This is a genomic window from Kitasatospora sp. NPDC015121, assembly GCF_055562955.1.
This window is the reverse complement of sequence record NZ_JBVHEH010000012.1, coordinates 1-57,671: the sequence shown is the minus strand read 5'-3', so window position 1 is coordinate 57,671 and position 57,671 is coordinate 1. Positions and strand designations below refer to the sequence as shown.

The 57,671-nt window shown below is 74.5% G+C and carries 42 protein-coding genes, 3 tRNA genes and 3 pseudogenes (1 of these 48 running past the window's edge); 20 read left to right on the top strand and 28 right to left on the bottom strand.

The annotated features are described in order from the left end of the window. Both ACZ3J7_RS19005 and ACZ3J7_RS19000 read right to left on the bottom strand, forming a co-directional pair. Positions 1–3,825 carry the 5' portion of a type I polyketide synthase gene (locus ACZ3J7_RS19005; RefSeq protein ID WP_465622245.1) on the bottom strand. The gene continues 654 nt to the left of window position 1, outside the view, so the window shows 3,825 of its 4,479 coding nt (coding positions 1–3,825); its start codon is at positions 3,823–3,825; its stop codon lies off the left edge, out of view. Between the two features lie 32 nt (positions 3,826–3,857). Beyond that, entirely contained in the window at positions 3,858–4,247 is a 390-nt protein-coding gene (locus tag ACZ3J7_RS19000; protein WP_465622241.1) for an acyl carrier protein, read from the bottom strand. A 211-nt stretch (positions 4,248–4,458) separates the two neighbouring features. Here ACZ3J7_RS19000 and ACZ3J7_RS18995 point away from each other — a divergent pair, with 211 nt between their 5' ends. Beyond that, positions 4,459–4,830 (top strand): nuclear transport factor 2 family protein, encoded by a 372-nt coding sequence (locus ACZ3J7_RS18995; RefSeq protein ID WP_465622239.1) that lies wholly within the window; start codon positions 4,459–4,461, stop codon positions 4,828–4,830. 64 nt (positions 4,831–4,894) lie between these two features. Here ACZ3J7_RS18995 and ACZ3J7_RS18990 read toward each other — a convergent pair. Beyond that, positions 4,895–4,968 (bottom strand) — tRNA-Lys (locus tag ACZ3J7_RS18990). A 112-nt stretch (positions 4,969–5,080) separates the two neighbouring features. On the opposite strand from ACZ3J7_RS18990, the gene ACZ3J7_RS18985 reads away from it, so the two are divergent. Both ACZ3J7_RS18985 and pgi read left to right on the top strand, forming a co-directional pair. Then, positions 5,081–6,661: a Na+/H+ antiporter gene (locus ACZ3J7_RS18985; protein ID WP_465622237.1), complete on the top strand. Its 1,581-nt coding sequence runs from the start codon at positions 5,081–5,083 to the stop codon at positions 6,659–6,661. 186 nt (positions 6,662–6,847) lie between these two features. Beyond that, positions 6,848–8,512, top strand: a complete 1,665-nt coding sequence (pgi, locus tag ACZ3J7_RS18980; protein WP_465622235.1) for a glucose-6-phosphate isomerase — start codon at positions 6,848–6,850, stop codon at positions 8,510–8,512. Between the two features lie 103 nt (positions 8,513–8,615). Here pgi and ACZ3J7_RS18975 read toward each other — a convergent pair whose 3' ends face one another. Beyond that, positions 8,616–9,233: a GntR family transcriptional regulator gene (locus ACZ3J7_RS18975; protein WP_465622232.1), complete on the bottom strand. Its 618-nt coding sequence runs from the start codon at positions 9,231–9,233 to the stop codon at positions 8,616–8,618. Positions 9,234–9,290: 57 nt separating this feature from the next. Between ACZ3J7_RS18975 and ACZ3J7_RS18970 the strand changes: the two genes are divergently transcribed. Genes ACZ3J7_RS18970 through ACZ3J7_RS18960 form a run of 3 tightly spaced genes read left to right on the top strand, consistent with a single transcriptional unit; the run spans position 9,291 to position 12,123 of the window. Then, complete coding sequence (locus ACZ3J7_RS18970; protein ID WP_465622229.1) at positions 9,291–10,085, top strand: (Fe-S)-binding protein; 795 nt, start codon at positions 9,291–9,293, stop codon at positions 10,083–10,085. Continuing rightward, positions 10,082–11,500 carry a lactate utilization protein B gene (locus ACZ3J7_RS18965; RefSeq protein ID WP_465622225.1) on the top strand — a complete coding sequence of 473 codons (1,419 nt, stop codon included), beginning with the start codon at positions 10,082–10,084 and terminating at the stop codon, positions 11,498–11,500. The genes ACZ3J7_RS18970 and ACZ3J7_RS18965 overlap by 4 nt, the downstream gene beginning before the upstream one ends. Next, complete coding sequence (locus tag ACZ3J7_RS18960; RefSeq protein ID WP_465622222.1) at positions 11,497–12,123, top strand: LutC/YkgG family protein; 627 nt, start codon at positions 11,497–11,499, stop codon at positions 12,121–12,123. Before ACZ3J7_RS18965 ends, ACZ3J7_RS18960 begins: the two co-directional genes overlap by 4 nt. Here ACZ3J7_RS18960 and ACZ3J7_RS18955 read toward each other — a convergent pair. The 7 genes from ACZ3J7_RS18955 to ACZ3J7_RS18925 form a co-directional block, all read right to left on the bottom strand. Further along, complete coding sequence (locus ACZ3J7_RS18955) at positions 12,120–12,362, bottom strand: hypothetical protein (RefSeq protein WP_465622220.1); 243 nt, start codon at positions 12,360–12,362, stop codon at positions 12,120–12,122. The two genes, ACZ3J7_RS18960 and ACZ3J7_RS18955, sit on opposite strands and share 4 nt — an antisense overlap. 88 nt (positions 12,363–12,450) lie before the next feature. Next, positions 12,451–12,524, bottom strand: a tRNA-Lys gene (locus ACZ3J7_RS18950). An 87-nt stretch (positions 12,525–12,611) separates the two neighbouring features. Further along, positions 12,612–13,250 (bottom strand): bifunctional DNA primase/polymerase, encoded by a 639-nt coding sequence (locus ACZ3J7_RS18945; RefSeq protein ID WP_465622791.1) that lies wholly within the window; start codon positions 13,248–13,250, stop codon positions 12,612–12,614. 31 nt (positions 13,251–13,281) lie between these two features. Then, a complete protein-coding gene (locus ACZ3J7_RS18940; protein WP_465622218.1) occupies positions 13,282–13,680 on the bottom strand; it encodes a hypothetical protein in 399 nt (132 codons plus the stop codon). 221 nt (positions 13,681–13,901) lie between these two features. Beyond that, positions 13,902–15,308, bottom strand: a complete 1,407-nt coding sequence (locus ACZ3J7_RS18935) for an AAA family ATPase (protein WP_465622216.1) — start codon at positions 15,306–15,308, stop codon at positions 13,902–13,904. After that, positions 15,299–16,897, bottom strand: coding sequence for a hypothetical protein (locus ACZ3J7_RS18930; protein ID WP_465622213.1), 1,599 nt, complete (start codon positions 16,895–16,897; stop codon positions 15,299–15,301). Before ACZ3J7_RS18930 ends, ACZ3J7_RS18935 begins: the two co-directional genes overlap by 10 nt. Then, positions 16,894–18,117, bottom strand: a complete 1,224-nt coding sequence (locus ACZ3J7_RS18925) for a hypothetical protein (RefSeq protein ID WP_465622210.1) — start codon at positions 18,115–18,117, stop codon at positions 16,894–16,896. The genes ACZ3J7_RS18930 and ACZ3J7_RS18925 overlap by 4 nt, the downstream gene beginning before the upstream one ends. A 135-nt stretch (positions 18,118–18,252) precedes the next feature. Between ACZ3J7_RS18925 and ACZ3J7_RS18920 the strand changes: the two genes are divergently transcribed. Further along, complete coding sequence (locus ACZ3J7_RS18920; RefSeq protein ID WP_465622208.1) at positions 18,253–18,903, top strand: histidine phosphatase family protein; 651 nt, start codon at positions 18,253–18,255, stop codon at positions 18,901–18,903. A 69-nt stretch (positions 18,904–18,972) separates the two neighbouring features. Here the strand turns inward: ACZ3J7_RS18920 and ACZ3J7_RS18915 are convergent, their stop codons facing one another. Then, a complete protein-coding gene (locus tag ACZ3J7_RS18915) occupies positions 18,973–20,352 on the bottom strand; it encodes a tetratricopeptide repeat protein (protein WP_465622206.1) in 1,380 nt (459 codons plus the stop codon). Between the two features lie 336 nt (positions 20,353–20,688). On the opposite strand from ACZ3J7_RS18915, the gene ACZ3J7_RS18910 reads away from it, so the two are divergent. Beyond that, the gene (locus ACZ3J7_RS18910; protein ID WP_465622204.1) at positions 20,689–21,123 is read left to right on the top strand and encodes a hypothetical protein; all 435 of its coding nucleotides are present in this window, start codon (positions 20,689–20,691) and stop codon (positions 21,121–21,123) included. A 171-nt stretch (positions 21,124–21,294) separates the two neighbouring features. Beyond that, positions 21,295–22,179 carry a spermidine synthase gene (locus ACZ3J7_RS18905; protein ID WP_465622202.1) on the top strand — a complete coding sequence of 295 codons (885 nt, stop codon included), beginning with the start codon at positions 21,295–21,297 and terminating at the stop codon, positions 22,177–22,179. 47 nt (positions 22,180–22,226) lie between these two features. On the opposite strand, the gene ACZ3J7_RS18900 is transcribed toward ACZ3J7_RS18905, so the two are convergent. The 5 genes from ACZ3J7_RS18900 to ACZ3J7_RS18880 form a co-directional block, all read right to left on the bottom strand. Then, on the bottom strand, positions 22,227–23,057 hold the full coding sequence (locus ACZ3J7_RS18900) for a hypothetical protein (protein WP_465622200.1): 831 nt from the start codon (positions 23,055–23,057) through the stop codon (positions 22,227–22,229). Between the two features lie 214 nt (positions 23,058–23,271). Continuing rightward, positions 23,272–24,729, bottom strand: a complete 1,458-nt coding sequence (locus tag ACZ3J7_RS18895; RefSeq protein ID WP_465622198.1) for a glycoside hydrolase family 1 protein — start codon at positions 24,727–24,729, stop codon at positions 23,272–23,274. 52 nt (positions 24,730–24,781) lie between these two features. Continuing rightward, positions 24,782–25,696: a carbohydrate ABC transporter permease gene (locus ACZ3J7_RS18890; protein WP_465622196.1), complete on the bottom strand. Its 915-nt coding sequence runs from the start codon at positions 25,694–25,696 to the stop codon at positions 24,782–24,784. 1 nt (position 25,697) lies between these two features. Next, a complete protein-coding gene (locus ACZ3J7_RS18885) occupies positions 25,698–26,654 on the bottom strand; it encodes a carbohydrate ABC transporter permease (RefSeq protein ID WP_465622193.1) in 957 nt (318 codons plus the stop codon). 112 nt (positions 26,655–26,766) lie between these two features. After that, positions 26,767–28,095, bottom strand: coding sequence for an ABC transporter substrate-binding protein (locus ACZ3J7_RS18880; RefSeq protein ID WP_465622190.1), 1,329 nt, complete (start codon positions 28,093–28,095; stop codon positions 26,767–26,769). Between the two features lie 456 nt (positions 28,096–28,551). Between ACZ3J7_RS18880 and ACZ3J7_RS18875 the strand changes: the two genes are divergently transcribed. Continuing rightward, positions 28,552–29,616 (top strand): LacI family DNA-binding transcriptional regulator, encoded by a 1,065-nt coding sequence (locus ACZ3J7_RS18875; protein WP_465622188.1) that lies wholly within the window; start codon positions 28,552–28,554, stop codon positions 29,614–29,616. Positions 29,617–29,782: 166 nt separating this feature from the next. Here the strand turns inward: ACZ3J7_RS18875 and ACZ3J7_RS18870 are convergent, their stop codons facing one another. The 5 genes and pseudogenes from ACZ3J7_RS18870 to ACZ3J7_RS18850 form a co-directional block, all read right to left on the bottom strand. Then, positions 29,783–30,229, bottom strand: a complete 447-nt coding sequence (locus tag ACZ3J7_RS18870) for a DUF4442 domain-containing protein (RefSeq protein ID WP_465622186.1) — start codon at positions 30,227–30,229, stop codon at positions 29,783–29,785. Positions 30,230–30,540: 311 nt separating this feature from the next. Then, a tRNA-His gene (locus ACZ3J7_RS18865) sits at positions 30,541–30,616 on the bottom strand. A gap of 114 nt (positions 30,617–30,730) precedes the next feature. Then, positions 30,731–31,333, bottom strand: a complete 603-nt coding sequence (gene orn, locus ACZ3J7_RS18860) for an oligoribonuclease (protein ID WP_465622184.1) — start codon at positions 31,331–31,333, stop codon at positions 30,731–30,733. A 619-nt stretch (positions 31,334–31,952) separates the two neighbouring features. After that, positions 31,953–33,056: pseudogene (locus ACZ3J7_RS18855) on the bottom strand (helix-turn-helix domain-containing protein); the annotation flags it as partial. Positions 33,057–34,910: 1,854 nt separating this feature from the next. Continuing rightward, positions 34,911–35,870, bottom strand: a complete 960-nt coding sequence (locus tag ACZ3J7_RS18850) for an HAD family hydrolase (RefSeq protein WP_465622182.1) — start codon at positions 35,868–35,870, stop codon at positions 34,911–34,913. A 966-nt stretch (positions 35,871–36,836) separates the two neighbouring features. On the opposite strand from ACZ3J7_RS18850, the pseudogene ACZ3J7_RS18845 reads away from it, so the two are divergent. The 3 genes and pseudogenes from ACZ3J7_RS18845 to ACZ3J7_RS18835 all read left to right on the top strand — a co-directional run. Next, positions 36,837–37,274: pseudogene (locus ACZ3J7_RS18845) on the top strand (universal stress protein); the annotation flags it as partial. Between the two features lie 237 nt (positions 37,275–37,511). Continuing rightward, the gene (locus ACZ3J7_RS18840; protein WP_465622180.1) at positions 37,512–39,323 is read left to right on the top strand and encodes a hypothetical protein; all 1,812 of its coding nucleotides are present in this window, start codon (positions 37,512–37,514) and stop codon (positions 39,321–39,323) included. Positions 39,324–39,540: 217 nt separating this feature from the next. Then, the gene (locus tag ACZ3J7_RS18835; protein ID WP_465622178.1) at positions 39,541–40,335 is read left to right on the top strand and encodes a bestrophin-like domain; all 795 of its coding nucleotides are present in this window, start codon (positions 39,541–39,543) and stop codon (positions 40,333–40,335) included. Between the two features lie 47 nt (positions 40,336–40,382). Here ACZ3J7_RS18835 and ACZ3J7_RS18830 read toward each other — a convergent pair whose 3' ends face one another. The 4 genes from ACZ3J7_RS18830 to ACZ3J7_RS18815 all read right to left on the bottom strand — a co-directional run bounded on the left by ACZ3J7_RS18830 (position 40,383) and on the right by ACZ3J7_RS18815 (position 46,727). After that, positions 40,383–41,573 (bottom strand): acyl-CoA dehydrogenase family protein, encoded by a 1,191-nt coding sequence (locus ACZ3J7_RS18830; protein WP_465622176.1) that lies wholly within the window; start codon positions 41,571–41,573, stop codon positions 40,383–40,385. A 67-nt stretch (positions 41,574–41,640) separates the two neighbouring features. Then, positions 41,641–42,648 carry a hydroxymethylglutaryl-CoA lyase gene (locus ACZ3J7_RS18825; RefSeq protein ID WP_465622174.1) on the bottom strand — a complete coding sequence of 336 codons (1,008 nt, stop codon included), beginning with the start codon at positions 42,646–42,648 and terminating at the stop codon, positions 41,641–41,643. Then, positions 42,645–44,825, bottom strand: a complete 2,181-nt coding sequence (locus ACZ3J7_RS18820) for an ATP-binding protein (protein WP_465622172.1) — start codon at positions 44,823–44,825, stop codon at positions 42,645–42,647. Before ACZ3J7_RS18820 ends, ACZ3J7_RS18825 begins: the two co-directional genes overlap by 4 nt. Before the next feature lie 195 nt (positions 44,826–45,020). After that, the gene (locus ACZ3J7_RS18815; RefSeq protein ID WP_465622170.1) at positions 45,021–46,727 is read right to left on the bottom strand and encodes a carboxyl transferase domain-containing protein; all 1,707 of its coding nucleotides are present in this window, start codon (positions 46,725–46,727) and stop codon (positions 45,021–45,023) included. A gap of 131 nt (positions 46,728–46,858) precedes the next feature. Between ACZ3J7_RS18815 and ACZ3J7_RS18810 the strand changes: the two genes are divergently transcribed. From ACZ3J7_RS18810 to ACZ3J7_RS18800, 3 genes are all read left to right on the top strand, one after another. Beyond that, positions 46,859–47,593, top strand: coding sequence for a TetR/AcrR family transcriptional regulator (locus ACZ3J7_RS18810; protein WP_465622168.1), 735 nt, complete (start codon positions 46,859–46,861; stop codon positions 47,591–47,593). A gap of 264 nt (positions 47,594–47,857) precedes the next feature. Next, positions 47,858–51,583, top strand: a complete 3,726-nt coding sequence (locus ACZ3J7_RS18805; RefSeq protein WP_465622166.1) for an ABC transporter ATP-binding protein — start codon at positions 47,858–47,860, stop codon at positions 51,581–51,583. A gap of 278 nt (positions 51,584–51,861) precedes the next feature. Next, positions 51,862–52,113 (top strand): hypothetical protein, encoded by a 252-nt coding sequence (locus ACZ3J7_RS18800; protein ID WP_465622164.1) that lies wholly within the window; start codon positions 51,862–51,864, stop codon positions 52,111–52,113. On the opposite strand, the gene ACZ3J7_RS18795 is transcribed toward ACZ3J7_RS18800, so the two are convergent. Beyond that, positions 52,047–52,958: an ATP-grasp domain-containing protein gene (locus ACZ3J7_RS18795; protein ID WP_465622162.1), complete on the bottom strand. Its 912-nt coding sequence runs from the start codon at positions 52,956–52,958 to the stop codon at positions 52,047–52,049. The two genes, ACZ3J7_RS18800 and ACZ3J7_RS18795, sit on opposite strands and share 67 nt — an antisense overlap. 161 nt (positions 52,959–53,119) lie before the next feature. Here ACZ3J7_RS18795 and ACZ3J7_RS18790 point away from each other — a divergent pair, with 161 nt between their 5' ends. Beyond that, entirely contained in the window at positions 53,120–53,650 is a 531-nt protein-coding gene (locus ACZ3J7_RS18790) for an NUDIX hydrolase (protein WP_465622160.1), read from the top strand. 54 nt (positions 53,651–53,704) lie between these two features. Here ACZ3J7_RS18790 and ACZ3J7_RS18785 read toward each other — a convergent pair whose 3' ends face one another. Continuing rightward, positions 53,705–54,355: a hypothetical protein gene (locus ACZ3J7_RS18785; protein WP_465622158.1), complete on the bottom strand. Its 651-nt coding sequence runs from the start codon at positions 54,353–54,355 to the stop codon at positions 53,705–53,707. Positions 54,356–54,663: 308 nt separating this feature from the next. Here ACZ3J7_RS18785 and trpS point away from each other — a divergent pair. The 3 genes and pseudogenes from trpS (at position 54,664) to ACZ3J7_RS18770 (ending at position 57,567) form a co-directional block, all read left to right on the top strand. Further along, positions 54,664–55,717, top strand: a pseudogene (trpS, locus tag ACZ3J7_RS18780) (tryptophan--tRNA ligase). A gap of 187 nt (positions 55,718–55,904) precedes the next feature. Then, positions 55,905–56,834 (top strand): S66 peptidase family protein, encoded by a 930-nt coding sequence (locus ACZ3J7_RS18775; RefSeq protein ID WP_465622156.1) that lies wholly within the window; start codon positions 55,905–55,907, stop codon positions 56,832–56,834. A 10-nt stretch (positions 56,835–56,844) separates the two neighbouring features. Then, positions 56,845–57,567 carry a nucleoside/nucleotide kinase family protein gene (locus ACZ3J7_RS18770; RefSeq protein WP_465622154.1) on the top strand — a complete coding sequence of 241 codons (723 nt, stop codon included), beginning with the start codon at positions 56,845–56,847 and terminating at the stop codon, positions 57,565–57,567. Positions 57,568–57,671: the final 104 nt, after the last annotated feature.

Below are 57,671 nucleotides of genomic sequence, written 5' to 3'. Positions count from 1 at the left end.
CTGCGAGGCGCCGCCGACCACCGAGGCCGCCGAGGAGTACGCGGAGAAGAACTCCACCTCCTCGAACTCGCCGGCCAGCTCGTGCAGCAGCCACGAGCCGTACACCTTCGCGCCGAACAGCAGGTCCAGCGACTCCCAGGTCTGCGCCGACACCGGGGCGTCCGCGAGGCCGCCCGCCGCGTGCACGATGCCGCCCAGCGGGAGGCCCAGCCCGCGGACCGCGTCCGCCAGCGCGGCGACGTCGGTGTCCGCGTCCAGCCGGCCCTCCAGCACCCGCACCCGCTCGGGCCCGCCGAGCCGCTCGTGCAGCGCCGCCAGCTCCGCGCCCTCCGGCACCCGCCGGCCCAGCAGCGCGACCAGGCCCGCGCCCTCCGCCAGCAGCCGCTCCGCGGTCGCCGTGCCGAGCGCCCCCAGGCCACCCGTGACCAGGTACGCCCGGTCGCCGCGGACCGGCGACGCCGCGCCCGGCACCGGCTCGCCGGTGCCCGGCTCGGCCGGCCGCAGCCGCCGCACCAGCCGGCGCCCGCCCCGGTGGGCGACCTGGAAGTCGCCGCCGTCGGCGACGCCCCACTCCCGGGCGGCCGCGCCCGGCTCGTCCTCGTCGACCAGGGTCACCCGCAGCATCGGCCGCTCGTTCAGCAGCACGTGCCCGAAGCCCCACAGGGTCGCCGCCGCCAGCCGGGAACCGTCCCCGGGCTCGTCGCCCGGCAGCACCTGCGCCCCGGACGTGACCAGCCACAGCCGCACGCCGCGCGCGCCGTCCCGCTCCAGGCCGGCCAGCAGCTCCAGCAGCTCCGAGTAGTTCGCCTCGCACTCGGCCCGCAGCCGGGCCGCCGACGGCGCGCCCGTCCCGGGGCGCCAGTGCCAGGCCAGGTCGGTGGCGTCCTCGGCGCGCACCAGCTTCAGCGCCTGCTCGACCGTGTCGGCCGACAGCGCCCGCACCCCGTCCGGGAGCGACCCCGGCACCGGGGCGCCCAGCACCACCACCCGCCGATCGACGGCCGGCCCGGCGGCGGCCGCCAGCTCCGCCCACACCGGGCGGTGCAGGAACGCGGCCGGCTCGCCGGTCTCCTCCGAGCCGGGGCCCGCGCCGTTCGGCAGCCAGTAGCGGCGCCGGTCGAACGCGTACCGGGGCAGCTCCACCCGGGGCAGCTCCCGGCCCCGGAACACGCCCGCCCAGTCCACCGGCTGCCCGGCGGCGTACATCTGGGACAGCGAGCGCAGGACGGTCAGGCCCTCCCCCTCCTTCGGGTGCAGGCTGCTCAGCCAGCGGTGCTCCCCGGCGTCGACGCAGGCCTTCGCCAGCGAGGTCAGCGCCGTGGACGGCCCCACCTCGACGAAGACGTGCTTGCCGCGCCGCTCCACCGCGCGCATCCCCGCCTCGAAGGCGACCGGCTCGCCGATGTGCCGCACCCAGTACTCCGGGTCGGTCAGCTGCGCCGGCCGGGCCACCTTGCCGGTCAGGTTCGAGATCAGCGTCAACTGCGGCGTCCGGAAGGTCACTCCGGACAGCGCGGCGCGGAACTCGTCGAACACCTCGGCCATCAGCGGCGAGTGGAAGGCGTGCGAGACGCGCAGCGCCTTCGCCTCCAGGCCGCGCTCGCGCAGCCGCTCCACCACCTCGGCCAGCGACCGCTCCCCGCCCGAGATCACGCACTGGGAGGGGGAGTTGACCGCCGCCATCGCGAGGTCGTCGTACTCGGCCAGCAGCGGCGCCACCTCGGCGGCCGGGGCGGGCACCGCCGCCATGCCGCCGGGCGCCGTCACCGACTGCATCAGCCGGGAACGGGCCTCCACCAGCACCACCGCGTCCCGCAGCGTGAACACCCCGGCGACGGCCGCGGCCACCACCTCGCCGATGCTGTGCCCGATCAGCGCGCTCGGCCGGGCGCCCCAGGACAGCCACAGCTTGGCCAGCGCGTACTCCAGGGTGAACAGCGCTGGCTGGGTGAACCGGGTGCGGTGGATCGCCTCCTGGTCCTCGCCCACGCCCAGCAGCAGGTCCCGCACCGAGCGGCCCAGCAGCGGCGCGAACAGCTCCTCGCAGGCGTCCACCTGCTCCCGGAACACCGGGTGCCGCTCGTACAGCGGCCGGGCCATGCCCGGGTACTGCGAGCCCTGCCCGGTGAACAGGAACGCCGTCTTGCGCGGCTCCGGCACGTCCAGGGCGCGCCGGTCCAGCTGGGTCAGCGACTTGGCCAGCAGGCTGTCCAGCTCCTCGCGGGAGCCGACCGCGCCGGCGATCCGCAGCGGGTGGTGGGCCCGGCCGCTCGCCGCCGTCCACGCCAGCTCACCGATCCCGAGCTCCGGGCGCCCGGCCAGGAACTCCTGGTAGCGCTCCACCAGGGCCCGCAACGAGCGCCGGTTCTTCGCCGACAGCGCGAACACCTCGGGACGCTCCTCGACCGGCCCCGCCGGGGCCTTCGCGCCCGGCGGCTCCTCCAGCACCACGGCGGCGATCGTGCCGCCGAAGCCGAAGGAGTTCACCAGCGCCCGGCGGACGCCCGCCTCCCACGGCCGGTTCTCGGTCGGCACCGTCACCGGGTACCGGTCCCAGGGGATCCGGCCCGACGGCGTGCGGAAGTTCAGGTGCGGGAAGATCGTGCCGGCCCGCATCTGCAGCAGCGCCTTGATCACGCCGACCAGGCCCGCCACCGGCTCCATGTGGCCCAGGTTGGTCTTCACCGAGCCGACCGTCACCGGGTTCTCCCGGGTGTGCGACTCGGCGAACACGTCCGCGATGGCGCCCATCTCGATCGGGTCGCCCAGCGGCGTGCCGGTGCCGTGCGCCTCCACGTACTGCACGTCGGCCGGCCGCAGCGCCGCGCGGCGCAGCGCCGCCCGCATCACCTGCTCCTGGGCCGGGCCGTTGGGCACCGTCAGGCCCGCCGAGTCGCCGTCCTGGCCGACCGCCGAACCGCGCACCAGGCCGTACACGGTGTCGCCGTCCCGCTTGGCGTCCGAGTAGCGCTTGAGCACCAGCACCGCGCAGCCCTCGGCCCGCACGTAGCCGTCCGCCGACTCGTCGAAGGTCTTGCACTGCGCGTCGGGCGCCAGCATGTTCGCGTTGGAGAAGATCACCGGGATCCGCGGGTGGTGCAGCGCGTTGACGGCGCCCGCCAGCGCGATGTCGCACTCCTTGCGGCGCAGGCCCTCCACCGCGGCGTGCAGCGCCGTCAGCGAGGAGGCGCAGGCCGCGTCCAGCGACACGCACGGGCCGCGCCAGCCCAGGAAGTACGAGAGCCGGCCCGACAGCGGGAAGAACGTGATGCCGGAGGCCAGGTGGCCGTCCAGGTCCGGGTAGTCGAGGGAGTCCAGCTCCAGCGCGTAGTCGATCGAGCTGGCGCCGACGAACACGCCGCCGTTGGAGCGGCGCAGCGGCGTCGGGTCGATGTTGCCGTGCTCCAGCGCCTCCCAGGCGGTCTCCAGCAGCAGCCGCTGCTGGGGATCCATGTACCGGGCCTCCTTGGGGGAGATGTTGAAGAAACCGGCGTCGAACAGGTCGATCCGGTCCAGGAAGCCGCCGCCGGCCGCGCGGATGCGGCCGGTCGCCTCCTCCTCGGACTCCCCGTCCCGGGCGGTGAACCGCTCCAGGTCGAAGCGGTCCTCCGGGAACGGCACGATGCCCGAACGGCCCTCGCGCAGGAACGCGGAGAACTCGTCGGGCGTGCCGCTGCCACCGGGGAAGCGCAGGCCGATGCCGACCACGGCCACCGGCTCGTACTTCTCCAGCATCAGGTCCCGGATGGTCTGCTGCTGCTCGCGCACGGTCTCCAGTGCGACCCGCAGCTGCTCGTCGGCCGCGGACGCGGCGGTCTCCGGCATGGGTTCCCCTCCCTCGTGACGGAACGTGCGGCTCAGGACTGGTACAGGTCGCGCAGCAGGTGGTCGACCAGCGCCCGCTCGCCGTCCGGCTCGGCCGGGGCGGGGGCGGGGGCGGCGGGCGCCTCCTCCCGGGGGAGCACCAGCTCCGCCAGGTAGGTGACCAGGTGGGCGACGGTCGGCTCGTTGAACAGCGTGTTGGCGCTGATCGCGCAGTCCAGGCGCCGCTCCAGCCGCTGCTTCAGCTCGGTCAGCCGCAGCGAGGTCATCCCCAGGTCGAAGAAGCTGCGCTCCAGCGGCAGCTCCTCACCGGGTTCGAGCAGCAGGCTCGCCCGGAACTCGTCCACCACCAGTTCGCGGAGCCGCTCCAGGCGCTCCGGTTCCGGCAGGGCCAGCAGCGCCTCCACGGCGGCGGGCGCACTCATCACGGGACTCCTCTTCTCGCGGGCGGGTCGGGACCCATGCCACCAAACCCCCCTGACCCTCCCCTGACACCCCGCTGACCAGCCCCGCGCCCACCTCCAGCGGAGGTCCACCACCCCTCGACCGCCCCGGGGAAGACTCGTACGCGGCACTGCCCGACAACGGGCGGTCGACGCCTCCGGGCTGCCCGTCTTTATGTAAGGAGTAACGGCAATGAGTGATCTCCACGACGTGGTGACGCGTTACCTGTCCATCTGGAACGAGGCGGACGCCGAAGCGCGCGCGGCCGCGATCGCCGACCTCTTCGCCGCCGATGCCACCTACACCGACCCGCTGGCGGACGTCGAGGGCCACGCCGGTGTCGCGGCCCTGATCACCGGCGCCCGCGAGCAGTTCCAGGGCCTGGAGTTCAAGCTGTACGGGACCGTCGACGCGCACCACCACATCGCGCGCTTCCAGTGGGAGCTCGTCCCGACCGGCGCCACCGAGAACGTCGCCATCGGCTTCGACGTGATCGCGCTGGACGGCTCCGCCCGCATCAAGAGCGTCCAGGGCTTCCTGGACAAGGTCCCCGCCGGGGCCTGACCGGGAACCGGTCGGAACGCCGAAGGCCCCCTCGCGCGGAGCGAGGGGGCCTTCGGACTGTCGGTGCGCCGCCAGGGACTCGAACCCCGGACCCGCTGATTAAGAGTCAGCTGCTCTAACCAACTGAGCTAGCGGCGCCTGCTGACGCGCAGAACACTACCTGGTCAGCGACCGAAACACACAATCGGTCGGGACGGGCCCCGACGTATGCTGAGGCCGGCGCACCCCGCACCTGCCGAGAGGATCCACCGTGGGCCAGCTGACCCTGCTCTTCCTGGTCCTGCTCGCCTCGGTCGTCACGATGCCGCTGGCCCGCCGGACCCGGATCCCGCAGCCGGTACTGATGACCATGGTGGGACTGGTCTTCGCACTCGTCCCGCAGATCCCGAACGTCCAGATCAACCCCGAGTTCATCCTGCCGCTGGTGCTGCCCCCGCTGATCTTCGCGGTGGCCCGGCGCTCCTCGGTGCGCTACTTCAAGGCCAACATCCGCTCGATCCTGCTGCTGGCCGTCGCCCTGGTGGTCGTCACCACCACCGCCGTGGCCGGCGTGTTCAGCTGGCTGGTGCCCGCCGCACCGCTGGCCGCCGCCGTCGCGCTGGGCGCGCTGGTCTCCCCGCCCGACCCGGTCGCCGCCGTCGCGGTGGCCGGCGAGGTCGGGCTGCCGCGCCGGCTGACCGCCGTGCTGGAGAGCGAGGGCCTGTTCAACGACGTCACCGCGATCGTCATCTACTCGCTGGCCGTCGAGGCCGTCGTCGACGGCGACCTGTCGGTGGGCCGGGCCGTCGAGCGCTTCCTGCTGTCCGCCGTGGTCGCGGTCGCCGTCGGCGTCGGCCTCGGCTGGCTGAACGCCAGGATCGCCGGCTTCCTGGAGGACCCCACCCAGCAGGTCGCGCTGAACCTGCTCGTCCCGTTCGCCGCCTACGCGCTCGCCGAGGAGGCGCACGGCTCCGGCGTGCTGGCCGTCGTGGTCTGCGCGCTCTACCTCGCCGACCGGGCCTCCGACGCCGACGAGGTCTCCTACCGGCTGGTCGGCAACGCCTTCTGGGAGATCGTCGAGACGCTGATCACCGGCGTCGCCTTCGGCCTGATCGGCCTGGAGCTGTCCACCGTCCTGCAGGACGTCAAGGACACCTGGCACACCATGATCGGCGACACCGCGATCGTCCTCGGCGTCGTCGTGCTGCTGCGCCTGCTGTGGCTGCTGCCCGCCGCCTGGCTCTCCAAGCGGGTCACCCACGGCGAGGAGGACACGCCGATCAGCTGGCGGGAGACCGTCGTCCTGTGGTGGTCCGGCATGCGCGGCGTCGCCACCGTCGCCCTCGCCCTCGGCATCCCGCTCGCCCTGCGCGACGGACTGCCCTTCCCCGCCCGCAGCGAGATCGTCTTCATCGCCTTCAGCGTCGTCCTGTTCACCCTGGTGGTGCAGGGCCTGACCCTGCCGTACGTGGTCAAGCTGCTCGGCCTGGACAGCGACCACGACGCGCACGAGCAGGCCGTCCGCGAACTGTGGTGGCGCGCCGCCCGGGCCGGCCTGCACCGGCTCGCCGAACTGGAGGACGAGGACCAGCTCCCCGCCGAACTCACCGAACGGCTGCGCGAACGCCAGCACGACCGCCTGGCCCGGCTCTGCCCCGAGAAGTACGAGGAGGAGGAGGCGCTGGAGGCCAAGCGCCGGGGCAAGAAGTGGCGGCAGGCCTTCGCCGTCGAGCAGGAGATGATCGCCGCCTCCCGGCGCGAGGTGCTCGCCGCCCGGGGCGAGGCCGGCGCCGACCCCGAGGTCGCCGACCGGGTGCTGCGCGCACTCGACCTCCAGTCGGCCCGGAAGTGACGGGACGTCGACCACTCGCCGCGGCACCCGTGGTGCCGCCCGGCCGGGCGGCCCGCAGGGCATAGGGTTGGCGGTGGGCAAGGCCGTCGACGGAGCCGGCACACGCACACGTACCCGCACGGACCAGCGCGACCCTCCCGCCGGAACCAGCCGGTATCTGCACCCGTACGACGCTAGGAGCAACCGATGTCGGACACCCCCGCCAACGGCCGGACCCCGTTGGACCGCACCCCGCAGTGGGCCGCGCTGGGGAAGCACCGGGCCGAACTCGACGGACAGCACCTGCGCGGGCTGTTCGCCGCCGACCCCGACCGGGGCGCCCGCTACACCCTGCGGGTCGGCGACCTGTACGTCGACTACTCGAAGAACCTGGTCACCGACCGCACCCTCGACCTGCTGCGCGACCTCGCCGCCGCGACCGGCGTCGCCGAGCTGCGCGACGCCATGTTCCGCGGCGAGAAGATCAACACCACCGAGGACCGCGCCGTCCTGCACACCGCGCTGCGCGCCCCGCGCGGCGCCGTCGTCGAGGTCGACGGCGAGAACGTGGTGCCCGCCGTGCACGCCGTCCTCGACAAGATGGCCGCCTTCTCCGACCGGGTCCGCTCCGGCGAGTGGACCGGCCACACCGGCAAGCGGATCCGCAACGTCGTCAACATCGGCATCGGCGGCTCCGACCTCGGCCCCGCGATGGCCTACGAGGTGCTGCGCTCCTACACCGACCGCGACCTGACGGTCCGTTTCGTCTCCAACGTCGACGGCGCCGACCTGCACGAGGCCGTCCGCGACCTGGACGCCGCCGAGACGCTGTTCATCGTCGCTTCCAAGACCTTCACCACCATCGAGACCGTCACCAACGCGGTCGTCGCCCGCGGCTGGCTGCTGGAGCAGCTCGGCGCCGGGGACGAGGCCGTCGCCAAGCACTTCGTCGCGCTCTCCACCAACGCGAAGGGCGTCGCCGACTTCGGCATCGACACCGCCAACATGTTCGAGTTCTGGGACTGGGTCGGCGGCCGCTACTCCTACGACTCGGCGATCGGCCTCTCGCTGATGATCGCGATCGGCGCCGAGCGCTTCCGGGAGATGCTGGCCGGCTTCCACCTCGTCGACGAGCACTTCCGCACCGCCCCCGCCGAGGAGAACGTGCCGCTGCTGCTCGGCCTGCTCGGCGTCTGGTACGGCGCGTTCTTCGACGCCCAGGCGCACGCCGTGCTCCCGTACTCGCACTACCTGTCGAAGTTCACCGCGTACCTGCAGCAGCTCGACATGGAGTCCAACGGCAAGTCCGTCGACCGGGACGGCAACCCCGTCCACTGGCAGACCGGCCCGGTGGTCTGGGGCACCCCCGGCACCAACGGCCAGCACGCCTACTACCAGCTGCTGCACCAGGGCACCAAGCTGATCCCCGCCGACTTCCTCGGCTTCGCGAAGCCGGTCGCCGACCTGCCGTCCGCCCTGGTCGCCCAGCACGACCTGCTGATGGCCAACTTCTTCGCCCAGACCCAGGCGCTGGCCTTCGGCAAGACCGCCGAGGAGGTCGCCGCGGAGGGCGTGCCCGCCGAGCTCGTCCCGCACAAGACCTTCCGCGGCAACCACCCCACCACCACGATCCTGGCCGGCGAGCTCACCCCGCACGTCCTCGGCCAGCTGGTCGCCCTCTACGAGCACAAGGTGTTCGTCCAGGGCGCGGTCTGGAACATCGACTCCTTCGACCAGTGGGGCGTCGAACTCGGCAAGGTCCTCGCCAAGAAGATCGAGCCCGTCCTGCTCACCGGCGAGGGCACCGACGCGCTCGACGCCTCCACCGCCCGCCTGGTCGGCCGCTACCGCGAACTGCGCGGCCGGGAGTAGCGGGTGACGGGGCGGGGGCCGGAGGCGGGTCGTCGCCTCCGGCCCCTGCCGCGTTCCCGTGCCGGGCCCGTGCTCGGGTGCCCCGTATTCGGCCGGCCCGTGCTCAGGTGGCCCGCGCCAGCAGCGAGTCGGCGTGGGCGGTGACCAGTTCGCGGGCGCGGGCCGGGTCGGGGGCGGCGAGGGCGCGGGCCAGCGCGAGATGTTCGGCGTGGTCGCGCCCGGCGTGGGCGGGGGTCGCGGTGGCGGCGGCCCAGACGCGGGTCTGGCGGTCCCAGAGGGTCTCGTAGAGGGAGGTCAGCACGGGGTTGCCGGCCGCCCGCAGCAGGGTGAGGTGGAAGTGCCGGCCGGCCTCGACGGGGTGCGGGTCGCGGTGCTCGCAGGCGGCCAGCAGCTCCGCGCCGGCGGCGGTCAGCGCGGCCGGGCCGCGGGCGGCGAGGGCGTCGACCGCGGCGCGCTCGAACAGCACCCGGGCGGCGAGGACGTCGCGCGCCTCGCCCGGCGCGACCGGGACGACCTGGGCGCCGCGCTTGGGGTAGAGGCGCAGGAAGCCCTCGGACTGCAGGCGCAGGAACGCCTCCCGGACCGGCGTCCGGGACAGGCCCAGCTCGGTGGCGACGACGCCCTCGGAGAGCAGCGTGCCGCCGGGCCAGCTGCCGTCCAGCAGGCGGGCGCGGACGTGCTGGTAGGCCCGGTCGGCGGTGGGGAGGGCGTCGGTCGTCACCAGGGCATTCTGCCACGCGTCCCTCCTTGCATCTAAGCTTGCATCTATGATGCGGGCATGCCTCCGAACCCACCCCGCGCCCGCACCGCCCTGTTCGTGACCTGCCTGAACGACACGCTCTTCCCCGGCACCGGCCGCGCCACCGTCACCCTGCTGCGCCGCATCGGCGTCGAGGTGGATTTCCCCGCCGCGCAGAGCTGCTGCGGCCAGATGCACTTCAACACCGGCTACCGCAGGGAGACCGCGAAGCTCGCCCGGCACTTCGTCGACACCTTCGCCGACTACGCGGAGATCGTCGTCCCGTCCGCCTCCTGCGCCGGGACGGCCACCGAGGCGTACCCGCTCGCCGCCGAGGCCGCCGGCGACCCCGGACTCGCCCGGGCGGTCGCCGAACTGGCCCCCAGGATCCACGAGTTGACCCAGTACCTGACCGACCGGCTGGGCGTCGAACAGGTCGGCGGGTACTTCCCGCACCGGGTCACCTACCACCCCACCTGCCACAGCCTGCGGGCCACCGGCCTCGGCGGGCGCCCCCACCGGCTGCTGCGCGCCGTGCGGGGCATCGACCTCGTCGAGCTGCCCGCCCAGGAGGAGTGCTGCGGCTTCGGCGGCACCTTCGCGGTGAAGAACCCGGCGGTCTCCGGCGCGATGAACGGCGACAAGGCCCGGCACGTCCTGGAGACCGGCGCGCCGGTGCTCGCCGCCGTCGACAACTCCTGCCTGATGAACATCGGCGGCCGGCTCACCAGGGACGGCCACCCCGTCCGGGTCCTGCACCTCGCCGAGATCCTGGCCCGCACCGAACAGGACGGGCCGCTGCCCGGCGTCCCCGTCGTGGAGGCCGTCCGATGACCAGGTCGTTCCTGGGCTGGCCCGCCTTCCCCGAGGCCGCCGCCCGCGAGGTCGGCAACCGGCAGCTGCGCGAGAACGTCCGCCGCGCCACCCACACCATCCGCGGCAAACGGGCCGCGCTCGTCGCTGAACGCCCCGACTGGGAGCGGCTGCGCGACAGCGCCGCCGCGATCAAGGACCGGGCGCTGGCCGGCCTGGAGGGCTACCTGCTGCAGGTCGAGGAGCGGGTCACCGCCGCCGGCGGCACCGTCCACTGGGCCCGCGACGCCGCCGAGGCCAACCGGATCGTCACCGACCTGGTCCGGGCCACCGGCGAACGCGAGATCGTCAAGGTCAAGTCGATGCTCACCGAGGAGATCGGCCTGGACGCCGCCCTCGAAGCCGCCGGGATCAGCGCCCGCGAGACCGACCTCGCCGCCGCCATCGTCCAGCTCGGCGACGACCTGCCCTCGCACGTCGTCGTCCCCGCGCTGCACCGCAACCGCGCCGAGATCCGCGACGTCTTCGTCCGCGAGATGGGCCGGCACGGCCGACCCGCCCCCGACGGACTCACCGACGACCCCGCCGAACTCGCCGAGGCCGCCCGGCTGCACCTGCGGGAGAAGTTCCTCGGCGCCAGGGTCGCCGTCTCCGGCGCCAACTTCGTGGTCGCCGAGACCGGCACCCTGGTCGTCGTCGAGTCCGAGGGCAACGGCCGGATGTGCCTGACCCTCGCCGACACCCTGATCTCCGTCGTCGGCATCGAGAAGACCGTCCCCACCTGGACCGACCTGGAGGTCCTCCTCCAACTGCTGGCCCGCAACGCCACCGGCGAACGGATGGCCCCCTACACCAGCACCTGGACCGGCACCGTCGACGGCGACGGCCCGCGCGCCTTCCACCTCGTCCTGGTCGACAACGGCCGCACCCGCGCCCTCGCCGACCCGGTCGGCCGGCAGGCGCTGCGCTGCATCCGCTGCGGCGCCTGCATGAACACCTGCCCCGTCTACGAGCGCACCGGCGGCCACGCGTACGGCTCGGTCTACCCCGGGCCGATCGGCGCGATCCTCAACCCGCTGCTGCGCGGCCTCGACGACGCGCAGACCGCCTCGCTGCCGTACGCCTCCACGCTGTGCGGCGCCTGCAACGAGGTCTGCCCGGTCCGGATCCGGTTCACCGACGTGCTGCTCGACCTGCGCGCCCAGGTCGCCGACGGCGGCGGGCACCCCGTCGAGCGGGCCGCGCTGAACACCGTCGGCGCCGTGATGGCCCGCCCCGCGCTCTGGCGGACCGCCGTCAAGGGCGCCGGACTGCTCGGACCGCTGCTGCCTGCCCGCACCCCCGTCCCCGGCTGGACCGACAACCGGGCCCTGCCCGACGTCCCCCGGGAGTCCTTCCGCACCTGGTGGAAGCGGAACGAAGGAGAACGCCCATGACCGGCGCCGCCCGCGACGAGATCCTCCGCCGGATCCGCGCCGCCGCCGTCCCGCCCGCCCCCGAACCGCCCCGCGACCACCTGCGCCACGCCCCCGGCGTCCCCGACGAGGACCGCCCCGCCGTCCTCGCCCTGTTCGCCGAACGGCTCGCGGAGTACGGCGCCCGGGTGCTGCGCGCCGACACCCCCGGACCCGCCGTCGCCCGCGCCCTCGACGACGAGGGCGCCCGCAGCCTGGTCGTCCCCGCCGGAACCCCCGAGGAGTGGCTCGCGGACTGGACCGGCGAACGGCGGACCGACCGGCCGCCGCTCGGCAACGCCGCGCTCGACGCCACCGACGCCGTCCTGACCGGCTGCGCCGCCGCCGTCGCCGAATCCGGCACCCTGGTCCTGGACGGCGGCCCCGCCCAGGGCCGCCGCGCCGCGACCCTGCTGCCCGACCTGCACGTCTGCGTCGTCCGCGCCGAACAGGTCGGCTCCGCGCTGCCCGGCGTCCTCGGCCGGCTCGACCCCGCCCGGCCGCTCACCTTCGTCAGCGGGCCGTCCGCCACCGCCGACATCGAGATGATCCGGGTCAAGGGCGTGCACGGGCCGCGCCGCCTGGCGGTCGTCCTGCTCGGCTAGCCGGTGGGGCTGGGGGAGGCGGTGACCGCCGGACGCGGCGCCGGGCCGTGCTGCGCCGTGTACACCAGGCCGAAGCCGAGCGCGCCCGCCAGCGTCACCGCGCCCGCCCAGGCCAGCGCGCGCCGCAGCCGCCGCCCGCGCCGCTCCCGCCGGTGCGCGCGCAGGGCGGCCGCCTCGGACTCGGCGAGCTCCGCGTCGAGCCAGGCGGCCCAGTCCGCGTGCAGGTCGTCGGAGGCCATGGCCCGGACATTAGCAGCCCTTTACGCGGGCCGGAGGCCGCCGACAACGCGAAAGGCCCCCCGGTGAAGGGGGGCCTTTCGCTGTCTGTGCGCCGCCAGGGACTCGAACCCCGGACCCGCTGATTAAGAGTCAGCTGCTCTAACCAACTGAGCTAGCGGCGCCTGCTGACGTGGAAGACTCTAGCAGCGGCCGGGGCCGGAGCCCAAATCCGTCGCGCACCCCGCGCCCACCCGGGCGGCACCCCCCGTTCAGCGCGCGTTCGACACCGGGTCGCCGGCCTCCCGGCCCCGCCCCCGGGCCGCCCGGACGCACGCCCACAGCACCACCGAGGCCCCCGGCAGCCACGGCTCGCTGGTGTCCGGCGCGACGATCCACCGGCTGGACGAGGTCTCCGGCTCGTCGACCGCCCGCTGCACCGGCGGCACCGTGATCGCGTCCCCCGGGCCGTGGCACAGCAGCGGCGGCACGTCCCGGGCCCACTCCTCCCAGGCCAGCAGCGTCCGCAGCCGGGCCGCCGTCCCCGGCTGGACGAACAGCAGGGTCCGCCCCCGGTAGGTCGCCACCGGCCCGCAGCCCGGGCCCGACGCCCAGAGCTCGTCCAGCACCCGGCGGCCGAACACCGCCGGCAGGCTGATCACGTCGAACACCCGGCCGCACGGGAGCACCGCCGGCGCCCACGGCCGGGCCTCCCACAGCGCGCGCATGCTGCTCGGGTACTCGCTGGCGGAGGCGAGCCACGCCTCCCCGGCGACGCTGACGTACTCCACGGATTGATAGGTCCAGATGTCCACCCGGAAAGGGTGGACCGGCGGCCCGGCGAGGGGCGCGGAAAACGGAGTTCGCCGGACAACCGGGGGTGCGGGGGCGTACCATCGCCCGCCGCATATGCCAGTGGCCTGGCGGGGCCGCCCCGGCGGCCTACTCCTCCGGGCCCCGGCGCTGCAGCGAACGGCCGTACTCGACCATCTTCGCCGCGTAGTCCGGCGTCCAGTCCGCCCGCTCGGCGATCTGCGCCGACGAGAGCGCGTCGAACCGGCGCGGATCCGCGAGCTGCGCCGCCGCCAGCGCCTGGAAGTCCGTCGCCCGCTCCGCCGCGGCCCGGAACGCCAGCGCCAACTCGGTGGAACGCGACAGCAGTTCGGACGGGTCGTCGATCGACTCCAGGTCGAAGAACCGCTCCGGCTCCGGCTCCGCTCCCGCCGGCTCGAAGATCAACTCGACCGGCCGGATCCGCCGGGCCGGGCCCGGCACCGAGGGAACGACCGCCGGAGTCGGCGAACCGCCCTGGTCGGACGCCTGCGGATGCGAGTCGGGCATGACGGGGCACCTCCGGGGGTGAGGGGAAAGACGGCCGCCGTCCATTGTCGCGCGCGCACCGCCAGAACCGGAACGGTGCGCCCGCAAGCGCTATTCCCCGCCGGGGGCGCGAGCCGTGCGCCGCGCGCCCGCCGCAGGTGCCGCGCCCCGGCCCCGAGCACCACCGGACCCACCGCCGGGACCCGGTGGCGCTCCGGGCCCCCGGCTCCGCCCCCGTGCGCCTACAGCCGGACGCGGTGGGCCGCGAGGTGGGCGAGGACGGCGTGGTTGGCCTCCCAACCGTCGGGGAACTTGACGGCGACGCCGAGCTGGACGGGGTCGGTGGCGGGGTGGTCGTCGAGGAGCTCGGGGATGCCGGCCCGGGCGACCACGATGCAGGCGTGCCGGTGGCGGGAGGCGAGGACGCACAGGCGGCCGGTCTCCAGGTGGAAGGCGGTGGCGTCGGGCCGGCCGGAGAGCGGGTGCAGGACGACGGTGACGTCGTACTCGCGGCCCTGCAACCGGTTCGCGGTGTCGACCGTGACGGCCTCGCCGGCCACCGGGTCGACCGGGACGCCCAGCCGGCCGAGCTCGGCCCGGACCGCCGCCGCCTGGTCGCGGTGCGCGGTGCCGACCGCCACCCGGCCGGGGGTGAGCGGGATGTCGCCCTGCTCGGAACGCGCGGTCAGCCCGCGCTCCAGTAGCCGCCGGACGGTGGCCGCGACCGCGGCGACCGCCTGCGCGTCGGTGCGGACGGTGTGCCGGGCGGGCAGCTCCAGCAGCGCCCAGCCGCTGGCCGCCGCCTCGTCGATCGCCGCGTCCACCGCCGACCCGTCGCCGCGGCTGCCCGGCCGCAGGGTGCGGTCGTCCGGCCCGGTCCCGGCCCGGAACGGCGTGTACGGGTAGAACGCGGCGGAGACCAGCGGCGCGGCCGAGGCGGGCAGCCGCCAGGAGACCGGGAGCCGGTGCGGCCGGATCGCCGGGTTGTGCGCGAGCAGGGTCACCACCGCGGAGGAGGACGGGTCGTACGAGAGGCCCGCCCACTGGTCGGTGCCGACCACGGTGAACGGGTCGAGCTGGCCCGGGTCGCCGACGAACAGCGCCCGTTCGAAGAGCCGGGCGACGGCCAGCAGCGCGTCCGAGCGCATCTGGTACGCCTCGTCGACGATGGCCTGCCGCCAGGGCTGCTCGGTCCGCACCCACTGCCACTTCGCCGAGGTGGAGACCACCACGTCCTGCTCCAGCAGGTCGGCGACCTTGTCCCTGGCGGTGACGTTGGCGTGCCGCAGCACCTCCGGCGCGGGCTTGGCGTCGCTCGCGTGCAGCCGGCCGATGCTGATCCCCGGGGCCTTGGACGCCAGCCGGTCGACCAGGTCGTCGACCTGGCTGTTGGTCTGCGCGACGATCATCAGCCGCTCGCCCGCGCCGACCAGCTCGCGCGCCGCCCGCACCACCAGCGTCGACTTGCCGGCGCCCGGCGGGGAGTCGACCACCACGCCGCGCGGCGCGCCCGGCGCCGGGCGCACCACGGCCTCCAGGATCCCCGCCACGGCCCGGTCGGCCGCCTCGCCCGGGGACGGCTCGGGGGCGGGCCGGCCGGTCGGCGCGTCTTCGGCTCCGGAGCGGTTCACGTCGCTGGTCACTCCCATTCGTCCGCGCCGACCGGCGCATCCTCGACGGCCACCGGCGGGCCGCCGTGCGTCCACGGCGTGTCGGCGGGCTCCGGCAGCGGCGCGGACTGCCGGGGCGCCAACTCGAACAGGGTGAACACCACGGACGTGCCCGGCTCCGGCACGCTGCCCGGCTCCGGGTCCCTGCGGCGGCCCATCCCGGACAGCAGCCGCAGCACCACCTCGCCCGGCCCGGACGACACCACCTCGGCCCGCTGGGCCGGCTCCGCGTGCGCCCGGTGCACCTCGCGGCCCGGATCGGCGTGCGGCCGGTCGTCGGTGCGCACCACCAGCAGCGGCCGCGGCTTGGGCGAGCGGCCCGCCGACCACTCCGGGACGACGTCCACCACCTCGCCCGCGAACGCCTCGCCGGCCAGCCGCCGCTCCGCCATCGCCAGCGGGTCGTCCAGCGCCTCCTGGACCTCCAGCTTCGCCTGCTCCCGCTCGCGCTGGGCGAGCTTCCGGGCCGCCGTCACCGCGTCGTCCCGGCGCGGCTGCGGCGGCTCGCCGGCCGCCACCCGGTCCCGGTGCATGGTGAACGACCAGCGGTCGCCCTCCCAGCGCTCCGGCAGGTGCCCGGCCGGGGGCAGCGCGCGCAGCAGGTCGACCGCCCGCCACACGTCGTGCCAGACCGGCAGCGTCGCCGCCAGCAGCACCCGGCCCAGCTCGGCGTGGGCCGACGCGACCAGCGCGGCCGCCCGGCGGACCTCCGCGTCGTCCCGCGCCGCCTCGGCCCGCTCGCGCACCGCCACCGCCGCGTCGTGCCGCAGGATCGCCGGGGCCAGCACCCGCTCGTCGAACTTCGGATCCGTCGCCGGACCGGCCGGCGGGTGCAGCAGCAGCCCGTCGCCGTCCCGCGCGGACTCCACCCACTCGGCGGCCGCCGCGCCGACCGCGGCCGGCTCCAGACCGACCGGCGGCAGGTGCCAGGCCAGCCGGGCCGCCAGGTGCTGGTCCTCCAGGTTGCTCTGCCCGGTCGCCCAGTGCCGCGACAGCAGGCCCGTCACCGCCAGCAGCATCGACGACCCCGGCACCTGCGCCCGGTCCGTCAGGTGCGTCAACCACCGCCCCATCAAAGGGACTTCGGTCGGCGCCGGGTACGCGCCCGGCTCCGGGTCGTCCGCCGTCCGGCGGAACCTGGTCGACCGGCCGAGCAGCGCCAGGTGCGCCACCCCGCCCGCGTTCGGCACCAGCAGCTGCGGCGCGTCCGCGCACAACTCCCGCACCACCGGCACCTTCTCGCCGCTCACCGGGTCCTTCTCGGACCCCTCCAGCAGCTCCACCTCGTCGGTGAAGGACTCCAGGTACGGCACCACGTCCCGGGCCATCGCGGCCAGGAACTCCGAACGCTGGGTGCGGTTCAGCGGCTGCGGCACGAAGTGCAGCCGGGGCGCCTCCCGGTCGGTGCCCAGCAGCACCGCCAGCGGCGCGCCCGTCTCGCCCGCGGCCGCCAGCGGAACCAGCACCATCGGCCGCTCCGACAACTGCCGGTGCCGCACCGTGGCCAGCGGCCGGGCCCGCTGCGCCCGCACCGCCTCCAGCCGGGCCAGGGTGGACAGCAGGCTCACCGCACGCCCCCGGCGGCCAGCGCCTCCGCGCGCAGCCGAGCCGCGTACGCCAACCGCTCGGCGGCCTCGTCCGGCCCCGACCCGTCGGTCGGCTCCGGCTCCGGCTCCGGCTCCGCGGCGCCGCCGGCCGCCGCGGCCGCCAGCGCCTCCTCGACGGTGCGCAGCGACCCCAGCTCGCCGCGCACGCCGCGGCCCAACTGCTCCACCCCGCCCGCGCAGCGCGCCTGCGCCCGGCAGTGGAAGCCCAACTCGCAGGTGGAGATGCACTCCGGCGCGTACGCGGCGGGCACCGCGGCGACCGCCTCGGCCAGCTCCCCGGCCGGCCGGGTCGGGGTGCCCTCGGCGTCCCGCGCGAGGTCGAAGGTGACGCCCTCGGGGAGCGCCGCGAGCAACTGCTCGATCCGGGTCATCCGGGACAACTGCCGCCGGGTGACCGCGAGTTCGCGCCGCACGTCGACCGGGACGGCGACCGGCTCGGAGGAGAAGTCCTTCGGGCAGACCAGCAGCACCGTCAACTCCGGCGCCCCCGGCAGCTCCTGGACGGCGTACGGATCCGCCGCGACCGGCCGGCCGGCCAGCCGGGCCGCCGCCTCCTGCAGCGCCAGCACGTACACCGCGGCCTGCCGGGCGGCCGCGCCCACGTTCGCCGGATCGGCCGAACCGTCCAGCACCGGGAAGGACTTGATCTCCACCACGGTGCACCGGCCGCCGTGCACCACCAGCGCGTCCGGCTCCAGGTAGGCCGGGCTGCCCGCCACCTCCAGCCGGAGCATCGGGTGGTCCAGCAGCGTCCAGGCCGCCGGGTCGGCGGCGGCCTCGGCCAGCACCGCCAGCGTCCGCTCCGCGCGGACCGCGGGGGAGGCCGAGGGCAGCAGGTCGGGCACGGCGAGCGAGGCCACCTCGTCCGCCGGGACGCCCAGTCGGCGGCGCAGCGGCTCCAGCAGCACGGCGTAGCCGTCCCGCTTCAGGCGGGACTCGAACACCAGGCCGCGGCGGATCGCGAACGGCGACTGGCCGAACGGCGCCGGACGGCCCAACTGCCGGGCGAGCGCGGTCTTGTCGATGCCCGCGGCATCCAGCAGGGCGCGGCGGCGGCAGCCCGGATTGGCGGCGAGCGCGGCGAGGGCACGGGCGTCGAGGCTGCGCTGCGGCGCCGGGCCGCGCAACTCGGAGAGCCGCCGCAGCGGCGGGGAGGCCTGCCCCAGGTGCGAGACGTTCATGGTGCGGCCCAGTCTCGCATCCGCGGCCGACAGAACGGAGCCCGGCCGTCGGGTCGGCAGGTCGGATGGAGGATCATGGGGAGCGGCCCCCGCCGCCGGGACGCCGCACCGCACCCCTTCGAACGAGGTACCACCATGCCCGCCCGCATCGTGCTGGTCCGCCACGGCGAGACCTCCTGGTCGGCCACCGGCCGCCACACCGGCCGCACCGACGTCCCGCTCACCGACGAGGGCCGCGCGATGGCCCGCGCCCTCGGCGAGCGCCTGGCCCGCGCCCCGTGGAACGGCCTGCCCGGCGCGACCGTCTGGACCAGTCCGCTCTCCCGGGCCCGGGAGACCGCCGAACTGGCCGGCTTCGGCGACCGCGCCGTCGACCGTCCCGAACTCCTCGAGTGGGACTACGGGCGGTACGAGGGCCGCACCGGCGCCGACATCCGGGCCACCGACCAGCCCGGCTGGCTGATCTGGCGCGACGGCGTGCCCGGCGGCGAGACGCTCGCCCAGGTCTCCGACCGGGTCGACGCGCTGCTCGCCGAGGTGAACGGACGGCACGGCACCCCCGACCCCGACACCACCACGATGAACTGCGCCGACTGCGAGGTCGTCCTGTTCGCCCACGGCCACCTGCTGCGGATCCTCACCGCCCGCTGGCTCGGCCTGCCCGCCGAGTACGCCCAGCGGCTCAAGCTCGGCACCGCCGCGCTCTGCGTGCTCTCCTGGGAGTACGGGCTGCCCGCCGTCGAGGTCTGGAACGACCACAGCCACCTGGAGAAGCTGGGGCACTGACCCCGCCTCGGGCCGGGGCCCGGCCCGCCCGCTCGGCCCGCCCGCTCGGGCCGGGGCCCGGGCCGCGGCTCAGGCCGCCGCGTCGTAGCCGTCCAGGAAGTCCCGGACCTCCGGCACGGCGCGGTGGCCGCGCAGCCGGTCCGCGGTCCGCGCCAGCATGCCGCGGATCCGCGCCGAGCGGACCTGGCCGAGCAGCGCCACCGCCGCCGCGCCGTGCGCGCCCGCGCCCGCCAGGTCGCCCCGGCCCAGCCGGTCGTGCGCCAACTCGGCGGTGTACAGCACCCGGTTGCGCACGAAGTGCGGCTCCTGGAGCCCTATCGCCCGCTCGGCCCGGACGCTGGCCCGGTCCCACTCGCCCAGCGCCGACCAGCACTGCGCCTCCTGCCCGGCCAGCTCCGCCTCGCCGAAGAAGGACATCCACTCCGGGTCGGCGTCCGGCCGCCCGCCCCGCTCGAACAGCGCGTACGCCCGGGACAGCGCCCGCTCGCAGGCCGCCCGGTCGCCGAGCAGCGCCCAGCCGCCCGCCTCGCGCAGCACCAGCAGCGACATCAGCCGGTCCGAGCCGAGGCCGGCCGCCGCGGCCTGCCCGGCCTGGGCGGCCCGCAGCGCCTCCCGGGGGCGGCCGGCGTCCCGGGCCAGGAAGGCGCTGTTGCTGAACACGTGCGCCTCCAGGTGCGGGTCGCGGGCCATCCGGGCGGTGGCCAGCGCCTCCGAGTAGAACGACCTGGCGTCGGTCAGCCGGTTCGAGTCGTGCGCCAACCAGCCCACCGAGATCGCCAGTTCGCCCGCCCCGCTCTGCAGCCGGCGCTCGGTCGCGGCGTTGTAGTCGCCGTCGTTGAGCAGCACGTAGGCGCTGCGCAGCGACTGCCCGGCCAGCTCGAACAGGGCGTCGGCGCCGTGCGCGTCGTCCAGCAGCCGGATGTCCCGGACCGCCTGCTCGACCCCCCGCACCTCGGCGGCGCCGACCCGGCGGCGCTCTGACCGGAGCGGGACGGCGGGCGGCGGGGCGGCGGGCGGCGGGGCCTGGTCTAGGCCGAGCACGGTTGCCAGGGCGGTGGGACCGCCGTTCAGGAACGTACGGCGAAGCACGTCGTCGTTCTCCTCGTCAGACCGGAGCGGTGCGTCCGGCGGGTGCGCGGGGCCGGACCGCCCGGCGGCCGGCGCCCGGCGGCGGACCGCCGTGCGCGGCGCGAAGCCGAGCTCCGCCAGCGACTTCTCCGGCCACATGTGCCGGAACACCCGCTCGTACGCGTAGTTGGGGCAGCGGATCTCGCCGGACTCGACCCGTCCGACGTAGCGCGCGTCGCAGGACACGTGCTCGCCGATCTCCCGGGCGGCCCGGCGGACCAGGGTGGCGAACTCCCCCGGCGAGAGGGCGCCGCGCAGCTCGCGCATCGCCTGGTTGGGAACGGGCGCCGGACGGGGCCCGCCGGTTCGCGTGGCTGCCATGCTGCACTCCGAGGTCGTGCCGGGGTGGCCGCGCCGACCCCTGGGGGGAGGGCCGCCGCGTCGCCACGACAGTACCGGGAGTCACCGTGCGAACACGGGTTGTTGCCGGAGTAGGGTGGGTCAATTGCGGACAATCCGGACCGAGTTGCCGCTTTGTGCCATGAAATGCCATGGCTTGCCGTATCGGAGGCCGTGGCCTGGGGGCCCGGTCCCGCGTTGTCCTGATACATGGACACCGGCGGTACGGGCCCCCTCCCGGACCGGCCCCCCGTCGCACGACCGGGTGACGGAGCGCCACCCGGTTTCCGCGCGACCCGAGGCGACAGGAGGTCCCCCATGGCCACCGGAGTTCCCCAGTACCGACGGGCGGCCGCCCCAGCCGCCCCCGCCGCCCCGGCCGCACCCGCCGCCGCGCCGCCGGTGAGCTCGGCCAGTCGGGTCGTCCGGTACGACACCGTCACCGTCCAGGTCCGGCACGGGCTGGAGGCGGTCGACATCCTCCGGCTGCGGCGGGCCTGCGGGGCCGTCCAGCAGACCGCCGGCGGCAACGCCATCGCCTTCCTCGTCCCGGCGGGCACCGCGCTGCGCTGGCACCTGGCCGGCTCCGCCTGTACGCCGGGGGCCGAGCTGCTCCCGCCCACCGACCCGCGCTGGATCATCCCGCCCTCCGGCTCCCAGCCGTACCCCCGCCCCACCGACGCCTGGGTGCTGCGCTCCGCGCTCTGCGAGGCCGCCACCACCCTCACCGCGGGTGGCCTCGGTCCGCTCTGAGTGCGTCCCCGGACCTCTCCTGACGCCTCATCAGAGAACTTGCCCCACCCGGCAGTTGACATGCAACTGTCGTCTCGGTGGGCGGACCGGACGACCCCGCAGCGGGCACCCGCCGTCGCACAGCGTCACCGCGCGCCGCCGCGACCGGCCCGACCGGCGATAATGGACCCCATGGGCCGCCCACGCACCACCCCCACCGCCACCGTCCCCGGCCGCACCCACGCCGAAGGCCCGCTCACCGCCGCCGTCGCCTCCGGCACCGCCGAGCTGCGCCCCGACCGCGACCGGCCGCACGCCTGGGAACTGCTGCTCGACGGCGCCCCGCAGTCGCTCGTGGACCTCGCCGACCCCACCCACCTCGGCTTCGCCTACCAGCGCCGGATCGGCCACCTGATCGACCTCGCCGCCCCCGCCCGGCAACCCCTCACCGCCCTCCACCTCGGCGGCGGCGCCCTCACCCTGGCCCGCTACACCGCCGCCACCCGGCCCCGCTCCCGCCAGCAGGCCGCCGAGATCGACACCGCGCTCACCGAACTCGTCCGCACCCAACTGCCGCTCGACCGGGGCTGGCAGCTCAAGGTCCGCGGCGGCGACGCCCGCGCCGTCCTCGAACGCACCCCCGACGACTCCACCGACCTGCTCGTCGTCGACGTCTTCGCCGGCGCCCGTGTCCCCGCGCACTGCGCCACCGTCGAGTTCGCCCGGCACGCCGCCCGCGCCCTGCGCGCCGACGGCCACTACGCCGCCAACATCACCGACGGCGGCGCGCTCGCCTTCGCCCGCGCCCAGACCGCCACCCTGCTGGCCGTCTTCCCCGAACTCTGCCTGGTCGCCGACCCCGCCGTGCTGCGCGGCAGGCGCTTCGGCAACCTCGTCCTGTTCGCCGCCCGCACCCCCCTCCCGCTCCCCGAGCTCACCCGCCGCCTCGCCACCGACCCCGCCCAGGCCCGCCTCCTGCACGGCCGCGACCTCGCCGACTTCACCGCCGGCGCCACCCCCGTCACCGACACCACCGCCGTTCCGTCCCCGGCCCCGCCGACGGGCGCCTTCGACTGAGGAACGCCCCGGCCCCCGCCCGGCTGCCGGGACGCGGCCGGGCCGGGTCAGTGGCCGCGCGGGAGGCCGCGGTGCTTGTACAGCGCGGCGGCGGTGAGCAGCAGGCCGGCGGCGATCGGCAGCAGGACGGCGACGGCGCCCTCGCCGCCGGCCGGGCGGGCGGGGGCGGCGGTCAGGGCGAGGCGGGTGGGGGCGGCGACGGGCAGCGGGGGAGCGGTGGCCGGGGCCGGGCGGGGCGCGGCGGGGCGCGGCGAGGCGGCGGGGACGGCCGCGGGCGCGGTGGCCGGGAGCGGGGCGGTGGCGGCGGCGGGGGCGCGCTGCGCCGGGACGGTGACCTCGGGGGTGCCGGGGGCCGCGGCCGGGCCGCTCGCGCCGTTCGGGCCGTTCCCGCCGGTGTCGCGGCCGTTGGCCGGGCCGGAGCGGGAGGCACGGGCGCCGTCCTCGGCGCGGGGCTGCGGCGGGACGGCGGAGAGCAGGCCGGCGGCGAGCGAGAAGGCGTCGGGACGGTCGGCGTGGTGGCCGGGGAGCGGGAGTTCGCCGGTGCCGAGCTGCTGGTCGAGGCGCTGGTCCAGGACGCCGCCCAGGCCCGGCGCCGGGCGGGCCCCGGCGGCTCCGGCCGTCCCGGCTGCGCCGACCGCCCCGGCGGCGTCCACGGTGCCGGCGGTGCCGGCGGTCTCCACGGTGCCGGCCGGGGCGAGCCCGTCGAGCGCGCCGTCCACCGCGCCGCCGAGCGGCGGCCCGCCGTCGTCCGCGCCGGGCCGGACGGCGGTGCCGACCGTGCCGAGGGCCCGGGCGGGGTGGTGCGGGGGGTGCCCGGTGTCGGCGGCGTTCGCGTCGGTCGTGCCGAGGCCCAGGCCGAGCACCTGGGCGGCGAGCACGCCGCCCGCCGCCAGGGCCCCGGGCCGTCCCCACCGCTGCCGGGGGGTGTCCGAACGTCGCGGTCGCTTCGCGTGGTTGGTTCGCACACCAGGGGAGAACGAGCGGGACTCCCCGCGGTCACGCTCGTCGCTCACACTCCGTCACACTGTGCGGGGGTGCGGGAGTCCGGGCGAGCCCCTTGCCGGGCGTCCGGGCGGGCCCCCGCGCGGGGGGTCAGGCGAGCCCGCCGCGCCGGATCACCTCCGCGTACCAGCGGGCGCTGGACTTGGGGGTGCGCTGCTGGGTGTCGTAGTCGACGTGGACGATGCCGAAGCGCTTGCTGTAGCCGTACGCCCACTCGAAGTTGTCCAGGAACGACCAGAGGTAGTAGCCCCGCACGTCCGCCCCCGCGGCGATCGCGTCGGCCACGGCCTCCAGGTGCAGCCGGACGTAGCGCAGCCGCTCGGGGTCGTCGACCTCGCCGTCCGGGCCGACCTCGTCCTCGAAGGCGGCGCCGTTCTCGGTGACCAGCAGCGGCAGGCCGAAGTCGTGGTGCATGCCGACCAGCGAGTCGGACAGGCCGGTGGCGTCGATCGGCCAGCCCATCGCGGTGACGTCGTCGTTGGCGAGGTGGAAGACCACCTCCTCGGAGCCCGGCCAGCAGCTGAACTCGCTGTCGCCGTGGCCGTCGTTGCGCGCGGCCTCGGCGGTCTCCACCGCGGCGTCGCCCGGCGCCGAGACGACGGTCGGGTTGTAGTAGTTGAGGCCGAGCAGGTCGATCGGCCGGCCGATCTCCGCCTCGTCGCCGGGGCGGACCAGCTCGTCCCAGTCGACGAGGTGCGCGGTGTCGGCCTTCAGGTCGGCGTCGTAGCCGCCCTTGAACATCGGGCCGGTCCAGATCCGGTTGCCGACCGCCTCGATCCGGCGGGCCGCCTCGCGGTCCGCGTCGGTGTCGGTGAGCGGGCGGACCAGGTGCAGGTTGAGCGAGACCGCGATCTTCGCCGAGGCGGGCAGCACCTCGCGCAGCGCGCCGACGGCCAGGCCGTGGCCGAGGTTGAGGTGGTGGGCGGCCTTGAGGGCGTCTGCCGGATTGGTGCGCCCGGGGGCGTGCACGCCGGAGCCGTAGCCGAGGAACGCGCTGCACCAGGGCTCGTTGAGGGTGGTCCACACCGGGATCCGGTCGCCGAGCGCGGCGCCGGCCAGCGCCGCGTACTCGGCGAAGCGGTACGCGGTCTCCCGGACCGGCCAGCCGCCGGCCTCCTCCAGGTCCTGCGGGAGGTCCCAGTGGTAGAGCGTGGCGACCGGCGAGATGCCGTGCTCCAGCAGGGTGTCGACCAGCGCGCGGTAGAAGTCGAGGCCGCGCTCGACGGCCGGGCCGCGGCCGGTCGGCTGGATCCGCGGCCAGGACAGCGAGAACCGGTACGAGGTGAGGCCGAGGTCGGCCATCAGTCGGACGTCCTCGCGGAAGCGGTGGTAGTGGTCCACGGCGACGTCGCCGGTGTCGCCGTTCAGCACCTTGCCGGGGGTCTTGGCGAAGGCGTCCCAGATGGACGGGGTGCGCCCGTCCTCGGCGGCCGCGCCCTCGATCTGGTAGGCGGCGGTGGCCGCGCCCCAGGCGAAGCCGGGCGGGAAGGCCACCCGGGGGGCCGCCACCGAGGCGTGGGCGGCTGTGGTCGGATCGGTCATGGTCATACGGGAGCGCTCCCATGGCTGAGGAGTGGACAGGGCTGCTGTACCGGGCGGGTCAGCTCTTGACGGCGCCGGAGGTGATCCCGCCGACGATGTGCTTCCCCAGAACGGCGAAGATCAGCAGTAGCGGCAGGGTGCCGACGAGCGCACCCGTCATGATCACGGCCTGGTTGATGTCGTGCCCGGAGCCGCCGCCGATCGCGGAGAGCGCGACCTGCACGGTCGGGTTCTGCTGGGTGAGCACCACGAACGGCCAGAAGAAGTCGTTCCAGGACTGCACGAACACCAGCATGCCGAGCACCGCCATGGCGGGCCGGGCGATCGGGAACACCACGTGCCAGATGATCCGCAGGCTGTTCGCGCCGTCCACCCGGGCCGCCTCGATCAGCTCGAACGGCAGCGCCTCGGACAGGAACTGGCGCATGAAGAACACGCCGAACGCGGCCACCAGCGAGGGCAGGATCACCGACTGCAGGTGGTTGCCCCAGTCCAGCTTGGTGATGATCCGGTACAGCGGGATCACGCTGAGCTGCGGCGGGATGGTCATGGTGGCGACCACCAGGGTCAGCAGCGCGTTGCGGCCGCGGAAGCGCAGCTTGGCGAAGGCGAAGCCGGCCAGCGTGGAGAACAGCACCGTGGACAGCGCCACGCAGCCCGCCACGATGGTCGAGTTCAGCAGCGCGGTGCCCATGTCGGCCTGGTCCCAGGCGATCGAGATGTTGTTCCACAGCTCGCCGCCGGGGATCATCGGCGGCGGCGACTGGGCCACCCGCTCGCCGGTGTGGGAGGCCGCGACGAAGGTCCAGTACAGCGGGAACAGCGAGACCAGCGCGGCGATCCCGAGCAGCACGTACGCGATCGGTCCGGCCTTGTCGTGCTCGCCCGCCTTGCGCCGGAACAGGCCGCGCGGGCGGTCCTGCTCGACCGGCCTCGCCTCGCGGGAGGAGGGGGTGGACAGGGTGGCGGCCATGTCAGCCTCCCAGCTCGTTGCGCTTGCGGTAACGGGTGATCAGGAACTGCGCCAGGCCGATCAGCAGCAGGAGCAGCAGCATCGTCCAGGCCACCGCCGAGGCGCGGCCCAACTGGCGCGACGGCCAGCCCAGTTCGTACATGTAGAGGCTGAGCGTCTGGAACTGGTGCGCGGAGCCGCCGGACACGCCGACGCCGCCTCCGAACAGCATCGGCTCGCCGAACAGCTGGGTGGCGCCGATGGTCGAGACGATGATGGTGAACAGGATGGTCGGGCGGATCGACGGGATGGTGATCCGGGTGAACTGCTGCCACCGGTTCGCCCCGTCCAGGCTGGCCGCCTCGTACAGGTCCTTCGGCACAGCCTGCATCGCGGCCAGGTAGATCAGCGCGTTGTAGCCGGTCCAGCGCCAGGTCACGATGGTGGAGATGGCGATCTGCGAGGGCCAGGTCTCGGAGTACCAGTTCGGGTGGATCCCGACCGCGCCCAGCGCCCAGTTGATGAAGCCGTAGTCCGGGTTGAACAGCTGGACGAACACCAGGGTCGCGGCGGCGATCGAGGTGGCGTACGGCGCGAGGATCGCGACCCGGAAGAAACCGCGGCCGCGCATCCGGAAGTTGAGCAGGTGGGCCAGCCCGAGCGCCGTCAGCAGCTGCGGGACGGTGGAGATCACCCCGATGGTGAAGGTGTTGCGCAGCGCGGTCCAGAACTGGTCGTTGGACCATAGCCGGGTGTAGTTGCCGAAGCCCTTCCACTCCATCACGTCCGGCTTGAGCAGGTCGACGTAGTGCAGCGACAGCCAGCCCGTCCAGATCAGCGGGAAGAGGCCGAAGGCGGCGAAGCAGAGGAAGAACGGGGCGATGAAGGCGTACGGCGACGCCTTGAGGTCGAACCGGTACAGGCGGGAGCGCCAGGCGGGGCGCGCGGGCGGGGCCTCGGCGCGGACGTGGGTGGCCACTTGGGGTTTCCTTCCCGGGGGTGGCGAGGGGCGGCGGAACGGCGCCCGGCCGGGTGGGCGGACCCGGCCGGGCAGTAGGGATCGGCTTGCCGGCGGCGGGCGCCGGCCCGGATCAGTGGCCGGTCTTGTCGTCGACCAGCTTGGTCACGTTGGTCCAGGCCTTGGCCGGGTCGGTGCCGTGCTCCTCGATGTCGAGGATGCCGTTGTCGGTGATGATCGTCTTCACGTTGCCGTCCTGCTCACCGATCGGCGCCGGCTTGATGGACTGGGCGGACGCGGCGAAGATCTGGCCGGTCGGCGCGTTGTTGAAGTACTCGGCCTTGGCGCCCTGGACGGCCGGCTGCTGCAGGCCGCCGATGGTCGAGGGCAGGTTGCCGACCTTGGTGAAGACCTTGGCCTGCTGCTCCGGCGCGGTCAGCCAGGCGACGAGGGCCGCGGCCTCCTTGGTGTGCTTGCCGGCCTTCGGGACGGTCAGGAAGGCGCCGCCCCAGTTGGAGGCGACCGGCGCGGCCGCGACGTCCCACTTGCCCTTGCCGGAGTCGCCGGAGTACTTGCTGATGATGCCGGTCATCCAGGACGGGCAGACCACGGTGGCGAACTTGGCGTTGGCGAACGCGGCGTTCCACGGGTCCTGGAACTGGCGCAGACCGGCGCTGATCTTCGCCTGCGAGGCGGCGACCGAGAGGTCCCAGGCGGTCTTCACGCCGGCGCTGGTCTTGTAGACGAGCTTGCCGGAGGCGTCCGAGTACTGCTCGGGCTGGGCCGACAGGACGGCGTTGAACAGGCCCGACGCGGAGTCGGTGAAGAAGGTGCCGGCCGGGGCCTTGGCCTGGTACTGCTTGCCGGCCTCGACGAACTTCGACCAGTCGCCCGCCCACAGCTTGCCGACCGACTCGCGGTCGGTGGGCAGGCCGGCCTGCTGGAACAGGTCGCTGCGGTAGCAGATCGCCATCGGGCCGATGTCGGTGCCCAGGCCGATCAGCGCGCCGGACTGGGTGGTGGCCTGCTTCGACTTCCAGTCCAGCCAGTTGCCCGGGTTGATGCCCTCGGTCTTGCCGAGGTCGACGAACTTGTCGCCCAGGGTGTTGGTGGCCTGCGCGATGTAGCCGACCTCGACCGCCTGGACGTCGGCCAGGCCGCTGCCCGAGGCCAGGTGGGTGGTCAGCGCGTCCCAGTACTTCTGGCCGTCCTGGGTGGTGTCGTACTTGATGGTGATGTTCGGGTGCGCGGCCATGTACTCGTCGTACAGGCCGGCCTCCTTGTAGCCGAAGGTGCCGAAGTCGCCGACGTTCAGGGTGATCTTCGCGTCGGACTTCCCGCCGCTGCCGCTGTCCCCGCCCTTGTCCGAGCTGGACGAGCAGGCCGTGAGCAGCAGGGTGGAAGCGGCGAGGACGGCGGTGGCGACGACAGCGGCTCTGCGGGGGCGGGAGGTGGTGCGCATGGGGGCGAACTCCTTTGTCCGGGTGGTTGGTCCGGGTGGATGGTCCGGGGACGGCCCGGGTTCCTGCCCGGCGGCCTTCCGGGTTGCTGCCGGATTGCTGCCGGGTGTCTTCCGTGGGTCTTCCGCGGGTCTGGCCGGGCTGGAAACGAGAGCTTCGTGGGTGTTCTTGGTGCGCTGAATCTTGGCTACAGTGTGGGAGCGCTCCCACAGCTGGGCATGCCGGAAGGTTGCTGTGTCGCGGGGGTGAGTGTCAAGACGTGGTGACATAAACGTTGCCGGAGCGTTTCCGCCTTCGTTACCACCGCCGTTGGCGCCCGCAGGCTGCCCCGGGGCCGGTTCCGGGGCGCCCCGGATGGCCGGAAACACCTCGGGACCGGCCACAATGAACAGTCCGCACGGGCCCGGGGCGGGTCCGGCGGATCCTTCCATCCGTCCCAGAGACCGAGAGGTGTAGCGATGAGCCCGACCGCACAGCGCCCCGACGCGCTCCATCCGGGCGCCGGCGGCAGAGCCACCGCGCGCCCCACCCTGGAGGAGGTGGCCGCGCTGGCAGGCGTCGGCCGCGGCACCGTCTCCCGGGTCATCAACGGCTCCCCGCGGGTCAGCGCCAAGGCCCGCGAAGCCGTCCAGGCCGCCATCGCCGAACTCGGCTACGTGCCGAACCGGGCCGCCCGGACCCTGGTCACCTCGCGCACCGACTCGATCGCGCTGGTCGTGCCCGAGGCCGAGACCAGGCTGTTCTCCGAGCCGTACTTCTCCGACATCATCAGCGGCGTCTCGGCCGAACTCGCCGAGACCGACATGCAGTTGCTGCTGATCCTGGTCCGCAACCAGCGCGAGCGCGACCGGCTCTCGGCCTACCTCACCGCCCAGCGGGTCGACGGCGTGCTGGTCGTCTCGGTGCACCGCGACGACCCGCTCCCCGGGCTGCTGGAGAGCCTGGAGATCCCCTCCGTGCTGGCCGGTCGGCGCGGCGACCTCGAACCGCTCAGCTACGTCCACGCCGACAACGCGGGCGGCGCCCGGATGGCCGTCCGCCACCTGCTCCGGCGCGGCTGCACCCGGGTCGCCACCCTCACCGGCCCGCTCGACATGGAGGTCGCCCAGGCCCGCCTCGGCGGCTACCGCCGGGCCCTGGAGGAGGCCGGCCACGCCTACGACGAGGGGCTGGTCGGCCTGGCCGACTTCACCGAGGAAGGCGGCCGGGTCGCGATGCGCGAACTCCTCGCTCGCAGGCCCGAGTTGGACGGCGTCTTCTGCGCCTCCGACGTGATGGCGGCCGGCGCGATGCAGGTGCTGCGGGCCGCCGGGCGGCGGATCCCCGACGACGTCGCGGTGATCGGCTTCGACGACTCGATCGTCGCCCGGCACACCGACCCGCCGATGACCAGCGTCCGCCAGCCGATCGAGGAGATGGGCCGCACCATGGCCCGCCTGCTGCTCGACGAGATCCACGAACGCGGCCGGGCCCGGCGGCAGGTGGTGCTGGCGACCGAGCTGATCGTCCGCGACTCCGCCTGACGGCGGGCGGACGGGCGGGCGGACGGGCGGTGGGGGAGCGGCGTGGTCGCCCGCGGGGGCGCGGCCGCCCGCGCGGGTGCTCGACGTGGGTGCGTTCCGGCCCGCGTGCGCTCCGGTTGTCCGGTGGGTTCCGGTGTCCGGTGCGCTCTTCGGCGGGCCGGAGGGCTCAGGAGTGGGGGCGCAGCGTCCAGACGATCTCCAGCACGCCGGTGACGGCGCCGTCCTCGCGGGTGATCTCCACGGTGATCGGGAACTCGGGGCGCTTGCCCTCGTCCAGCTCGGCGATCACGTCGGCGACCGGGCGGCCGAGCGTCGCGGTGGCGGTGACCACGCCGCGGGCGAGCTTCTTGAACGAGATCTCGCCGACCGTGGGCAGCGGCACCGCGCGCCCCAACTGGTCGCCGAACGCCGCCAGCACGATCGCCCCGCTGGCCGACTCGGCCAGCGTGAACATCGCCCCCGCGTGCGGCCCGCCCACGTGGTTCCGGTACTCCGGCAGGTCGGGCAGCCGCAGCACGGCCCGCTCCGGGGTGGTCTCCAGGTACTCCAGCTGCAGGGTCTTCACCATCGGGACGGTGGAGGTGAGCAGCTCGCCGATCGCAGTAGTGGTCATGCCCAGATGTTACTTGCGGGTAGCTTCATCGTCCATGGCCGGCGTCCCACCGCCTCGCCCGGGCCCTCCGCCGCCCAGGCCGACGACTCGGAGGGGCGGCTCGGAAGGGGCGGCTCGGAAGGGGCGCGCGGGAGTTGGCCGGGCCGGGCGCGGAAGCGCCGTGCGGGAAGGTGCGGGAGCGATCGGCCCGGTCCGCCCGGGCCCGCTGGACTCGGCCCGCCGACCGGCGCTCCGGGGGAGGGCGCTTCGGTGAAGGCGACGGGGAACGACGAAGGGCCCGGTCGATTCCTCGACCGGGCCCTTCGTCGTTCTGGGGTGAGTGACGGGACTCGAACCCGCGGCCACCTGGACCACAACCAGGTGCTCTACCAACTGAGCTACACCCACCATCTGTCAGGTGCTTTCCCGCTTTCGCGTTCCCGCTCCGACAGGAAGAACTCTACAGGATGCCGAGGGGTGCTCGCGCCAGGGTTTCCCCGACCGACCGGACCGGATCCCTGGTCAGGTGGTGGGCAACTGGTGGCGGGCGGCGATCTCCCGCGCGGTGTCGGTGTCCGGGCCGGGCTGCGGGACGAACACCGCCTCGCGGTAGTAGCGCAGTTCGGCGATCGACTCGCGGATGTCCGCCAGTGCGCGGTGGCTGCCGCCCTTCTGCGGGCTGTTGTAGTAGGCGCGCGGGTACCAGCGGCGGGCCAGCTCCTTGATCGAGGAGACGTCCACGATCCGGTAGTGCAGGTGCCCCTCCAGCTCCGGCATGTCCCGGGACAGGAAGCCGCGGTCGGTGGCCACCGAGTTCCCGCACAGCGGGGTCCGGCCGGCCTCCGGCACGTGCTCGCGGACGTACGCCAGCACCCGTTCCTGCGCCTCGGCCATGGTCAGGCCGTCCGCGAGCTCGTCGAGCAGGCCCGAGGCGGTGTGCATCTGCCGCACCACCTCGGGCATGGTCTCCAGCGCCTCGGCGGGCGGGCGGATGATCACATCCACGCCGTCGCCGAGCACGTTCAGCTCGGAGTCGGTCACCAGGGCGGCGACCTCGATCAGGGCGTCCCGATCGAGGTCGAGGCCGGTCATCTCACAGTCGATCCATACCAGACGGTCATTCACGCCTTCACCCTACGGCGCGATCACGCGCCCCCGACACCGCACGCGCCCCGTCCGGGCCGAAGTCCGCCGGTCCGCGCGCCCCGCGCTCCGGCTCGGACTCCGGACGGTCCACCGCCTGCCGACCCCGGGCACCGGGGTGCTCGCCGTCGGCGTCCTCCGCGATTGCGTGCTCCACCGGACGGTCCGGACGCTCCGCCGACCCGCGCCCGCCCGGGTACGCCGCGCTCGGCCGCACCGGCTGCCCCGGCGAGGGCTGCGCGTGCGCGTGCGCGGGCGACGGTCCCTGCGGGGCCGGCTGCTGGCCGTGCGGGCCCGACTGACCGGGGTGGCCGTACTGGCCCGGCTGGCCGCCCGGAGCGGCCTGGCCGGTGGCGCGGCCCGCGTACCGGGGGTCGACCGGCCGCTCCGGCGCCCGCGCGCCGAAGGCGCCCGGCGGCGGACCGGCCTGCGGCGGCACCAGCGGACGCGGACGCTGCCGCCCCGCCGCACCCGCGCCGGGACCGCTCGCCCCGCCGCCCGCGCCGACCCCGCCCGACCCGGCACCGCCCGGCACCTGCTGAGCGTGCTGGCCGTGTTGGTTGTGCTGGTTGTGCTGGCCGTGTGTCACCGTCCCGTGGGACGACTGCGGGTGCCCGCCCTGGGCCGGGCCGCGCTCGACCGCGCCGCCGCCCTGCGACTGCGGCCCCACCGGCCCGCCGACGGCCGGACGCCGGGCCCGGAAGGTCGTCCGGTAGGCCGCCGGGGAGACCCCCAGCTGCCGCCGGAAGTGCCCGCGCAGCGCCACCGGCGAGCGGAAGCCGCAGCGCCGGGCGACGTCGTCCACCGACAGGTCCGAGGTCTCCAGCAGCCGCTGCGCCTGCAGCACCCGCTGGGTGATCAGCCACTGCAGCGGCGCGCTGCCGGTCAGGGTGCGGAACCGGCGGTCGAAGGTGCGCCGCGACATGTACGCGCGGGCCGCCAGCACCTCCACGTCGAACTGCTGGTTGAGGTTCTCCAACGCCCAGGTGACCACCTCGGCCAGCGGGTCGTTGCCGATCTCCTCCGGTAAAGACTGGTCGATGTACTGGGCCTGACCTCCGCCGCCGCGGCGGTTCGGCACCACCAGCCGGCGGGCCAGCGCGTTGGCGGCCTCGGCGCCGTGGTCGCTGCGCACCACGTGCAGGCACAGGTCGATGCCGGCCGCGGTGCCCGCGGAGGTGAGGACGTCGCCGTCGTCCACGAACAGCTCGCGCGGGTCGACGTGGACCCGCGGGTAGCGCTTCGCCAGCGTCGGCGCGTACATCCAGTGCGTGGTGGCCGGACGCCCGTCCAGCAGCCCGGCGGCGGCCAGCACGAAGGCGCCGGTGCACAGGCCGATGATCCGGGCCCCCTCGTGGTGGGCCTTGCGCAGCGCGGCGATCGCCTCGACCGGCGGCGGCTGCGAGATCGAGCGCCAGGCCGGCACCACGATGGTGCCCGCCCGGGAGAGCGCCTCCAGCCCGTACGGGGCGGTCAGCGTCAGCCCGCCGGTGGTGGTGAGCGGGCCCTCCTCGCCCGCGCACACCAGCAGTCGGTAGCGGGGGACGCCGGCGTCCTGCCGGTCCACGCCGAACACCGACAGCGGGATCGAGCTCTCGAAGATCGGCGCCCCGCTGAACAGCAGCACCGCCACCGTCTCGCGCCGCCGCCGACCGGCCAGCTTGCGCGGGGAGGGGAGCGCCCCGGGGCCGGCCGAGGCCGACAGCAGGTCCGTCGCGGCGGCCGCGCCGCCGGGGGAGGCGTGCCCGCCGTGACCACCGTGCCCGCCCGGAGTGAGGCTGCCGTGGCCGGAGACCGTGGGGGAGGGGGAGGAGGGCTGGATCGCGGCGCCGCCCTGGAACTGACCGCCGCCCGGCGAACCGGCCGGAGCACCACCGAACTTGCCGAGTCTCGCCGCGCCACCGGGATGGGACGAAGGCTGGCGGCCGTTCTCAGGACCCGCGTCGCTCCTGCTCACCCTGCTCAAGGCGCTCCAGCCCCCTCGGTGGTGTGGTGGTCTCGGCTGCCGCTCTGCGAGCCAAGATCGAATCTACTTGGTGGACCGTTGCCGTTGTGACAAGTTCACCATCCGGCGCTATGTCGACATGGCAATTTGGCGTGAAGCATTCGATCACGAAGCGTGGCACCCGTCGACCCCGCTGTGAAGGGGGCGCGGACAAGGGTGGCCGGTTGTCGCACGACCCGTCGGCGATTCACCCGTCGACGGTGCACCCACCGTCCGCTCTGTGCTGCAGATTTGCCCGAACGGCAGGGTTGGGAAGCAAGTTGGCCGAAAACATGCGGTTCGAATAGGGGGCGTGAAACCGCCTTCCACGCGCCACAGCGCACACCTGAGCCATGATCCCCGCGCCCCGTCAGCCCCCGGATCCGACCCGAACCGGCCACTCCTGAACGCCCCTCACCTCACACTCCGTCACTCCGTCCCCTCCGTTCCACTTCCGTCCCACCCACCCCACGACTCCCAGCCCTCCCCGTCACCCCACCGACCCGCCCCCGCCCCGACCGACCCACCCCGCCGATCCGGACGCCGCACATTCGTCCGAATCCGATCCCCCGCCGGGACGGCCGCTCGCACTCCGCTCCACCACCCGCCCGCCGGGCTCGGGCGCACCCGCATCGGCCCCGCCCCAGGGCGACGCGTACGCCGGACGCCACCCCGACTCCTGCCGGGCCGCCGAGGTCGACACCTGCCCCGGCCGTCCCCGCCGCGTCGCCCCGGCGGCCGAACCCCGACGGGTGGACGCTGAAGGCGCACCCGGAGACGTCCGGGGCGGCCACGGCCGGGCACTGCTCGGCGGGCCACTACGCGGCCGGGCCAATGACTGCTCCAGGTGCGGGTCCTGCACCCCGTCGACGAACGCCGGCCGCACCACCACCAACGGCAGCGCCCGCAGGCCCGCCCCCGCCGCCGCGCACCCCCCGCGTCGGGTGCGGCGCCGGCACGTCCTCCTCCACGGTGGGCCGGCCGAGCCTCCGGACGTACGCCGGATCCGTGCTGACCTGGGCGAGCCGCGAGATCCCGCCTCCCCGCCTGGCGCCACGGCCGTGTCCCGGTTGACCGCCCAGGCCGCCTCATTCGCCTAGCGGTCACCAACTCCCTTGCTGATCCAGCCCGCTGGTCCACGTGCACCCCAGGCTGCTGCTGATCGTCGACCACCTTCGCGACGTCCCCGCGCAGGTGATCTCCGGCCTCAGCGACGTGCTCGCCCGGAACCCGGTGGCGGCCGCCGTCCCGCCGCCCGCACCGTCACCCCGCGCTGGTTCGCCATCCCCGGGACTCGGACCCGCTTCCCGCCCGAGCAGCACGAGCCCATCGCCCGCGCCCACATCGCCCAACGCCTGCACCGCCGCCGCGCCACCGCCCCCGAGGTCGCTGGGCGCCGCAGCTCCCGGAAAGCTGTCCTGCACTCCGCAGCGGGCCGCCTCGACCTCCTGCGCGTCCTGGGCGCCGAGGCAGGTGCAGCGGCAGCCTGACGTTCCGTCAAGTCATGTCGCTGGCAGGCAATCTGGCCACCATGCAGCCCTCGTGGCAGCCCCGGTGTCCGCCAGGGGTGGCAGGTCACCCCGCGGCGGTCGTGGCCTCTCCCCAGCGGGCCTGGGCGGAGACGCCGACCGGGGCCGGGGTGGGGTCGACCGGCGAGAGCGGGACGGCCTTCGCCAGGGCGACCGGCTGGCCGAGCGGGATTTTCGGCGTCCCCGGCATTCCCGGGACGCCGGGGGCGACGCGGGCGGGCGCCGGCGCCAACCGGGAGGCCGGGATGGCGAGGCGGCCGTGCGCCCGCTGGGGACGACCGGCCGCGGCGAACCCCCGTCCGGCGACGGGGCGTTCGGTCGCGCCCGCGCCGATGATCACCCGTACCGCCTCCGGCAGGTTCGGTGCGCTCACCGTGGGACGGTAGGTCCGCTCCGCCCACGGCCGACCGTGGTGCAGCCACGCACTGCGCAGCCCCGTCGCCGCCGCACCCGCGATGTCGGCCGGACCGTAGTCGCCGACCATCCAGGTCTGCGTTCGCCACTCCCCGGCCGGCCGGAACCCGCACCGGCGCACCGCGATCTCGAAGATCAACGGATCCGGCTTCAGGCAGTGGGCCTCCTCCGAGATGACCCAGCCGTCGACCAACGAGGCGAGCCCGGTCCGGCGGATCTTCTCCAGCTGGGCCACCGTCCCGCCGTTGCTGACGATCCCCAGCGTCCACCCCGCCTCGCGCGCCTCCCGGAGCGCCGCGACGTGCGAATCCGGGCACTGGATGTGCGAGTTGATCCCGAGCCGGTAGTGCGCGAGCATCGCCTCGACCGACCGGTCGAGGCCGTAGCGGCGCTTCGCCGCACCCAGTACCGTGCTGCGCGGTACGTAGCCGCTGCCGTCGAGCGTGACCAGCCAGTCGAGGTCCCCGGCGGGCAGGTCGTTCTCGGCGAGGAAGTCCTCCGCCCAAGCCCGGAACGCGGCATCCCTGGGCAGCAAGGTGTTGTCGAGGTCGAGCAGGAGCAGCGGCATGCCGAGCATGCTGCCAGCGGCCACCTCGTATGCACCTGGCAATTGCCAAAGGCGAATGGAATTTCCGCGAATTGGCCGAATCCGAATGGTAAGCACGCAACCCGGATCATGATCCGAAAATCGATCCCCGGCCGCGATCCCCGACGTGATCTTCTCCTCGACTGTCGGTGCATGACCGCCTCCTGTGCCCGCCCCCGTGCCGTCCTCCCTGCGGGGCCGCGCCGAGACGGGACGAGGTGGACCGCGGAGCAGCCCGTGGCGGCCCGGGTGGGGACGGACAGGGCTCGGCCGGGCGCCGGGCGGACGCTTGGCTATGACAACTGCCTTGCACCACCTGCGGGCAGGGGCGATGACAGTCGGGTCACGTTGTGTCGGTGCCCTGTTGCGCACAGCGCGTCCCGTCGGTCAAGCTCCTGGGAACCCGCCGCGCGGGGGCGCACGCCCGGGCGTCTGCTTCCCCCGCAAGCGGGAACCTGATCGCACGAGGGCGCCGCCGCTGGGCGGGGCCCGTTTCGAGCCGTACTCTGAAAGGCACAGGTCGCCAACGGTGGTAGTCGTTTCCGGACGCGTCACCATCGCTCCCGTCCCTGTCACCGGGGCCAGGCGGTCCGCCGCCGCGTCCCCTCGTGTAGGCCCGCTTCAGTCGAAGAGTTTTGAGCCATGGCCGGTCAAGAGCCTTCCGCTTCCCCGCACGGCAGCCCGCCTCCAGCCGGGCCCGCCGCTGAGGCCCGCGGCGTCCCGCCGCTCGCCGGTCGCTCCCGCCGGCCCGGCGCCCCTCACCGCGAGCCGCCCCATTCAGATGTCGGCCCCGACTACGGCACCCCTGATCGGGACGTCCCCGAGCACGACGTTCCCGCACGCGACACCCCCGGAACGGCGGCCGACGCCGTCGCCGGACCTCGACCCGGCACAGCGGAGGACGCGATGACCGACCGATCCCGTCCCGCCACCGGCCGCCACGACGGCGAGCCTCTGCTGCAGGAGCACGGCTCGCGCGCCTGCGACCCGCAGTTCCAGCACGGCGTGGTGGTCGGCTTCGACGGCTCGCTCTCCAGCGAGCGCGCCCTGGCCTACGCCGTCGGCATGGCCCGCCGCTCCCGCTGCGGCCTGGTGATCGTCCACGTCGCCAACCGGCTCCCCACCACCGTCTGGGCCGGCTGCGAGCCGCCCGTCTTCGTGGACCTCCCGGACCAGCGCACCGAGATCCTCGGCCTCGAACTCGCCTGCGCCGACTTCCTCTCCGGCGTCCCCTGGATCCTGGTCGAACGCGGCGGGGACATCTGCCACGAGATCGAGGAGGTCGGCCGCGAGTACGCCGCTGACGCCATCGTGGTCGGCAGCACCCACGGCCTGCTCGGCAAGATCTTCGGCTCTGTCTCCGGTCGCCTCGCCCGCCGCGCCAACCGCCCGGTGATCGTCATCCCCTGACCGGCCCGAACGCCCGCCGCCGCCGGTGCCCGAGCCGGTGCCCGCATCCGGGCCCGGGCCCGGGGCGGAGACGGAACGGGGCCTGCGGAGCCCATCGCGGGGCCGCCCCGGTGGCAGCCGGTGCTATCGGCCGATCGAGTCGTTCCGGGGCGTACCGGTGCGCCGTGGCGGTGACCGGTCGATCGCTTGAGTGATCATGCCAAGGTGACCAATTGTCATATCGACGTACTGACAGCCGTGCGACGCATCGCAGCGGCCGCACCCCGCCGCCCCGTGCCCGCGGTGCTCGGGGCCGCGCTGCTGGCACCCGCGCTCCTCGGCGCCGGGACGTCGGAGCCCGCTGCCAAGCGCGGCGGCGAGGTGCACAACGAGCTGCGGCTGAGCGTCACCACCAACGCCGGCACCGACCCCGGAGTGCGGCTCCGTGCCGGGGAGCCGGCGACCCGGACGTACCACTTGAGCAACCATGCCGAGTACCCGCTCGGCAACGTGGCGCTGGACGATCCGCAGGTGCCCGGCGGGCGTCTCTCCTGCGGAGCGGACCGGAGCATCCCGCCCGGCGGCGCCATCGACTGCACCGCCACCTTCACTGTCGCGGCCGGGCCGCAGACCGCCCGGGTCACGGCGGTCGCCGACGCGCCGGGCCGCCTGCCACAGGCGCACGCCGACGCCTCCACCGGCTATCTGGGCATCACGGCGGGCCTCCGCCTCACCCGGGTCGGCACCCCCTCCGGCACGGGCCTGTCCCGCAGAACCGCGGCCCGCACGGCTCCGAGCGGCACCCCCGAAACCGTGGCCGGAGCCCCGGCCCGAGCTCCTGCCGAGGCCTCTTCCAGGCGCGCGACCAGGATGGTGTCCGGCGTCGGCGGAACCGTCGAACTCCAGTACCGCCTGGAGGCGTTCGGTGATGTCCCGATCACCGCCGCCTCGATCACCGAAGGGCTGCCGGGCCTGGGCGCGGTGAGCTGTGAAGGCTTCGACGGCAGCCACACCCTCACTCCCGGGAGGGCCGTCGACTGCCGGGCGACGGGCACGGCTCGCCCGGGTCGCCAGACCGGCACGGCCCGCGCGGGCGGCCTGGCGGACGACGCGACTGTCGGCCCCGACGGAAGCCGCCAAGCCCCCCGCCGGGTCTTCGCCGAGGCTGAAGGAGCTTACGAGGGTCTGCGGCCGACCACTCCGTCCCCGGAGCCGACCGCACCCACCTCCGCCGGTCCGGGCAGCGGAACGGGCCCAGGTACAGGCCCGGGTGCGGGGCCTGGCGCGGGCCCCGGTCCTGGCGACGGGAGCGGCCCCGGCTCCGGCCCTGGAACCGGGACGGGACCGGGCCAGGTCCAGGGCCCGGGCATCTCGACCGGTACCGGCACCGGCACCGGCACCGGCGCCGGTGCGGCCCCCGGCGGCGGTACCGGTCCCGGAGCGGCGGGAGGGGGCGGCGGGAACGCGGGCATGCCGCCGGCGTCCTCGGGGGACTCCGTCCCGCCGGGACTCCTTCCGGTGTCCGTCCCGCCCGCCTCCCAGCCACTGGTCGCCGCGCCCGGGCAGCAGCCCGGGGCCGTGGGGCCGGGGCAGTCCGCGGCCGTCGGTGCCCCGGCCCTGGCCGGGCAGGTGCTCGCGCCCTTCCTCCCCGGGCAGGCGCCCGCCCTGCTGCCGGGCGGGACCGCCTTCGCCAGGCCTGCCTCGCCCTTCGCCGCCCAGGGGCCGGCCGGTGCGGCGGCGCCCCGGGCCGGAAGCCAGGTCGGTGGCATGGTGGCGAACCTCGGGGGCGTGGCGGGCCTCCAGGCGGCGGCCTCCCCGGGTCCGAGCCGGGCAGCCACGCAGGGGACGAGCACCGTTGCGAGCCCGCAGCAGACGGCATCCGCCGCAGGCCGCTCCCCGGAGGGGCGGGCGGAGAGCCAGTACGCGGAGGAGGACTGGCCACCCGGGGAGGACGACGACCCTTGGGACAGCACCGAAGTGATGATGCTCATGCTGGCGATCGTCCTGCCGGTGCTGTGCGTACTGGCGGCGGCGTTCACCACCCGCGGTCGGGGCCGGAGGCGGCGGTGACCGGGACGGTGTCGACGGGGGCAGGGCCGGTGGCGATGGCGACGGCGCGGGGCAGCGCGCCGCAGGCGGGCGCGGGTACGGGCGCTGGTGCTGCTGACGCACCTGTTGTCGAGTCAAGGATCAGCTCGGAGCGGACTCCTGGGACCGGCGGGCGGGCGGGCCCGCAGGTGGACGTCGAGGACCGGACCGGTGTGGCGGCGGGCATGGGCGGGCCGCAATGCTGACCGTTGCCATCGCCGCCGTGTCGGGCGCGGTGCTGGCGTTGGTGATCGGCCTGCTGCTGGGGCGGACCAGGCGGGCGCGGGAAGGGACGACGACACCGCAGGCGATGTCCTTCGCCGGGGCGGCGATCCTCGGCTTCTTCGCGCTCTTCCTGGGCTTCAGCATCGCCGGCACCTGGCAGCAGTTGAACGCGGCGCGCCAGCACACCTACGAGGAGTCGCGGGCTCTCACGGAGGCGTACTGGACGGCCGGCGGCCTGCCCGACGCCGACCGTCCCGTGGTGCGGACCAGGCTGCGGACCTACACCGGGGTGGTGATCGACGACGAGTGGGCCACCATGCAGCACGGCACCGGAAGTCAGACCGCCTGGCGGGCGATCGACCAGGTGCGGGCCGCCGTCGACCAGGTCGCGGTGCACAGCCAGGCCGAGGCGAGCGCCCGGACCGACGTGCTGCGGAGCCTGTCCGAGGTCAACGCCAAGCGGAACGCGCGGCTGGGTGATCTCCGTGCGTCGGTGCCCGTCCTGGCGATCGGCGGCCTGCTGGTGGGGGCGGTGTTCGTCCTGGCCACCCCCTCGGTGATCGGGCTGACCTCCAATCCGCGGAATCTGGTGCTGATGTGCTTCGTGGGCGCCTCCGTGGCGTTCGGGGTGAGCATGGTGGCGGTGATGAGCGGGCCGTTCTCCGGTGCGGTGCGCGTTCAACCGACGGCGTTCCAGCTGGCGCTGGAGCGCTATGACCAGATCGACGGCGACGCCGGGCGGCCGGCCCCGCCCTCGCTCCGGCCCTGACCGGTGTGGTGAGGACCCGTCTCACCGGTCAGGACGGTGCGCCGAATTCAGGACGTCACGCCGAGTTCGCGTGCGATGAGCATCCGCTGGACCTCCGAAGTCCCCTCGCCGATTTCCAGGATCTTGCAGTCGCGCCACATGCGGGCGACCGGGTACTCGTTCATGAAGCCGTAGCCGCCGTGGATCTGGGTCGCCTCGCGGGCGTTGTCGACCGCGGCCTCGGAGGCGTACAGCTTGGCGATGGCCGCCTCCTTCTTGAAGGGCTCGGCGTGCAGCAGCCGGGAGGCGGCGTCCCGCCAGGCCAGGCGGGAGGTGTGGGCGCGCGTCTCCATGTCGGCGAGCTTGAACTGGATGACCTGGTTGGCGCCGATCGGCCGCCCGAAGGCGCGGCGGGTCCCGGCGTACTGGACGGACTGGTCGACGCACCCCTGGGCCAGGCCGGTGGCCAGGGCCGCGATGGCGATGCGGCCCTCGTCGAGGATGCGCAGGAACTGGGCGTAACCGCGGCCCCGCTGTCCGAGCAGGTTGGCGGCGGGCACGCGGCAGTCGGTGAAGGACAGTTCCCGGGTGTCGGAGGCGTTCCACCCGACCTTCGAATACTTCTTCGACACCTGGAACCCGGGGGTCCCAGTGGGAACGATGATGGAGGAGATCTCCCTGGTGGGCGAGTGATTTGACGAGACGTCACTCGAATGTGTGAGCGGTTCGGTCAGTGCGGTGACGGTCACCAGCCCGGTGATGTCGGTGCCGGAGTTGGTGATGAAGCACTTGCTGCCGTTGATCACCCACTCGTCGGTCGCCTCGTCGTAGCGCGCGGTGGTCCGGGTGGCGCCCGCGTCCGTGCCGCCCTCGGGCTCGGTCAGGCCGAAGGCGCCGAGCACCTCGCCGGACGTCAGCTTCGGCAGCCACTCGCGCTTCTGCTCCTCGGTGCCGAAGAGGTGGATCGGCATCGCGCCCAGCGAGACCGCGGCCTCCAGGGTGATCGCCACCGAGGAGTCGACCCGGGCCAGCTCCTCCAGGACCAGGCAGAGCGCGAAGTAGTCGCCGCCCATGCCGCCGTACTCCTCCGGGAAGGGCAGCCCGAACAGGCCCATCCGTCCCATCTCCCGGATGATTTCGTACGGGAATTCGTTCTGCTCGTAGTATTCGCCGATCTTCGGCGCAATGACGTCGTTGGCGAACTCCGCGACAGTGCGGCGGAGTTCTTCGTACTCACTGCTCAGGCGGTGGTCGAGCACGGCTGATCCTCCCGGGATCGCGGCCTGGTGGGCCTGGTGGGGGCGGGTGGTCGGAGGGGTGTCGGGGTCAGTCCGTCGGCCCGAGCAGGGCGCGTACGGTCCTCGACGGGCTGGGGCGACCGAGGTGACGGGCCATCCAGCCACTGGTCGCGGCGAGCGCGGCGAGGTCCACGCCGGTCTCCACGCCCAGGCCTTGCAGCATCCAGACCAGGTCCTCGGTGGCGAGGTTGCCGGTCGCGCTCTTGGCGTACGGGCAGCCGCCGAGGCCGCCGGCCGACGCGTCCACCACGGTCACGCCGGAGCGCAGCGCCGCCAGCGTGTTGGCGAGCGCCTGCCCGTAGGTGTCGTGGAAGTGCACCGCCAAACGTTCGACCGGGGCGCCGGAACGGGTGAACGCGCCGATCAGCGCGTTGACGTGGCCGGGGGTGGCGACGCCGATGGTGTCGCCGAGGCTCAGCTCGGTGCAGCCCATCTCCAGCAGGGTCAGGCCGTGGCGGACCACCTGGTCGAGCGGGACCGGCCCCTCCCAGGGGTCGCCGAAGCACATCGACAGGTAGCCGCGCGCCGGCACTCCGGCGGCCGCGGCGCGCTCGACCACCGGGCGGAACATCGCCATCGCCTCGTCCGCCGAGCGGTTGAGGTTGCGCCTGGCGAAGGTCTCGGTGGCGCTGGCGAACACCGCGATCTCGGTGGCGTGGTGCGCCAGCGCCCGGTCCAGCCCGCGCTCGTTGGGCACCAGGACGGGCAGCCGCAGGCCCGGGTGCCGTGCGGGCAGCCCGGTCAGCCGGGGCATCAGCTCCTCGGCGTCCGCCAGCTGCGGCACCCACTTGGGGTGGACGAAGCTGGTGGCCTCGACGGTGCGCAGCCCGGCGGCGGCGAGCCGGGCGATGAACTCGGCCTTCACCTCCACGGGGACGAGGGCGCTCTCGTTCTGCAGCCCGTCGCGCGCGCCGACCTCGTGGATGCGGACCCGTTCGGGCAGCTCCGGATCGCGGACCGGCTGCGGCAGGCCGAGTTCCAGCACGGTCGGGTCGGCCGGGGTGGAGGGGCCGGGGGCGGTCGGGGAGGCGCTCATCGGGCCGCCTCCGGGAGGGGCGCGACGGGCTCGGACGGCTCCTCGGCCGCCGTGACGGTCACCAGCGGCGCGTCCATCGCGACGGTCGCGCCGGCGGAGACCCGCAGGTCCTCGACGGTGCCGTCGTGCGGCGCGGAGATGACGTGCTCCATCTTCATGGCCTCCAGGACCAGCAGCGCCTGGCCGCGGCGCACGGGTTCGCCGGGCTCGACCTTGACCACGGTGACGGTGCCGGGCATCGGTGCGGTGAGGGTGCCGTGGTGGGCGGTGCTGGCCGCGGCGCGTTCGGCGATTGCGTCGAACGGGTGAACGGGCCAGGCGTCGCCGTCCACGCCGAGCCAGTGGGTGACCCCCTCCGGCGTGCGTTCCGAAGCGACCGTGAAAGTGGCCTGCAGGCCGTCAACCGCAAGGCGCAGCAGGGTTCCGTCGAGACCCGCCCGGGCCTTCCGGACCGGCCCGCCGTCCAGGCGGACCTCCCACTCGGGCGAACCCGTCGCGGAAAAACCGCTAGCGCTCTCGAATTCACCATTGGTAATCATTCGACAGCTCACGGTGACCGGTTCGCGGCCGGGCAGCCGGAGCCGGTGCGTGGTCCACGCGGCCTCGCCACCGAGCCGCCAGCCCGAAGGGAGGGAGAAGGGGTCGGTCCAGCCGTCGGAGGCGGCGGCGCGGCCGAGTTCGAGCTGTCGCAGCAGCGCGGCGGCGAAGTGGAGCAGGTCGACCGATTCGGGACGGGTGTACGGGGAGCTCAGCAGGGAGGCGTCCTGCTGGGCGCTGCGTTCCACCAGCCCGGTGTCGAGCCGTCCTGCCGTCACCTCGGGCTGAGCCAGCAGCCGGCGCAGGTAGCCGGTGTTGGTGGTGACGCCCAGGATGCGGGTCTCGGCGAGTGCGGCCCGCAGCCGACGGATCGCGGTCGGGCGGTCGGGCCCGTACGCGATCACCTTGGCGAGCATCGGGTCGTACAGGCTGCCGATCCGGTCGCCGGGTGCGATTCCGGAGTCCACCCGGACGCCCTCCCCGGAGGGTTCGTCCAGCAGCAGTACCTCACCGCCGGTGGGCAGGAAGTCCCGTTCCGGGTCCTCGGCGCAGATGCGGGCCTCGATCGCGTGGCCCAGGAAGGAGACGTCCGACTGAGCGAACGGCAGTGCCTCGCCCGCGGCGACGCGCAACTGCCACTCCACCAGGTCCAGCCGTTGCGGGCCGTCCGGCCCGTCCACGGAGACGGCGAGTTCGGTGACGGGGTGTTCCACCTGGAGGCGGGTGTTCATCTCCATGAAGAAGAAGTCGAGGACGTCGTCCGCGTCCGGCCCGGCCGGGTCGCCGCCGGGGACGATGAACTCGACCGTGCCGGCGCCGGTGTAGCCGCAGGCTTCGGCGGCGCGCACCGCGGCCGCGCCCATCGCGGCGCGGGTCCGAGGGTTCAACAGGACGGAAGGGGCCTCTTCGATGAGTTTCTGATGGCGGCGCTGCAGACTGCACTCGCGCTCGCCGAGGTGGACGGTCCGGCCGTGGGTGTCGGCCAGGACCTGGACCTCGATGTGCCGGGGCTGGTCGACCCAGCGCTCCAGCAGCAGGGTGTCGTCGCCGAACGCGGTGCGGGCCACCCGGCGGGCCGCGGCGAGCTCGGCGGGCAGCTCGGCCGGGTCGCGGACCAGCCGCATGCCCTTGCCGCCGCCGCCGGCCGAGGGCTTGAGCAGCACCGGGTAGCCGATCCGGGTCGCCGCCTCGATCAGCTGCTCGTCGCTGGGCGAGCCGTCCTCGCTGCCGGGGACGACCGGCACTCCGGCGGCCCGGACGGCCTCCTTGGCGTTGATCTTGTCGCCCATCAGTTCCACCGCGGCCGGCGGCGGGCCGATGAAGACCAGGCCGGCGTCCGTGCAGGCCTCGGCGAACGCGGAGTTCTCGGCGAGGAACCCGTAGCCGGGGTGGACGGCCTGCGCGCCGGTCCGGCGGGCGGCGTCCAGGATCAGGTCGGCGCGCAGGTAGGTCTCGGCGGCCGAGCTGTCGCTCCGGTCGGCGGGCCCGATCCGGACCGCGAGGTCGGCGGCCCGGACGTGCGGGGCGTCGGCGTCCGCGTCGCTGTGCACGGCGACCGAGCGCACGCCCAGCCGCCGGAGGGTGCGGATCACCCGTAGCGCGATCTCGCCTCGGTTGGCGACGAGCACGGTGTCGAACATGAGAGGTGTTCCTCCGTCACGAAGGGAACGGTGAGCGAATTGGCGTTGCGTCACCAGTGGTGGCCCGGGCGGCTCTGTCGCCTCCGGGGCCCGTCGGGGTCGGCGGGCCCGTCGGGACCGACGGGGGCCTGCGGGCGGCCGCCGCCGGGCCGGGGCCGGTGGGGCCGGGCCTGCGGCGGCGGCCCCGGCGGGGCGTCACATCCGGAAGACCCCGAACGGGCGCGCCTCGGGGAGCGGGGCGTTGGCGCAGGCGGTGAGTGCCAGGCCGAGCACGGAGCGGGTCTGCAGCGGGTCGATCACACCGTCGTCCCACAGTCGGGCGGTGGCGTAGTAGGCGTTGCCCTGCCGCTCGTACTGCTCGCGGACGGGGCGCTTGAACTCGTCCTCGTCCTCGGGGGACCACTGCTCGCCCCGGGTCTCCAGCTGGTCGCGGCGGACGGTGGCCAGCACGGAGGCCGCCTGTTCCCCGCCCATCACGGAGATCTTCGCGTTCGGCCACATCCACAGGAAGCGGGGTGAGTAGGCCCGGCCGCACATCGAGTAGTTGCCCGCCCCGTACGAGCCGCCGATCACCACGGTCAGTTTGGGCACCCGGGTGCAGGCCACCGCGGTGACCATCTTGGCGCCGTGCTTGGCGATGCCGCCGGCCTCGTACTGGCGGCCCACCATGAAACCGGTGATGTTCTGCAGGAAGAGGAGGGGGATGCCGCGCTGGTCGCACAGTTCGATGAAGTGCGCGCCCTTGAGCGCGGACTCGGCGAACAGGACGCCGTTGTTGGCGACGATGCCGACGGGGTGGCCGTGGATCCGGGCGAAGCCGGTCACCAGGGTGGTGCCGTACTCGGCCTTGAACTCGGCGAACCGGCTACCGTCCACCAGCCGGGCGATCACCTCGCGCACGTCGTAGGGGGTGCGCGGGTCCACCGGCACCACGCCGTACAACCCGGCCGGGTCGACCGCAGGCGGCTCGACCGGGGCGAGCGGCCACGGCTTGGCGGCGCGCGGGCCCAGCCCGGCCACGATGGTGCGGACGATGGAGAGCGCGTGCGCGTCGTCCTCGGCCAGGTGGTCGGTCACGCCCGAGGTGCGGGAGTGGAGGTCGCCGCCGCCCAGTTCCTCGGCGGTCACCACCTCGCCGGTGGCGGCCTTCACCAGCGGGGGGCCGCCCAGGAAGATGGTGCCCTGGTTGCGGACGATCACCGCCTCGTCGCTCATCGCCGGAACGTACGCGCCGCCCGCGGTGCAGGAGCCGAGCACCGCCGCGATCTGCGGGATCCCGGCGGCGGACAGGCGTGCCTGGTTGTAGAAGATCCGCCCGAAGTGGTCGCGGTCGGGGAACACCTCGTCCTGCATCGGCAGGAACGCCCCGCCGGAGTCCACCAGGTAGACGCAGGGCAGCCGGTTCTCCAGGGCCACCTCCTGCGCCCGCAGGTGCTTCTTCACCGTCATCGGGTAGTACGTGCCGCCCTTGACCGTGGCGTCGTTGGCCACCACCAGGACCTCGCGGCCGGCGACCCGGCCGATGCCGGCGATCACCCCGGCGGCCGGGGCGGCTCCGTCGTACAGCCCGTCGGCGGCCAGTGGCGCCAGTTCGAGGAACGGCGAGCCGGGGTCGAGCAGGCTGTCCACCCGCTCCCGGGGCAGCAGCTTGCCGCGGGCGACGTGCTTGGCGCGCGCCTTCTCGCCGCCGCCGAGCGCCGCCGCCGCGAGCTTGCCGCGCAGCTCGGCGACCAGCTCCCGGTGGGCCCGCGCGTTGGCCAGGCCGGCCGGGGCGGACGGGTCGGCCGCGCCCTCCAGGCGGGGGGCCGGCGCGTCCGCGGCGCTGAACGGCGGTGCGGCGGGTGCGGTTCCCCGCGAAGGGGCGGCGGACCACGGAGGGGTCTGTGCCGAAGAGAGGACCATCCCAAGAGCTCCCTTGCCCCTCGGATTCGGATCGGGGCAGGCCGGAGGGCGAGCCGGCCAGCCCGTGTTAATGAGCGTTAACTCTGTGGCCAGGTTAACCATCGATAACCCGACTGTCTACGATGGGCAGCATGCCCAACCGCACTACCACCCCCGCGCTCCCACGCCGTGACCAGATCCGGAAAGAGGCCGCCAGGCTCTTCGCGGCGCGCGGCTTCCTCGGGGTCGGCGTCGACGAGATCGGCAAGGCGGTCGGCATCAGCGGTCCCGGCCTGTACCGGCACTTCGCGGGCAAGGACGCGATGCTCGCCGACCTCCTGGTGGGCATCAGCGAGCGCCTGCTGGAGGAGGGACGGCGCCGCGAGGGCGAGGCCGCCGGGCCGCGGGCCGCACTGGACGCCCTGATCGACGGGCACATCGACTTCGCCCTGGACGACCGGGACCTGATCACCCTCCACGACCGCGAACTGCTCCACCTCAAGGAGGCGGACCGCCGCCGGGTGCGTCGGCTCCAGCGCGGCTACGTCGAGCTCTGGGTCTCGGTGGTGCGCGAGGCGTTCCCGCCGCTGGCCGCGCCCGACGCGGAGCCGGTCGCCCGCGCCGCCGTGCACGCGGTGTTCGGCCTGCTCAACTCCACCCCGCACAGCGCCGCGCCGCAGCAGGCCCAGACCCAAAGCCAGGCCCAGACCCAGACCGATTCCGGCCCCGAGCGGTCCGGGCTGGCCCGCGACCGCATGGCCGCCCTGCTCCGTGCCCTCGCCCAGGGGGCGTTCGCGGCCGCTGCGGAGACCGGGGGAGCCCGAGCGGCGGAGCGGTCGGAGCGGCCGGAGGAGTCCGACAAGGCGGGCGGGGCGGGCGACCTGTAGGCAGCTCCGCCTGAAGGCAGCTCCGCCCCGGCGGGCCGGTTGACCTGCGGGCGCGTGTCCTACGCGACCGGCCGGGGCGGGGCCGGCCGCACCCCGCCTAGGTCGATCGGCCGATCCGGGCCTGGTCGATCGTCCGAGGCGCACCACCGCGCAACGCGGGCAACCTGTAGACGGGAAGGAAGCTCGACCCGAGGTCGTTCAGCTTCCCGTGCGCCCTCGAACCCGATGGACGCTTGACCGGCCGAATGGTTAGCATCACTAAATATGCCCGAGACTCATGGTTTTCCAGAGCGCAGTTGGCTCCGCCGACTCGGTGGCTACTGCTGGCGCTACCGTCGCAACCTGTTGCTGTCCTTCGGGGCCTCGCTGGTGGGCATGGCGATCACCGCGATCGTCCCGCTCATCACCAAGCTGATCATCGACGACGTGATCACCACGCACAGCCGCCCGCTCACCCCGTGGGCGGTGCTGCTGCTGGTCGCGGCCGCGGCGGTGTTCCTCTGCACCCAGATCCGGCGCTACTACGGCGGCCAGCTCGCGCTGGACGTTCAGCACGACATGCGCGCCGACCTGTTCCGCTCGCTGACCAGGCTCGACGGTCACCGGCAGGACCGGCTCGACACCGGCCAGGTGGTCGGCCGGGCCACCTCCGACCTGCAGTTGGTCAACGGCCTGCTGTCGATGCTGCCGATGATGACGGGCTACGCCCTGATGTTCGGCATGTCGCTGGTGGTCATGCTCTGGCTGTCCGTGCCGCTCACCCTGATCGCCCTGGTGATGGGTCCGGTCCTGTGGTGGCTGGCCACGCTCAGCCGCAAACGCCTCTTCCCCGCCACCTGGGACGCCCAGCAGCGGGCCGCCGAGGTCGCGGGCGTGGTGGACGCCGCGATCGGCGGGGTCCGGGTGGTCAAGGGCTTCGGCCAGGAGGCCCAGGAGCGGGGCAAGCTGGAACGCGCCTCGCGCGGGCTGTTCGCGGCCCGGCTGCGGTCGATCCGGCTGAACGCCCGCTACACCCCCGCCATGCAGGCCGTCCCCGCGCTCGGGCAGGTCGCGGTGCTCGCCGTCGGCGGCTGGCTGGCCGTCCGGGGGGACGTCACGCTCGGCACCTTCGTCGCCTTCTCCACCTACCTGGCGCAGATGACCGGCCCGGTCCGGATGCTCGCCATGGTGATCACCGTCGGCCAGCAGGCCCGCGCCGGAGTGGAGCGCGTCCTGCAGCTGGTCGACCAGCGTCCGCTGGTCTCCGACCCGGCCGACGCCCGACCGCTCGACCCCGCCGCCGCGCCGGCCGGCACCCCCGCGCTGGAACTCGACCGGGTCGACTTCCACTACCGCGCCGAGGAGCACCCGGAGCCGGGCAGCGTCCCCGACGACGTCCCGGTGCTGGAGGGCCTCAGCCTGCGGCTCGCCCAGGGGGAGACGCTGGCCCTGGTCGGCGCCTCCGGCTCCGGCAAGTCCACCGTCGCCCAGCTGGTGCCCCGCTTCTACGACCCGACCTCCGGCACCGTCCGGCTCTTCGGGCAGGACGTCCGGGAGGTGACCCTCGACTCGGTGCGCGCCGCCATCGGCATCGTGCCCGAGGAGAGCTTCCTGTTCTCCGAGAGCGTCCGCACCAACATCGCCTACGGGCACCCGGAGGCCACCGAGGAGCAGATCGAGGCCGCCGCCCGGATCGCCCAGGCCGACGGCTTCATCCGGGAACTCCCCGACGGCTACGACACCAAGGTCGGCGAACAGGGACTCACCCTCTCCGGCGGCCAGCGCCAGCGCATCGCGCTCGCCCGGGCCGTCCTCACCGACCCGCGCCTCCTGCTGCTCGACGACGCCACCTCCGCGGTGGACCCGCAGATCGAGGCGGAGATCCACGACGCGCTGCACAGCGTGATGGCCGGCCGCACCACCCTGCTGATCGCCCACCGCCGCTCCACCCTGCAGCTCGCCGACCGGATCGCCGTCCTGGACGCCGGACGGCTGATCGACCTCGGCACGCACGAGGAGCTCACCGCCCGATGTCCGCGCTACCGGTCGCTCATCACCGACCCGGACGCGCTGGCCGCCCCGGCCCCGGCCCCGACCCCGGCCCCGGAGGCCGCGCCCGAGCGGGCCGCCGCCACCGCGGACGGCGCACCGGCCGCCGAGAAGCCCGGCGCGGACGCCGAACTGCTCGCCAAGGTCGCCGCGCTGCCGCCCGCCACGGACGCCCCCGAGGTCCCCGTCGAACAGGCCGAGGCCGCCGACCCCCGGTTCAGCCTCGCCCGGCTGCTCACCCCGTTCCGCGGCCCGCTGCTGCTCGCCCTGCTCCTGGTCGCGCTGGACACCGCGGCCGGACTCACCCTGCCGGTCCTGATCCGGCACGGCATCGACGACGGCGTCAGCAAGGCGGCGCTCGGCGGCGTCGCGGTCGCCTCCCTGCTGGCCCTCGCCGTCGTCCTGTTCGACTGGCTGGTGCAGGCCACCGAGAGCCGGGTCTCCGGCCGCACCGGCGAACGCGTCCTCTACACCCTGCGCCTGAAGATCTTCGCGCACCTCAACCGGCTCGGCCTCGACTACTACGAGCGCGAGCTGACCGGCCGGATCATGACGCGGATGACCACCGACGTCGACTCCATCTCCTCGTTCCTGCAGACCGGCGTGGTCACCGCGGTGGTCAGCGTCTTCACCTTCCTCGGCATCTTCGCCGCCCTGATCGTGATCGACCCCGGCCTCGCCCTGGTGGTCTTCGCGGTGCTCCCGCCGCTGATCGTCGCCACGCTGGTGTTCCGCCGGAAGTCCGCCCAGCAGTACCAGGTCTCCCGGGACCTGATCAGCACCGTCAACGCGGACCTGCAGGAGAACGTCGCCGGGATGCGGATCGTCCAGGCCTTCCGCCGCCAGGACGCCAACACCGAGCGGTTCGTCGAACGCGGCCTCGCCTACCGGCACGCCCGGGCCAAGGCCCAGTTCTACATCTCGCTGTACTTCCCGTTCGTGCAGTTCCTCTCCAGCGTCGCCTCCGCGCTGGTGCTGATCGCCGGCGCCTCCCGGGTCGACGACGGAACCCTCACCATCGGCGCCCTGGTCGCCTACCTGCTCTACATCGACCTGTTCTTCGCCCCGGTCAACCAGCTCTCGCAGATCTTCGACGGCTACCAGCAGGCCGCCGTCGGCCTCGGCCGGATCCGCGACCTGCTGCGCACCCCCACAAGCACGCCGCAGGCCGAGAACCCGGTCCCGGTCGGCGCGCTGCGCGGCGAAGTCGACTTCCGGAACGTCAGCTTCGCCTACAACGGCGGGGGCGAGGGCAACCCCGAGGTGCTCTCCGGCATCGACCTGCACATCCCGCCGGGCCAGACCGTCGCCCTGGTCGGCGAGACCGGGGCGGGCAAGTCCACCCTGGTCAAACTGGTCGCCCGGTTCTACGACGCCACCGGCGGCACCCTGCGGGTCGACGGCACCGACCTCACCAGCTACGACCTGGAGGGGTACCGGCACCGGCTCGGCGTCGTCCCGCAGGAGGCCTACCTCTTCGCCGGGACGGTCCGCGACGCCATCGCCTACGGCCGACCCGACGCGACCGACCCCGAGGTCGAAGCGGCGGCCAAGGCGGTCGGCGCCCACGACATGATCACCAAGCTGTCCGGCGGCTACCGCCACCGGGTCGCACCCCGCGGCCGCAACCTCTCCGCCGGCCAGCGCCAGCTCATCGCCCTCGCCCGGGCCGAGCTGGTCGACCCCGACATCCTGCTCCTCGACGAGGCCACCGCCGCACTCGACCTCGCCACCGAAGCCGCCGTCAACCACGCCGCCGACCGGCTCAGCGGCGGACGCACCACCCTGGTCATCGCCCACCGGCTCACCACCGCCGAACGCGCCGACCGGATCGTCGTCCTCGACCACGGCCGAATAGTGGAGGACGGCACCCACGCCGAACTGCTCGACCGCGACGGCGCCTACGCCAAGCTGTGGAGCGCCTTCATCGCGGAAGGGCACCCGACACCCGCCCTCGGCTGAGCGACCGGACGGCTCCGCACCCGGCGGCGGGTGCGGAGCCGTCCGGGTCCTTGGCGGAGCTGTCTCCAGCGGGACGCGACCGGGCCACTCACCGGTCGCGGCTCGGCCACGGACCACCACCGGCGAACCTCCTGGTACACAGAACGGGTGACCGATCGAGGGGACGGGAGCACCACCCCCGTCACCGGGTCGAGAGGCCACGCCCATGCGCGTCCACGCCACCCACGGTCGCCCCCTACGCGGCCGGCCAACTGCCCGCCTACCTGCTGCCCACCCTGGTGGGCCGCCTCACCGGCCACCCCGGCCTGACCACCACCCAGGCCGGAGCCCTCGGCAGCACCCTGCTGCTCGCCGGGTGCGTCACCGCCCTCGGCCCGACCCGCACCACCGTCCGCGCCCTACTCGCCACCTCGGGCACCGCCGCCGGCCTCTACCTGCTGCTCCCGCACCTCGGCAGCGCCGGCTACGCCTTCAACAGCGCCCGGAACAGCGCCTCCACGTCCACCCCGGACGGCAGCTCGCTGACCTGACCGTCCCCGACCTCCACCACCCGCCACCGTCCCCCGCCCCCGGCGCCAGTGTCGGCGTCGCTGTCGCTGTCGGCGCGGCGGGCCAGGTCGGTGGTGACGAACCGGCACCCCAGCTCCCGGACCAGCGGACGGACGGCGGACAGGTCGGGCACCAGCCGGTGCGCCGGGCCGTCGGGGTGCGGGCCGACCAGCACCGGCTCGCCGTCCAGCCACCACACCCGGGCCTCCTCCGTCCGCCCGTCCGCAGCCCGGACGAACCGTTCGAAGCGGCGCACCACGAGCCCGCCGGCCAGGAAGTCGCCTTGCAGTTCGGCGAAGCGCGACGCCACGCGCTCCAGCGCGTCGAGGTCGGCCAGCTCGGGCACGTAGCAGGCCTCGGCCCACTCGTGCTTGCGGGACTTCACGTAGTCCTTGACCACCGCCGGGCCGGCGCCGCCCAGCTCGGCCGCGGCCGCAGCCAGTGACCGGCGGTCCCAGCCGGTGCCCGGAAGCCAACTGCTGGCCGGGGTCAGCGGGGCGAACGTCCGGTACCAGCCGGGGAGTTCGTGAGCGGTCGCGTACGCGGCCGGTCCGGTCAGCAGCGGGCGGCCGCGAGCCGCCAGGACCTCGGCGAGTTCGGCGTACCGGGCGGTGGGGACCATCCAGCCCCGGTACCAGAGCGGCCCCCGGCCGGGCGGGACGCGACGGACCGCCGCCTCGACGTCCCCGGCGAGCAGCGCGTCGTGGTCGAGCAGGCCGTGCTCGCCGCCCGCCGCCCGGACCGCCGCGACCTCCCAGGCGAAGTGCGGGTCGACCCGTCGGGGGAGGAGCGGGTCGGACGGAAGGATGACGGCGGGTTCGACCATGCGGCCCAGACTAGGTCCACCACCCGGGGCAGGGCCCGGAATCCGCCCGCCCCGGCACGTCGGCCCGCCCGGAAAACGGGTCGCGAACCGGGTCGGGAACCCGCCCGGAAACCGGGTCGACACCCCCTTCCGGGCCCTGCCAGGATCCCTGCATGCGATGGATGTCACGACGTCGGAAAGAGCGCGGCGAACGGCGGCCCCGCCGGGCGGCCCGGACGGTGGTGCTCTCCCCGGAGGGCGAGGTGCTCCTGTTCCGCTCGGACAACTCCGAGGTCGGGCTCCACTGGAACGCCCCGGGCGGCGGCCTGGAGCCCGGCGAGTCCCCGCTGGAGGGCGCCCTCCGGGAACTGCGGGAGGAGACCGGCTGGACCGACCTCCGACCGGGCCCCCTCATCTGCACCTGGGAGCACGACTTCACCTGGCACGGCACCCCGGTCCGCCAGCACGAGCACATCTTCCTGACCCACGGCCCGCGCCGCGAGCCGGGGGACGTGGCGGCGGTCCACCGGGTCGACGGCATCCTCGGCTGGCACTGGTGGACGCCGGCCGAACTCGCCGCGCCGGACGCGGACCCGATCTGGCCGCCGAACCTGGCCGACCTGCTCGCCGCCGTCCGCGCCTCGGCACCCGACCCGATCGAACCCGTCCACCTCGGCTACGTGCCCAACCGCGTACCGTCCGAAGGAGTCTGAGGCGACCCGGAGGGCAGGCGGAGCGGGCCCGCGGAGGCGCCGTGCGGGAGCGGCTCAGCGGACCGGGCGCCGGCCCCTCCGGCGTCCGCGCGCCGCCGGCACCTCGGCCCGCCAGTCGCGCAGCCCGAGCTCCCGGTCGTGCACCGCCTCCGGGTTGATCACCACCGACAGCACGGCGGACCGCAACTCCTCCTGGCTCAACCCGGTCGAGCGCAGCAGCCGCTCCGTGGGGACCGACACGGCGATGGCCGGCCGCCAGTCCGGCAGCACCACCTGGCAGGTACCGGAACCGAAGCGCAGCAACCGCGCCGACACCCGGCGGTCCGGAGCCCGCCCGGCGGGGCCGACGGCCTCGGCCAGCCCGGGCGAACCGGCGATCAGCACCCCCATCGGCGCCCCCGCCAGGTCCGCCGGCACCCCCTCCACCACGACCTCCTCCACGGCCGCGCCGTACCCGCCCGGCACCGCAGGGGCCGCCCGGACCTGGCTCAGCCGCCGCGAGGGCGAGGGCCGCCGGGGCGGCCGCACCCGACCCGCCGCCCCACCGACCCCCCAGGACCCCGCCGACCACTCGACCGCCCCGGGAGCACCCGCGTCCGCCGGCCGCCCGTCCGCCACCGGTCCGCCCGCCGAACCAGCTTGCGCCGGACGGCGGTCGGCGTCCGCGTGCGGCCGGTCCGACGCGTTCTGGTCGAGCGAGGTCATGACTGTGCCCTCCGAATTCCGAGCTCGCCCGATCCTGCACCACCGACGCGGGCCCGGCCAAGGGACGTGGGTGGACAACCGATGGTTCCGGCCCCGAGGTAAACCCGTTGCGGGTTCCGGGAACGCAGCTAGGGTCGGAGGCGTGTCCCACTCGTCATGCCTGCGCTGGCGGCCGTCCTAGGACGGCCGTCCCCCACGCATGACCCCAGGGCCGTCCGCAAGGGCGGCCCCGGTGCGACGACCTCGGACGGACCAGGGCGGATCCCGGCGGGCGGCCACCAGCCGCGAACCCAGGAGCACCCGCAGCCATGACCGCCACCGTCCCCGCCGACCCCCGCACCGCCGCGAACCCGCTGGTCGCCACCACCGCCGCCGGACACCGCCGCATCCTGACCGGCGACCGCCCGACCGGCCCGCTGCACCTCGGCCACTACTTCGGGACGCTCCGCAACCGCGTCGAACTCCAGGCGCAGGGGATCGAGTTGATGATCGTGATCCCCGACTACCAGGCGATCACCGACCGGGACCGCGCCGACCGCCCGGCCGAACACGCGGAGAACCTGGTCCTCGACTACCTGGCCGCCGGCGTCGACCCCGAGCGCGCCACGGTCTTCACCCACAGCGCCGTCCCCGCGCTCAACCAGCTGATGCTGCCCTTCCTCAGCCTGGTCAGCGTCGCCGAACTCTCCCGCAATCCCACCGTCAAGGACGAGATCGCACACTCCCGGCAGGGCGCCGTCAGCGGACTGATGTTCACCTACCCCGTCCACCAGGCCGCCGATATCCTGTTCTGCAAGGCCGACCTCGTCCCGGTCGGCCAGGACCAGCTGCCGCACCTGGAGCTCACCCGCACCATCGCCCGCCGCTTCAACGACCGCTACGCCACCCTCTTCCCCGAACCGCAGGCCCTGCTCTCCCGAGCCCCCCCTGCTGCTCGGCACCGACGCGGGCAAGATGAGCAAGAGCCGGGGCAACGCCGTCACCCTCGGCGCGAGCGAGGACGAGACCGCCAAACTGCTCCGAGGCGCCGTCACCGACCCCGAGCGCCACATCCGTTACGACCCCGGGAACCGCCCCGGCGTCTCCAACCTCCTGCTGCTGACCGCACTCTGCCAGGACCGCGACCCGCACGACGTCGCCGAGGAGATCGGCGACGGCGGGGCCGACCTCCTCAAGCGCACCGCCACCGAGGCGGTCAACGAGCACTTCCGCCCGCTGCGGGCCCGCCGCGCCAAACTCGCCGCCGATCGCACCCTCCTGCGCGAAGTCCTGCACGCCGGCAACGCCCGCGCCAACGACATCGCCGACCGGACCCTGGCCGAAGTGCGCGCCGCGATGGGCACCTTCACCGACACCCGCTGACCCCTGCCCCGCTGCTCCACTGACCGCTGCCCCGCCGGCCGTCGGCGCGGAACGCCGGCGGCCCGGCCGGGGTGGGGCGTTCCCGGACGGGGGATACCGTCAGCGGGCGGAACGACGGCCGGCCGCCCGCCGACCCCGGCATCACCCGCCCGTCCCACCCCCCCCGCGCACCCCCGAGGAGTACCGGATGCCCCTGCGCCCGCTCCGTCCCGGCGACCGGGTCGCCCTCGTCGCCCCCAGCGGTGCGGTGGACCCGCACCGACTCGCCCTCGGCGTCGACGTCCTCCGCTCCTGGGGCCTGGAGACGGTCGCCCTCCCGCACCTGTACGACACCCACCCCGCGCTGGCGCACCTGGCCGGCGCCGACGCGCACCGCGCCGCCGACCTGCAGGCCGCCTGGCTCGACCCCGAGGTCGCCGCCGTCCTCTGCGTCCGCGGCGGCTTCGGCGCCCACCGGATGGTCGACCTCCTCGACTGGGACGCGATGCGCGCCGTCCCGCCCAAACCGCTCGTCGGGTTCAGCGACGTCACCGTCCTGCACGAAGCCGTCGCCCGGGAGCTCGGCGTCCCCACCTTCTACGGTCCGATGCCCGGCAGCACCGTCTTCAGCACCGACGCCGCCACCGCCGAACACCTGCGCCGTACCCTCTTCGAGCCCGCCGGCACCACCGTCCTCACCGGCCCCGACGCCACCGCGCTCGTGCCCGGCCGGGCCCGCGGCGTCCTGATGGGCGGCTGCGCCTCCCTGCTGGCGGCCGACCGAGGCGTCCCCGGCGCCCGCCCGTCCTTCGCCGGCGGGCTGCTCGCCCTGGAGGACGTCAACGAGCAGCCCTACCAGCTCGACCGGATCCTCACCCAGCTCCGCCGCAGCGGAGCGCTGGAAGGGGTGGCGGGCGTGGTCCTCGGCTCCTGGGACGGTTGCGGACCGCCCGACGGCGTGCGCGCCGTGCTGCTCGACCACCTCGGCGGGCTCGGCGTCCCCGTCCTGTGGGAACTCGGCTTCGGCCACTGCCCGTCCTCGATCACCGTCCCGCTCGGCGTCCCGGCCACCCTCGACGCCGACGCCGGCACGCTCACCCTCGACGCGCCCGCCCTCAGCGGCCCTACCGACGCGTAGGGTTCGAACCATGCACGACGAAGGCACCCCCACCAGCGCCACTGCCCCCGCCCCCGAGCAGCCCGCCACCTCGGAACAGGCAGTGACCCGGGCCCTCGCCCTGCTCCGCGGCCCCGGCAGCGGCACCGGACGGACCCTCCTCGGCCTGGCCGGACCGCCCGCCGCCGGAAAGTCCACCCTCGCGCGCCTCCTGATCGACGAGGTCAACCGCCAGGAGGGCCCCGACACCGCCGCCTACCTCCCGCTCGACGGCTTCCACCTCTCCAACGCCCAGCTCGACCGCCTCGGCCTGCGCCCCCGCAAGGGCGCCCCCGAGACCTTCGACGCCCGCGGCTACCTCGCCCTCCTCCAGCGCGTCGCCACCGACCGCTTCCACGACGTCTACGCCCCCGACTTCGACCGCACCCTCGACGAACCCGTCGCCGCCCGCCACCTCGTCCGCCCGCACACCCGCCTCGTCGTCACCGAGGGCAACTACCTCGCCGCCCCCACCACCCCGTGGACGGAGGCCCGCGCCCTACTGCGCGAGCTCTGGTACGTCGACGCGGACGAGACCACCCGCGACACCCGCCTGCTCACCCGCCACACCGCCGGCGGCCAGGACGAGGCGACCGCCCGCCGGCGCATCGACGGCAACGACCTGCCCAACGCGGCCTACGTGGCGAGCACCCGCGCGACCTGCGACTGGGTGGTCCGCACGGGCGAGTTTGCATCCGTCCTCCGATCGGCGTAGTGTCGACTAGTCGCTCGGCAGGGAGCACCGGACACGCATCTGTGTGGACGGTCCCGGGGCGGCCAATCCCTGAGAAACCAGTTCGATGATCCGTGACGGGTCGG

Bases quoted from the DNA above. Each gene is read 5' to 3' on its own strand.
- ACZ3J7_RS19000 (WP_465622241.1), bottom strand. From the start codon at position 4,247: ATGAGTGCGCCCGCCGCCGTGGAGGCGCTGCTGGCCCTGCCGGAACCG.
- ACZ3J7_RS18810 (WP_465622168.1), top strand. From the start codon at position 46,859: ATGCCCAACCGCACTACCACCCCCGCGCTCCCACGCCGTGACCAGATC.
- ACZ3J7_RS18960 (WP_465622222.1), top strand. From the start codon at position 11,497: ATGACCGGCGCCGCCCGCGACGAGATCCTCCGCCGGATCCGCGCCGCC.
- ACZ3J7_RS18805 (WP_465622166.1), top strand. From the start codon at position 47,858: ATGCCCGAGACTCATGGTTTTCCAGAGCGCAGTTGGCTCCGCCGACTC.
- ACZ3J7_RS18825 (WP_465622174.1), bottom strand. From the start codon at position 42,648: ATGAGCGCCTCCCCGACCGCCCCCGGCCCCTCCACCCCGGCCGACCCG.
- ACZ3J7_RS18955 (WP_465622220.1), bottom strand. From the start codon at position 12,362: ATGGCCTCCGACGACCTGCACGCGGACTGGGCCGCCTGGCTCGACGCG.
- ACZ3J7_RS18890 (WP_465622196.1), bottom strand. From the start codon at position 25,696: ATGGCCGCCACCCTGTCCACCCCCTCCTCCCGCGAGGCGAGGCCGGTC.
- ACZ3J7_RS18880 (WP_465622190.1), bottom strand. From the start codon at position 28,095: ATGCGCACCACCTCCCGCCCCCGCAGAGCCGCTGTCGTCGCCACCGCC.
- ACZ3J7_RS18820 (WP_465622172.1), bottom strand. From the start codon at position 44,825: ATGTTCGACACCGTGCTCGTCGCCAACCGAGGCGAGATCGCGCTACGG.
- ACZ3J7_RS18870 (WP_465622186.1), bottom strand. From the start codon at position 30,229: ATGACCACTACTGCGATCGGCGAGCTGCTCACCTCCACCGTCCCGATG.
- ACZ3J7_RS18915 (WP_465622206.1), bottom strand. From the start codon at position 20,352: ATGGCAGCCACGCGAACCGGCGGGCCCCGTCCGGCGCCCGTTCCCAAC.
- ACZ3J7_RS18995 (WP_465622239.1), top strand. From the start codon at position 4,459: ATGAGTGATCTCCACGACGTGGTGACGCGTTACCTGTCCATCTGGAAC.
- ACZ3J7_RS18790 (WP_465622160.1), top strand. From the start codon at position 53,120: ATGTCACGACGTCGGAAAGAGCGCGGCGAACGGCGGCCCCGCCGGGCG.
- ACZ3J7_RS18775 (WP_465622156.1), top strand. From the start codon at position 55,905: ATGCCCCTGCGCCCGCTCCGTCCCGGCGACCGGGTCGCCCTCGTCGCC.
- pgi (WP_465622235.1), top strand. From the start codon at position 6,848: ATGTCGGACACCCCCGCCAACGGCCGGACCCCGTTGGACCGCACCCCG.
- ACZ3J7_RS18795 (WP_465622162.1), bottom strand. From the start codon at position 52,958: ATGGTCGAACCCGCCGTCATCCTTCCGTCCGACCCGCTCCTCCCCCGA.
- ACZ3J7_RS18935 (WP_465622216.1), bottom strand. From the start codon at position 15,308: ATGGGAGTGACCAGCGACGTGAACCGCTCCGGAGCCGAAGACGCGCCG.
- ACZ3J7_RS18910 (WP_465622204.1), top strand. From the start codon at position 20,689: ATGGCCACCGGAGTTCCCCAGTACCGACGGGCGGCCGCCCCAGCCGCC.
- ACZ3J7_RS18925 (WP_465622210.1), bottom strand. From the start codon at position 18,117: ATGAACGTCTCGCACCTGGGGCAGGCCTCCCCGCCGCTGCGGCGGCTC.
- ACZ3J7_RS18965 (WP_465622225.1), top strand. From the start codon at position 10,082: ATGACCAGGTCGTTCCTGGGCTGGCCCGCCTTCCCCGAGGCCGCCGCC.
- ACZ3J7_RS18815 (WP_465622170.1), bottom strand. From the start codon at position 46,727: ATGGTCCTCTCTTCGGCACAGACCCCTCCGTGGTCCGCCGCCCCTTCG.
- ACZ3J7_RS18770 (WP_465622154.1), top strand. From the start codon at position 56,845: ATGCACGACGAAGGCACCCCCACCAGCGCCACTGCCCCCGCCCCCGAG.
- ACZ3J7_RS18785 (WP_465622158.1), bottom strand. From the start codon at position 54,355: ATGACCTCGCTCGACCAGAACGCGTCGGACCGGCCGCACGCGGACGCC.
- ACZ3J7_RS18835 (WP_465622178.1), top strand. From the start codon at position 39,541: ATGCTGACCGTTGCCATCGCCGCCGTGTCGGGCGCGGTGCTGGCGTTG.
- ACZ3J7_RS18940 (WP_465622218.1), bottom strand. From the start codon at position 13,680: ATGCCCGACTCGCATCCGCAGGCGTCCGACCAGGGCGGTTCGCCGACT.
- ACZ3J7_RS18895 (WP_465622198.1), bottom strand. From the start codon at position 24,729: ATGACCATGACCGATCCGACCACAGCCGCCCACGCCTCGGTGGCGGCC.
- ACZ3J7_RS18905 (WP_465622202.1), top strand. From the start codon at position 21,295: ATGGGCCGCCCACGCACCACCCCCACCGCCACCGTCCCCGGCCGCACC.
- ACZ3J7_RS18920 (WP_465622208.1), top strand. From the start codon at position 18,253: ATGCCCGCCCGCATCGTGCTGGTCCGCCACGGCGAGACCTCCTGGTCG.
- ACZ3J7_RS18970 (WP_465622229.1), top strand. From the start codon at position 9,291: ATGCCTCCGAACCCACCCCGCGCCCGCACCGCCCTGTTCGTGACCTGC.
- ACZ3J7_RS18875 (WP_465622188.1), top strand. From the start codon at position 28,552: ATGAGCCCGACCGCACAGCGCCCCGACGCGCTCCATCCGGGCGCCGGC.